This is a genomic window from Acidovorax sp. Leaf78 (genome assembly GCF_001422735.1).
Lineage (GTDB): Bacteria > Pseudomonadota > Gammaproteobacteria > Burkholderiales > Burkholderiaceae_C > Acidovorax.
Map to the genome: position 1 here is coordinate 113,547 of NZ_LMLZ01000001.1, position 57,671 is coordinate 171,217.

48 protein-coding genes and 1 tRNA gene (2 of these 49 cut by a window edge) are annotated in these 57,671 nt (G+C 65.9%); 17 read left to right on the plus strand and 32 right to left on the minus strand.

Annotation, left to right across the window (positions count from 1 at the left end; genetic code table 11):
• The 4 genes from ASF16_RS00525 to ASF16_RS00540 all read right to left on the minus strand — a co-directional run.
• A protein-coding gene (locus ASF16_RS00525) for a bifunctional (p)ppGpp synthetase/guanosine-3',5'-bis(diphosphate) 3'-pyrophosphohydrolase (RefSeq protein ID WP_056161407.1) crosses the window boundary here: on the minus strand, positions 1–2,077 show its 5' portion. Its footprint begins 206 nt before the window's first position; only the first 2,077 of its 2,283 coding nucleotides appear in the window; its start codon is at positions 2,075–2,077; the stop codon falls past the left edge of the window.
• 96 nt (positions 2,078–2,173) lie between these two features.
• Positions 2,174–2,377 carry a DNA-directed RNA polymerase subunit omega gene (gene rpoZ, locus ASF16_RS00530; RefSeq protein ID WP_005794722.1) on the minus strand — a complete coding sequence of 68 codons (204 nt, stop codon included), beginning with the start codon at positions 2,375–2,377 and terminating at the stop codon, positions 2,174–2,176.
• A 17-nt stretch (positions 2,378–2,394) separates the two neighbouring features.
• Positions 2,395–3,015, minus strand: a complete 621-nt coding sequence (gmk, locus tag ASF16_RS00535; RefSeq protein ID WP_056161409.1) for a guanylate kinase — start codon at positions 3,013–3,015, stop codon at positions 2,395–2,397.
• Positions 3,016–3,051: 36 nt separating this feature from the next.
• A complete protein-coding gene (locus tag ASF16_RS00540; RefSeq protein ID WP_082516666.1) occupies positions 3,052–3,969 on the minus strand; it encodes a YicC/YloC family endoribonuclease in 918 nt (305 codons plus the stop codon).
• Between the two features lie 75 nt (positions 3,970–4,044).
• Between ASF16_RS00540 and ASF16_RS00545 the strand changes: the two genes are divergently transcribed.
• From ASF16_RS00545 to hemW, 5 genes are all read left to right on the plus strand, one after another.
• Entirely contained in the window at positions 4,045–5,061 is a 1,017-nt protein-coding gene (locus ASF16_RS00545) for a serine/threonine-protein kinase (protein ID WP_056161413.1), read from the plus strand.
• 37 nt (positions 5,062–5,098) lie between these two features.
• Entirely contained in the window at positions 5,099–6,001 is a 903-nt protein-coding gene (locus ASF16_RS00550) for a PP2C family serine/threonine-protein phosphatase (protein WP_056161415.1), read from the plus strand.
• A 300-nt stretch (positions 6,002–6,301) separates the two neighbouring features.
• Positions 6,302–7,039, plus strand: coding sequence for a ribonuclease PH (gene rph / locus ASF16_RS00555; RefSeq protein ID WP_056161417.1), 738 nt, complete (start codon positions 6,302–6,304; stop codon positions 7,037–7,039).
• 49 nt (positions 7,040–7,088) lie between these two features.
• A complete protein-coding gene (gene rdgB / locus ASF16_RS00560; protein WP_056161419.1) occupies positions 7,089–7,688 on the plus strand; it encodes an RdgB/HAM1 family non-canonical purine NTP pyrophosphatase in 600 nt (199 codons plus the stop codon).
• 49 nt (positions 7,689–7,737) lie between these two features.
• Entirely contained in the window at positions 7,738–9,000 is a 1,263-nt protein-coding gene (gene hemW / locus ASF16_RS00565) for a radical SAM family heme chaperone HemW (RefSeq protein ID WP_056161421.1), read from the plus strand.
• 44 nt (positions 9,001–9,044) lie between these two features.
• Here hemW and ASF16_RS00570 read toward each other — a convergent pair whose 3' ends face one another.
• From ASF16_RS00570 to ASF16_RS00660, 19 genes are all read right to left on the minus strand, one after another.
• On the minus strand, positions 9,045–9,398 hold the full coding sequence (locus tag ASF16_RS00570; RefSeq protein ID WP_082516667.1) for an I78 family peptidase inhibitor: 354 nt from the start codon (positions 9,396–9,398) through the stop codon (positions 9,045–9,047).
• A gap of 420 nt (positions 9,399–9,818) precedes the next feature.
• A complete protein-coding gene (glgA, locus tag ASF16_RS00575) occupies positions 9,819–11,285 on the minus strand; it encodes a glycogen synthase GlgA (protein ID WP_056161423.1) in 1,467 nt (488 codons plus the stop codon).
• A complete protein-coding gene (gene treY, locus ASF16_RS00580; RefSeq protein ID WP_056161424.1) occupies positions 11,282–16,282 on the minus strand; it encodes a malto-oligosyltrehalose synthase in 5,001 nt (1,666 codons plus the stop codon). Before treY ends, glgA begins: the two co-directional genes overlap by 4 nt.
• Positions 16,279–18,120 carry a malto-oligosyltrehalose trehalohydrolase gene (gene treZ / locus ASF16_RS00585; protein WP_235507212.1) on the minus strand — a complete coding sequence of 614 codons (1,842 nt, stop codon included), beginning with the start codon at positions 18,118–18,120 and terminating at the stop codon, positions 16,279–16,281. The genes treY and treZ overlap by 4 nt, the downstream gene beginning before the upstream one ends.
• Positions 18,117–20,399 carry a glycogen debranching protein GlgX gene (gene glgX, locus ASF16_RS00590; protein WP_056161426.1) on the minus strand — a complete coding sequence of 761 codons (2,283 nt, stop codon included), beginning with the start codon at positions 20,397–20,399 and terminating at the stop codon, positions 18,117–18,119. Before glgX ends, treZ begins: the two co-directional genes overlap by 4 nt.
• Entirely contained in the window at positions 20,396–21,712 is a 1,317-nt protein-coding gene (locus ASF16_RS00595) for a glucose-1-phosphate adenylyltransferase (RefSeq protein ID WP_056161428.1), read from the minus strand. Before ASF16_RS00595 ends, glgX begins: the two co-directional genes overlap by 4 nt.
• A 22-nt stretch (positions 21,713–21,734) precedes the next feature.
• Positions 21,735–23,648 carry a 1,4-alpha-glucan branching protein GlgB gene (gene glgB / locus ASF16_RS00600; protein ID WP_056162457.1) on the minus strand — a complete coding sequence of 638 codons (1,914 nt, stop codon included), beginning with the start codon at positions 23,646–23,648 and terminating at the stop codon, positions 21,735–21,737.
• A 297-nt stretch (positions 23,649–23,945) separates the two neighbouring features.
• A complete protein-coding gene (locus ASF16_RS00605) occupies positions 23,946–24,197 on the minus strand; it encodes a hypothetical protein (RefSeq protein ID WP_056161431.1) in 252 nt (83 codons plus the stop codon).
• A gap of 91 nt (positions 24,198–24,288) precedes the next feature.
• Positions 24,289–24,810: a hypothetical protein gene (locus tag ASF16_RS00610; protein ID WP_056161434.1), complete on the minus strand. Its 522-nt coding sequence runs from the start codon at positions 24,808–24,810 to the stop codon at positions 24,289–24,291.
• Between the two features lie 184 nt (positions 24,811–24,994).
• A complete protein-coding gene (locus tag ASF16_RS00615) occupies positions 24,995–25,435 on the minus strand; it encodes a hypothetical protein (protein ID WP_056161435.1) in 441 nt (146 codons plus the stop codon).
• 170 nt (positions 25,436–25,605) lie between these two features.
• A tRNA-Ser gene (locus tag ASF16_RS00620) sits at positions 25,606–25,693 on the minus strand.
• 20 nt (positions 25,694–25,713) lie between these two features.
• A complete protein-coding gene (gene ureG, locus ASF16_RS00625) occupies positions 25,714–26,424 on the minus strand; it encodes an urease accessory protein UreG (protein WP_056161437.1) in 711 nt (236 codons plus the stop codon).
• Positions 26,421–27,140 carry an urease accessory protein UreF gene (locus ASF16_RS00630; protein WP_056161439.1) on the minus strand — a complete coding sequence of 240 codons (720 nt, stop codon included), beginning with the start codon at positions 27,138–27,140 and terminating at the stop codon, positions 26,421–26,423. The genes ureG and ASF16_RS00630 overlap by 4 nt, the downstream gene beginning before the upstream one ends.
• 147 nt (positions 27,141–27,287) lie before the next feature.
• Positions 27,288–28,067 (minus strand): urease accessory protein UreE, encoded by a 780-nt coding sequence (gene ureE / locus ASF16_RS00635; protein WP_056161441.1) that lies wholly within the window; start codon positions 28,065–28,067, stop codon positions 27,288–27,290.
• A 79-nt stretch (positions 28,068–28,146) separates the two neighbouring features.
• A complete protein-coding gene (locus tag ASF16_RS00640) occupies positions 28,147–28,635 on the minus strand; it encodes a GNAT family N-acetyltransferase (RefSeq protein WP_082516668.1) in 489 nt (162 codons plus the stop codon).
• Positions 28,636–28,646: 11 nt separating this feature from the next.
• The gene (gene ureC / locus ASF16_RS00645) at positions 28,647–30,365 is read right to left on the minus strand and encodes an urease subunit alpha (protein ID WP_056161442.1); all 1,719 of its coding nucleotides are present in this window, start codon (positions 30,363–30,365) and stop codon (positions 28,647–28,649) included.
• A gap of 175 nt (positions 30,366–30,540) precedes the next feature.
• Positions 30,541–30,846 carry an urease subunit beta gene (locus ASF16_RS00650; protein ID WP_056162464.1) on the minus strand — a complete coding sequence of 102 codons (306 nt, stop codon included), beginning with the start codon at positions 30,844–30,846 and terminating at the stop codon, positions 30,541–30,543.
• A gap of 111 nt (positions 30,847–30,957) precedes the next feature.
• A complete protein-coding gene (locus tag ASF16_RS00655; RefSeq protein ID WP_056161443.1) occupies positions 30,958–31,575 on the minus strand; it encodes a HupE/UreJ family protein in 618 nt (205 codons plus the stop codon).
• Positions 31,576–31,623: 48 nt separating this feature from the next.
• Positions 31,624–31,926, minus strand: coding sequence for an urease subunit gamma (locus ASF16_RS00660; RefSeq protein WP_055399013.1), 303 nt, complete (start codon positions 31,924–31,926; stop codon positions 31,624–31,626).
• Positions 31,927–32,280: 354 nt separating this feature from the next.
• Here ASF16_RS00660 and ASF16_RS00665 point away from each other — a divergent pair, with 354 nt between their 5' ends.
• Entirely contained in the window at positions 32,281–36,033 is a 3,753-nt protein-coding gene (locus ASF16_RS00665) for an ATP-binding protein (RefSeq protein ID WP_056161445.1), read from the plus strand.
• A gap of 20 nt (positions 36,034–36,053) precedes the next feature.
• Positions 36,054–37,106 carry a response regulator gene (locus ASF16_RS00670; RefSeq protein ID WP_056162467.1) on the plus strand — a complete coding sequence of 351 codons (1,053 nt, stop codon included), beginning with the start codon at positions 36,054–36,056 and terminating at the stop codon, positions 37,104–37,106.
• Between the two features lie 110 nt (positions 37,107–37,216).
• On the opposite strand, the gene ASF16_RS00675 is transcribed toward ASF16_RS00670, so the two are convergent.
• From ASF16_RS00675 to ASF16_RS00690, 6 genes are all read right to left on the minus strand, one after another.
• A complete protein-coding gene (locus ASF16_RS00675) occupies positions 37,217–37,543 on the minus strand; it encodes a hypothetical protein (RefSeq protein WP_056161448.1) in 327 nt (108 codons plus the stop codon).
• 392 nt (positions 37,544–37,935) lie between these two features.
• Positions 37,936–38,628, minus strand: a complete 693-nt coding sequence (locus tag ASF16_RS25800) for a hypothetical protein (protein ID WP_156371821.1) — start codon at positions 38,626–38,628, stop codon at positions 37,936–37,938.
• Positions 38,629–38,630: 2 nt separating this feature from the next.
• Entirely contained in the window at positions 38,631–39,200 is a 570-nt protein-coding gene (locus ASF16_RS25170; RefSeq protein ID WP_235507213.1) for a hypothetical protein, read from the minus strand.
• A 373-nt stretch (positions 39,201–39,573) separates the two neighbouring features.
• Entirely contained in the window at positions 39,574–40,101 is a 528-nt protein-coding gene (locus ASF16_RS00680; protein ID WP_082516670.1) for a DUF4184 family protein, read from the minus strand.
• A gap of 17 nt (positions 40,102–40,118) precedes the next feature.
• Positions 40,119–40,874: a phytanoyl-CoA dioxygenase family protein gene (locus ASF16_RS00685; protein WP_235507214.1), complete on the minus strand. Its 756-nt coding sequence runs from the start codon at positions 40,872–40,874 to the stop codon at positions 40,119–40,121.
• A 128-nt stretch (positions 40,875–41,002) separates the two neighbouring features.
• Positions 41,003–41,689 (minus strand): DUF3334 family protein, encoded by a 687-nt coding sequence (locus ASF16_RS00690; RefSeq protein WP_056161452.1) that lies wholly within the window; start codon positions 41,687–41,689, stop codon positions 41,003–41,005.
• Between the two features lie 252 nt (positions 41,690–41,941).
• Here ASF16_RS00690 and ASF16_RS00695 point away from each other — a divergent pair, with 252 nt between their 5' ends.
• Together ASF16_RS00695 and ASF16_RS00700 are read left to right on the plus strand one after the other, a co-directional pair.
• A complete protein-coding gene (locus ASF16_RS00695) occupies positions 41,942–43,129 on the plus strand; it encodes a DUF917 family protein (RefSeq protein ID WP_056161454.1) in 1,188 nt (395 codons plus the stop codon).
• A gap of 36 nt (positions 43,130–43,165) precedes the next feature.
• Positions 43,166–44,218 (plus strand): sensor domain-containing diguanylate cyclase, encoded by a 1,053-nt coding sequence (locus ASF16_RS00700; protein ID WP_056161457.1) that lies wholly within the window; start codon positions 43,166–43,168, stop codon positions 44,216–44,218.
• A gap of 106 nt (positions 44,219–44,324) precedes the next feature.
• On the opposite strand, the gene ASF16_RS00705 is transcribed toward ASF16_RS00700, so the two are convergent.
• Positions 44,325–45,629 carry a UDP-N-acetylglucosamine 1-carboxyvinyltransferase gene (locus tag ASF16_RS00705; RefSeq protein ID WP_056161458.1) on the minus strand — a complete coding sequence of 435 codons (1,305 nt, stop codon included), beginning with the start codon at positions 45,627–45,629 and terminating at the stop codon, positions 44,325–44,327.
• Between the two features lie 520 nt (positions 45,630–46,149).
• On the opposite strand from ASF16_RS00705, the gene urtA reads away from it, so the two are divergent.
• The 5 genes from urtA (at position 46,150) to urtE (ending at position 53,003) form a co-directional block, all read left to right on the plus strand.
• Positions 46,150–47,421 carry an urea ABC transporter substrate-binding protein gene (urtA, locus tag ASF16_RS00710; RefSeq protein WP_056161460.1) on the plus strand — a complete coding sequence of 424 codons (1,272 nt, stop codon included), beginning with the start codon at positions 46,150–46,152 and terminating at the stop codon, positions 47,419–47,421.
• Between the two features lie 153 nt (positions 47,422–47,574).
• On the plus strand, positions 47,575–49,155 hold the full coding sequence (gene urtB, locus ASF16_RS00715) for an urea ABC transporter permease subunit UrtB (protein WP_056161463.1): 1,581 nt from the start codon (positions 47,575–47,577) through the stop codon (positions 49,153–49,155).
• Between the two features lie 7 nt (positions 49,156–49,162).
• Entirely contained in the window at positions 49,163–50,302 is a 1,140-nt protein-coding gene (urtC, locus tag ASF16_RS00720) for an urea ABC transporter permease subunit UrtC (protein ID WP_056161464.1), read from the plus strand.
• Complete coding sequence (gene urtD / locus ASF16_RS00725; RefSeq protein WP_056161466.1) at positions 50,299–51,174, plus strand: urea ABC transporter ATP-binding protein UrtD; 876 nt, start codon at positions 50,299–50,301, stop codon at positions 51,172–51,174. The genes urtC and urtD overlap by 4 nt, the downstream gene beginning before the upstream one ends.
• 1,136 nt (positions 51,175–52,310) lie before the next feature.
• On the plus strand, positions 52,311–53,003 hold the full coding sequence (gene urtE, locus ASF16_RS00730; RefSeq protein ID WP_056161467.1) for an urea ABC transporter ATP-binding subunit UrtE: 693 nt from the start codon (positions 52,311–52,313) through the stop codon (positions 53,001–53,003).
• A gap of 64 nt (positions 53,004–53,067) precedes the next feature.
• On the opposite strand, the gene ASF16_RS00735 is transcribed toward urtE, so the two are convergent.
• Positions 53,068–53,907, minus strand: a complete 840-nt coding sequence (locus ASF16_RS00735; protein WP_056161470.1) for a phosphatase PAP2 family protein — start codon at positions 53,905–53,907, stop codon at positions 53,068–53,070.
• Positions 53,908–54,199: 292 nt separating this feature from the next.
• Between ASF16_RS00735 and ASF16_RS00740 the strand changes: the two genes are divergently transcribed.
• The 3 genes from ASF16_RS00740 to ASF16_RS00750 all read left to right on the plus strand — a co-directional run bounded on the left by ASF16_RS00740 (position 54,200) and on the right by ASF16_RS00750 (position 57,498).
• A complete protein-coding gene (locus ASF16_RS00740) occupies positions 54,200–55,324 on the plus strand; it encodes a diacylglycerol kinase family protein (protein ID WP_056161472.1) in 1,125 nt (374 codons plus the stop codon).
• Positions 55,325–55,379: 55 nt separating this feature from the next.
• Positions 55,380–56,168: a metallophosphoesterase gene (locus tag ASF16_RS00745; RefSeq protein ID WP_056161474.1), complete on the plus strand. Its 789-nt coding sequence runs from the start codon at positions 55,380–55,382 to the stop codon at positions 56,166–56,168.
• 247 nt (positions 56,169–56,415) lie between these two features.
• Complete coding sequence (locus ASF16_RS00750; protein ID WP_056161476.1) at positions 56,416–57,498, plus strand: adenylate/guanylate cyclase domain-containing protein; 1,083 nt, start codon at positions 56,416–56,418, stop codon at positions 57,496–57,498.
• A gap of 34 nt (positions 57,499–57,532) precedes the next feature.
• Here the strand turns inward: ASF16_RS00750 and ASF16_RS00755 are convergent, their stop codons facing one another.
• A protein-coding gene (locus tag ASF16_RS00755; protein WP_056161478.1) for a haloacid dehalogenase type II crosses the window boundary here: on the minus strand, positions 57,533–57,671 show its end. Its footprint extends 590 nt past the window's final position; 139 of the gene's 729 nt are visible here — the last part of the coding sequence; its start codon lies beyond the right edge, outside the window; its stop codon occupies positions 57,533–57,535.

Below are 57,671 nucleotides of genomic sequence, written 5' to 3' on the forward strand. Positions count from 1 at the left end.
CGCCTTTGCCGTTGGTAACGGTCACGACGACGCCGGTTTCGAACATGCGCGTGGGCTCGTCAGACCAGTCCACCGCAATGAACCGCTCGCTGTCCTTGTGCTGCAGCCGTTTGGCCACGGTGCAATGCGCGTTGTGGACGACCAGGCCCTCGCCACGGCCCAGGTAGCCGACGATGCTGTCTCCCGGCACAGGGCGGCAGCAGGTCGCATATTGCACCGAGGCGTTTTCGCTGCCGTCCAGGGTCACCGCGCCTTGCGACAGTGTCTCGTGGGACGTGTAGCGCTCCCGCGTCATGAGCAGGGCGTCTGGGCGGTGGCCGTGTTCGGACATCAGCACCATCAGCCGCTTGGCCACGATGCTGGCGATGCGTTTGCCCAGGCCCAGGTCGGTCATGAGCTCGCTGCGGGTCCGGTTGCCGGTAAAGCGCAGCAGCTTGTCCCACAGGGGTTGTGTTTCTGCAGACACCGGTGGCAGTTGCTCCAGCCCCTCGGCGCGGATGGCCTGGGTCAGCAGTTTTTCGCCCAAGCCTTCGGATTCAGTCTGGGCCAGGGTCTTGAGGTAGTGCCGGATTTTCGAGCGTGCGCGGCCGGTGCGGACAAAACCCAGCCACGCCGGGTTGGGCGTGGACACTGGCGCGGTGATGACTTCCACCACATCGCCGTTCTTGAGCTCGGTGCGCAGGGGTACCTGCTCGTTGTTGATCTTGGCGGCCGTGGTGCGGTCGCCCACATTGCTGTGGATGGCATACGCAAAGTCGACCACCGTGGCGCCACGCGGCAAGGCCATGATCTGGCTCTTGGGCGTGAAGACGTACACCGCGTCGGGGAACAGGTCGACCTTCACGTGGTCCCAGAACTCCGCCGCGTCGCGGGTTTCGTTCTGGATGTCGAGCAGCGACTGCAGCCACTTGGTACCCAGGCGCTCGGCAGACGTGCCGTCGCCATCCTGTGCCTTGTACAGCCAGTGCGCTGCCACGCCGGCTTCGGCAATGACGTGCATCTCGTCGGTGCGCATCTGGAACTCGATGTTCACGCCCGAGGGGCCTACCAGGGTGGTGTGCAGCGACTGGTAGCCGTTGAGCTTCGCAATCGCGATGTGGTCCTTGAACTTGCCCGGCACGGGCTTGTACATCTGGTGCAGCACACCCAGTGCGGTGTAGCAGTCTGTCACCGTGGGCACGATCACGCGGAAACCGTAGATGTCCGTCACCTGGGCAAAGCTTAGGTGTTTGAGGTCCATCTTCTGGTAGATGGCGTACAGGGTCTTCTCGCGGCCGGCCAAGCGCACCTGCATGCCGATCTTGGAGAAGGCGGCATCCACCTCGGTCTGCACCCGCTGCACCAGGTCGCGGCGGCGGTTGCGCGACTTGTTGACCGCCTTGGACAGCGTGGCGTAGCGCCAGGGGTGCAGGTGGCGGAACGACAGGTCCTGCAGCTCGCGGTAGGTCTGGTTCAGGCCCAGGCGGTGGGCGATGGGTGCGTAGATCTCCAGCGTTTCCGACGAGATGCGGCCCCATTTGCTGCGCGGCATGTCCGACAGCGTGCGCATGTTGTGCGTGCGGTCGGCCAGCTTGATCAGAATGACTCGGACGTCGCGGGCCATGGCCAGCAGCATCTTGCGGAAGGATTCGGCCTGGTTTTCTTCGCGGGTGTTGAACTGCAGCTTGTCCAGCTTGGTGAGTCCGTCCACCAGTTCTGCCACCGGTGCGCCGAAGCGGTCGATGAGGTCCGCCTTGGTGACGCCGCAGTCTTCCATGGCGTCGTGCAGCAGCGCTGCCATGAGCGCCTGCGCATCGAGCTTCCAGCTGGCGCACTGGGCGGCCACGGCAATCGGGTGCGTGATGTAGGGCTCGCCGCTGTTGCGCAACTGGCCCAGGTGGGCCTCGTCGGCAAACCGGTAGGCCTGGCGCACCTGCTCGATGCTGGTGGCGTCCAGGTAGTCCAGGCTGTCGGTCAGCGCGGCAAAGCTGGCCGCAGCTGCATTGGCCGCCGCTGCAGCTGCCGAGAGTGTCCCTGCCGAGGGCGAATCGCCAGGCCGGGGCTGCGTTGCAGAAGGTGAGTTGAGCACCGCGTTCATGCCTTTAATGTAGCGCGGGAGCGCACCCGGCGAGTTCGGCGCAAAAAAAAGCACCGCTGGCGCGGTGCTTTTTGCGGGCGCGGCCCGGCAGAAACCTCAACCAGGAACCTTCTTGAGCATCTCCAAACCCACTTTGCCTTCGGCGATTTCGCGCAGGGCGGTCACGGCGGGCTTGTTGCGGCTTTCGATACGGGGAGCATGGCCCTGGCTCAGCATGCGAGCGCGGTAAGTGGCTGCCAACACGAGCTGGAAACGGTTGGGGATCTTTTCCAGACAGTCTTCTACGGTGATGCGTGCCATGGGGTGTACTCCGGAATTCAGGTGATATTGAGCGACTGGAAGGTGTCAGCACGCGCACGGCGCTGGGCGGCGTACTTCAGACGCTGGGCATGAACCACGGCTTTCAGGTCGAAGAGCGCGCGTTCAAACAACTCGTTGATTATAACGAAGTCGAATTTGCCGACCTGGGCCATCTCTTCGGCCGCATTCTTAAGGCGCACTTCGATGACATCGGGAGAGTCTTCTCCGCGGCGCTCCAGGCGCGAGCGCAACTCCTCCCAGCTGGGCGGAAGGATGAACACCAGGATGGCGTTGGCAAAGGCTTGCTTGATCTGCAGCGCGCCCTGGAAGTCGATCTCCAGAATCACGTCCGTGCCCTGCGCAATGCGCTCCTCGATGGCTTTCTTGGAGGTGCCATAGCGGTTGCCGTGGACGTGCGCCCACTCGACGAAAGCGTTGCCTTCGATCATGGCGTCGAACTCGGGCTGCGATGCAAAGTAGTAGTCGCGCCCGTGCTTTTCCTGCCCGCGGGGGGGGCGGGTGGTGTGCGAGATCGACAGGTGCACGTGGGAGTCAAGCTCCAGCAGGGCCTTGACCAGGCTGGATTTGCCAGCGCCACTGGGCGCCGCCACTACGAAAAGGTTTCCTGGATAGTCCATAACGAATATGCGTCCAGCGCTATCAAAACACGGGTGTCATTCAATATTCTGCACCTGCTCGCGCATCTGCTCGATCAGCACCTTCATGTCCACGCTGATGCGCGTGAGGTCGAGTGCGGCAGATTTGGAGCCCAGCGTATTGGCTTCGCGGTGCAGTTCCTGGATGAGAAAGTCCAGCCGTTTGCCCACTTCGCCGCCTTTTTTCAGCAGGCGCTCGATTTCGTCGAGGTGGGAATCCAGCCGCGTGATTTCTTCAGCCACGTCGATGCGGATGGCAAAGGCCGTGGCTTCGGTCATCGCGCGGTCCCGCGCGGCCTCGGGGGCGACCGCACCGTCGGTGAGCGCCATGGCTTCTTTCCAGCGCTCCATGAACCGAAGGCGTTGCTGCTCGACCAGCTGGGGCACCATCGGGACAGCCTGGGCTGCCAGGGCGCGCAGTTGCTTCAACCGGTCTTGCAACATGGCTGCCAGGCGCTTGCCTTCGCGCTCCCGGGCGGCCATGAGTGCGTCGAGGGCCTCTTCTGCCAGGGCAGGGACGGCGCTGGCCCAGTCTTCGCTGGCCGACGGCGCATTGGCGCACAGGCGCAGCGCGTCGGCCACCGTGAGGGGCGCAGCGTTGGGCAGCCAGGCCTTCACCGAGTCCTGAATGGAGTTGAGCCGCTGCAACAGGCGCGGGGGCGGGTCTTGCAGCGCATTGTTGTCTTCGGACTCCAGGGCAGCGCGCACTTCGACCTTGCCGCGCTTGAGGCGCGCGGTGAGCAGGCTGCGCAGTGCAGGCTCCAGCGCGCGCAGGTCGTCGGGCAGGCGGAAAGACAGGTCCAGAAAGCGGCTATTGACCGAGCGGATTTCGAGCCCCAGCCGGCGCGACGGCGTCGCGCGGGCATCGGTTTCTGCGCCAGTGGCGGACGCGCCATGCTGTGCGCTGGCGTATCCGGTCATGCTGTAAACTGGCATTGGACTTTTTGATGGTTGCTTGCGATCCGGCGATTATCCGGGTTCCGCTCTACCCCCGAGTCATCTTCGCAAAATATGTCAAAAATCAAGCCGGCTCCCTTGCCGCCCGACACCGCCATTGGTGGATACCGCGTGGTTCGCAGGGTGTCCTCCGGGGGCTTTGGTGTGGTGTACCTCGCCACCGACAGCGAAGGCCAGCAGGTCGCCATCAAGGAATACCTCCCTTCGTCGCTGGCCACCCGCGGCCCCGGCGAGCTGCTCCCCAAGGTGCCGTCCGAAAAGCTCTCGCTGTACCGCCTGGGCCTCAAGAGCTTTTTTGAAGAAGGCCGCTCGCTCGCCCAGATCTCGCATGCCTCTGTAGTGAGCGTGCTCAATTTCTTTCGCGAGAACGAAACCGTCTACATGGTGATGAATTACCTGGAGGGCGCGACCTTGCAGGACTTCATCATCACCGCGCGCGACCTCAAGACCCAGAAGGTCTTTCGCGAATCCACCATTCGCTCGTTGTTCGACGAGGTCCTGCGCGGCCTGCGCATCGTGCACCAGCACAAGATGCTGCACCTGGATATCAAGCCGGCCAACATCTTCATCACCGACGACAACAAGGCCGTGATGATCGACTTCGGCGCCGCGCGCGAGGTGCTGTCCAAGGAAGGCAACTTCATCCGCCCCATGTACACCCCCGGCTTTGCCGCGCCCGAGATGTACCGGCGCGATTCGTCGATGGGCCCCTGGACCGACATCTACGCCATCGGCGCCTGCATCTATGCCTGCATGCAGGGCTTTCCGCCCAACGAGGCGCCCCAGCGCATCGAAAAAGACCGCCTGTCCCTGGCGCTGACCAAGCTGCGCGGCGTGTACTCCGACAACCTGATCGAGGTGGTGGAGTGGTGCATGGCGCTCGACCCGCTGTCGCGCCCGCAGTCGGTGTTTGCGCTGCAAAAGGAGCTCAGCCGCGAGGGCGAGCGCCGCTACACCAAGCTGTCCGTCGGCGAAAAAATGCGGCTGCAGCTGGACACACTGGTGTCCGACACCAAGAAGAATGTGCAGAAGGTGGGCGAAGCCACCGGTATCGGAGCCAAACCCAAATGAACACGACTGACGCCCAGCGGGTAGGGGTGGGGCGCCCATGAAGTTCTCCGTATTCCAGATCAGCCGCCGGGGCGGCCGCGAGAAGAACGAAGACCGCATGGGCTATTGCTACACGCGCGAATCGGGCCTGTTCGTGCTGGCCGACGGCATGGGCGGACACCCCGAGGGCGAAGTCGCCGCGCAGATTGCGCTGCAGACCATCTCGGCACTGTTCCAGCGCGAGGCCAAGCCCCAGCTTAAGGACGTGCAGGAGTTTCTCTCGGGCGCCTTGCTGGCGGCGCACCACCAGATCCTGCGCTACGCCACCGACAAGGGCATGCTCGACACGCCGCGCACCACTCTGGTGGCTGCCGTGGTGCAGGCCGGCACGGCCACCTGGATCCACTGCGGCGATTCGCGCCTGTACATGGTGCGCGACGGCGACCTGCTGACCCGCACCCGTGACCACTCGTACATGGAGCTGCGCAACTCGCCGCCACCGGGCTTGGAGCGCATCAACCGCAACGTGCTGTTCACCTGCCTGGGCTCGCCCACCAAGCCGATCTACGACATCACCGGCCCGGTGTACCTGGAGCAGGGCGACCGCATCCTGCTGTGCTCCGACGGCCTGTGGGGCACGCTCAGCGATGAAGACATCTCCAAGCAGATCGCCCGCAACACGGTCTCGCATTCCGTGCCCGATCTGGTGGAGGCCGCGCTGCGCAAGGCTGGCGACAGCAGCGACAACGTCACGGTGATCGCGCTGGAGTGGGAAACGCCGGACGCGTTCGAGTCCACCCAGGGCGTGTCCACCGACAGCATCAGCGACGACGTGTTCGCGTCCACCATCCAGGCTGGCCCGTTGGACGGACTGGTGGACGACCTCGATGACGAAGCCATCGAGCGCTCCATTGCAGAGATCAACGAGGCGATTCGACGGTCTGCGGCCAGAAAGGCGTGACGCGTTACGCCGTGCCGCTGTGCGCGATGCGGCTTCTGGTGCACCGCTGCGACCGGTGAGCTACCGTGGCATTCGGCCCTGCAGCACCACCAGCACGACGTGATTCATGCTGTGCCGCGATGGTTGGCGTGAGCTGAGCTGAGCGGGACGGTACGCACGCTGAACGAATCACCGCCCGCTGCCGCCAACAGTGCCCGTGTATTGTGCCGGCCGTGTGCGGATTGACCGTTGGACTTTCCTTTTTTAGGCCTTTGCGCCGGGCGACTCCGGCGGGCCGCATTTTTGAGAACTGACACCACCATGACCACTTTCAACCGCACCGGCGGCCGCACCGCCGACCAACTGCGCCCCGTACGCATCACCCGCCACTACACCATGCACGCCGAAGGTTCGGTGCTGATCGAGTTCGGCAACACCAAGGTCCTGTGCACCGCGTCGGTCGAAGAACGCGTGCCACCGCACAAGCGCGGCAGCGGCGAAGGCTGGGTCACGGCCGAATACGGCATGCTGCCTCGGTCCACGCATTCCCGCAATGACCGCGAAGCCGCGCGCGGCAAGCAAAGCGGCCGCACGCAGGAGATCCAGCGCCTCATCGGCCGGTCGCTGCGCGCGGTGTTCGACCTCAAGCTGCTGGGCGAGCGCACCATCCAGCTCGACTGCGACGTGATCCAGGCCGATGGCGGCACCCGCACCGCGGCCATCACCGGCGCGTGGGTGGCTGCGCACGATGCGGTCAGCCGGCTGCTGGCCAGCGGCAAGATCACGCGGTCGCCGCTGCTGCAGCCCGTGGCGGCCATCTCCGTGGGCATCGTGCAGGGCACGCCGCTGCTGGACCTCGAATACGTGGAAGACGTCGATTGCGACACCGACATGAACGTGGTGATGACCGGCGCAGGCCATTTTGTCGAAGTGCAGGGCACGGCCGAGGGCGCAGCCTTCACCCGCTCCGAAATGGACCAGCTGCTCGCCTTGGCTGAAAAAGGCATTGCCGACCTGGTAGCCCTGCAGCAGCAGGCGCTGGCTGTGAATGCTCCTTAATTGATAGCTGCTAGCGCTTGATAGGAAAGCGGTAGCGGCCATTTTGACTATGAAAATCGTTCTTGCATCCAACAACCGCGGCAAACTCGCCGAGCTGCAGGCCATGCTGGCCCCGCTGGGCGTAGAGCTGGTGCGCCAGGCCGACCTGGGCGTGGGCGAGGCCGACGAGCCCTTTCGCACCTTTGTAGAAAACGCGCTGGCCAAGGCGCGCTTCGCCTCGGCGCACACCGGGCTGCCCGCCCTGGCCGACGATGCCGGCCTGTGCGTGGACGCGTTCGGTGGCCTGCCCGGTGTGGACACGGCCTACTACGCCACCCAGTTCGGCTACGACAAGGGCGACGACACCAACGTGCAGGCGCTGCTCGAGCAGATGCAGGCCGTGGACCAGCGCCGCGCGGCCATGGTCAGCACGCTGGTCGCCGTGCGCAGCCCTGAAGACCCCGAGCCTCTGATCGCCGTGGGCCGCGTGGTCGGAGAGATTGCGCGGGAGCGCCGCGGCAGCAACGGCTTCGGGTTCGACCCCATCATGTTCATCCCCGAGTTCGGCAAGACCTTTGCAGAGCTGCCCGTCGAAGTGAAAAACGCCCACAGCCACCGCGGCCGCTCAGCGCAGCAGATGCTGGCGCTGCTGCGCGAGCGTTGGCTGTGAGCGCCACAGCGCTGCACAGCCAGGGCGATTTGACTGCAGAGCCTCAGCCATGACCACCATTCCCATCGCACCCGCGGCCACGGCTGCGCCCGCAGAGCCTGCGCCCCAGCGCGACATTCAGCACTACATGCGCCCGGGCCTGTTGCAGCTGCAGAGCCTGCCGCCGCTGTCGCTGTACGTGCACCTGCCGTGGTGCCTCAAGAAGTGCCCGTACTGCGACTTCAACTCGCACGAGGCCCGCAGCGACGCCGATGCCGGCGGGTCCGGCGTGCCCGAGCAGCGCTACATCGACGCTTTGATGGCCGACCTGGAGTCCGCGCTGCCGCTGATCTGGGGGCGCACGGTGCACAGCATCTTCATCGGTGGCGGCACGCCCAGCCTGTTCTCGCCCGCCTCCATCGACCAGCTCATCGGCGGCATCCGTGCCCGCTTGCGGCTGGAGGCCGACTGCGAGATCACGATGGAGGCCAACCCCGGCACCTTCGAAAAGGACCGTTTCCGCGCGTTCCGCGGTGCGGGCATCACGCGGCTGTCGGTGGGTGTGCAAAGCTTCAACGATCGGCACTTGAAGGCCCTGGGCCGCGTGCACGACCGCGCGCAGGCCCTGGCGGCTGTCGAAGAGGCCGCAGAAGCCTTCGACACTTTCAACCTCGACATCATGTACGCGCTGCCGGGGCAGACCATGGAGGAGCTCGAGCAGGACATGCAGACCGCGCTGGCCCTGAAGCCGCCGCACATCTCCATCTACCACCTCACCATCGAGCCCAACACCTACTTCGCCAAGTACCCTCCGGCTATTCCGGAGGACGACCTGGCCTACGCCATGCTCGACCGCATCACCGAGATGACGGGCCAGTCGGGCATGGCCCGGTACGAGATATCGGCGTATGCCCAGCCCGGGCACCAGTGCTTTCACAACACCAACTACTGGCAGTTCGGGGACTATCTGGGCATTGGCGCCGGCGCGCACAGCAAGCTCAGCTTTGCGCATCGCGTGGTGCGGCAGGTGCGCTTTCGAGAGCCGCGGCTGTACATGGACCAGGCCCTGGCCGGGCGCCCCGTGGCGCAGGATGAAGAGGTCAAGCGTGCTGACCTGCCGTTTGAATTCATGCTCAACACGCTGCGCCTGCGCGACGGCTTTGCCCTGCAGGACTTCACGGAACGCACGGGCCTGCCGATCACGGCCATCGCCAAGAGCCTGCAGGAGGCAGAGCGCAAAGGCCTGATCGAGCGCGACATGGCCCGCGTGCGGCCCACCGAGCGGGGCTTCGATTTCCTGAGCGACCTGCAGGAGCTGTTTCTCGCCCATTGAGCGGCAACCAACCCTGAGATCGCCGGGCGCCCCGGCGGTAGATCTCAGCCGCAGTTCACCGCCACAATGCGCCCGGTCGCGTCGACCTCCAGGTTCAGGCGCTGGGCATTGAACTCCTTGGTGATCATCTGCCCAGGCCGCAGGATGCGGGCAATCTGCGCCCCCGAACGTGCGCGCGCGGTTTCCACCACGGTGGATGTGCTGTTCTGCCCCACAGCGCCCTGGGCCGGTTGCGCCGCGCATTGGCCGGTGGCAGGCGGGGGCGGCGGCGCGCTGGCACTCGGGGTGCCTGTGGTGCCACTGGATGCTGCGGGCGCCGTGCCGTAGTTGGAACAGCCGCCAAGGGCCGCTGCGGCAAGGATCAGGCTGGTCGAGACGATGTGGATGGGTCGGGACATGGCGGGAACTCCTCAGAAATTGGATGCAGCCACCTTAAAGGAACGCCTCGGTGGCGGGGGTGTCCACAGGTAACAGACAAAGGCCTTGCAGCATATTGTTTGGATGATCGAAATTTGACAGCGCCCATGTGCCAATTGAAAAATCGGTTCCGTCCTACATGCTGCGTTTTTATGCCGTTTTACTATCAACAGGTCGACACCCTCTCGACATCCCTCCCGCTTGCAACAAGCAAGTGTTAAGCCCGCACTACGCGGGCTTTTTTTTGGCCGTCCGACTTGTGATGCGGGCTGGGCGCACCATGCCGACGAGCCGCATGTTGTGCGGTTTACGGGCAGCTTGGGTACGACCCAAAGGTGGTCGGCTGCCCAACGGTTGCGCAGGCCAAGCCCCTCCATCGCGGGGCAGAGCCTAGCGGGAGACTACGGCGCAGTGGCTACCGTTTCAGACAGCAATTGCCCATACAGCGCAACGTAGGGCTTGGCCGCACGCTCCCAGGCGTAGTCCTGCGCCATGCAGCGCCTTTGCAGGGCGGCCCACTGCTCCGGCTTTTGCCACGCAGTCAGTACGCGGTCTGCCGTGGCGTCGAAGTCCCGTTGGGCCAGGCCCGGCATGACGAAGCCCGTCCCCGTCGTCAGGCGGGCGTCCGCGTCCTGCACCGTATCGGCCAGGCCACCGGTGCGGGTGACCAGCGGCGGCGTGCCATACACCTGGCTGTACATCTGGTTCAGGCCACAGGGCTCGAAGCGCGAGGGCATGAGAAAACAGTCTGCACCCGCTTCGATAAGGTGCGCCAGGCTTTCGTCGAACCCCAGCGTCACATGCACCTGCCCTGGGTGCGCGGCGGCCAGGGCGGTTAAAGCCTCTTCCAGGTGCGTGTCGCCGCGCCCTAGCACGGCCAGCTGTGCGCCCCGCGCCAACAAGCGGCCGGCACCCGCCAGCACCAGGTCCACGCCCTTTTGCGTCGTCAGCCGCCCCACCATGCCCAGCAGCGGGCCCGCGCTGGCACGCAGGCCGCAGCACTCGCGCAGCGCTGCCTTGTTCATCGCCTTGGCGGCCAGGTTGTCTGCACTGTACGGTGCTGCGATGAGCGGATCGATGGCCGGGTTCCAAGTGGCCGTGTCGATGCCATTCAACAAACCGTGCAGTCGGCCAGCACGCTGGCGCAGCACACCGTCAAGCCCGAAGCCCAGCTCCGGCTGCTGGATTTCCGCCGCGTAAGTGGGGCTCACGGTCGTGATGGCGTCCGCATGCTGCAGGCCGGCCTTGAGCATCGACAGCTGCCCCCAGAACTCCACGCCCTCGATGCCGCGGTGCGCAGGGTGCACATCCAGCAGGTCCGCAGCCGCCATCGGGAACACGCCCTGGAATGCCAGGTTGTGGATGGTCATCACACTGCGCGCGGTGCGCCCCTGGCCCGCCTGCCTGCGCTGGTGCAGGTACAGCGGTGCCAGTGCGCACGGCCAGTCGTTCGCGTGCACGATGTCGGCCTGCCAGCCGATGGGCGTCTCGGGGGACCCGATGAGCGCAGCCACATGGGCCAGAAAGCCGAAACGCAGCGCCTGGTCGCGGTCGTCCGGGTCGCCGGGGTTGGCGTAGGGCGTGTCTGCCGTGCCGTACAGGGCAGGGCACGACAGCAACCACAGCGGCGGCCGGCCTGCGGTGGCCGCCATCCGCAGCAACTGCGCAGCTGGCCAGCGCCCGTTGGACGGCAACGCGAGGATGCCCTCCAGGCTGCCATCGATCTTCATGTCGGCATAGGCCGGCATCAGCAGCGCGACATCGCAGCCGAGCTGCGCCAGTGCGGCAGGCAGCGCAGCGCTGACGTCGCCCAGGCCCCCGGTCTTGACCATGGGGGCGCATTCCGGCGTGACAAACAATACTTTCATGGAATCATGTCTTGGGTGACCAGCACAGCAAACGGCAGTCGGCTGCCGCCCGGGCCTACAGCGCCCAGTACATCGGACAGCGGCAGGTGGCTGCCATTGTCCAACGCTCGGCCGGTGAACAGCTCGACCCACTGTGCGGGCTTGGCCAGGGACGGGTGGACATCTGCCAGGCTCACCTGGGTGTCCTGCCAATCGCTGTGGTGCTGGGCATCCCAGGCCGCCAGCAGCCGTCCGCACACCAGCACGATGGCCTGGCCCTCATGCACGCGCGCATAGGCCAGCGCGTGGGATGCTGCGGCGCCTTCCACTGCCAGCGGCAGATAGATGGCGTCGCGCAGCAGCGCTGCATGCCGCGCCCGCAGCTGCAAAAGCCGCCAGGTCACCAGCTGCTTGGTAGCCGCTGGCATGGTGGCGTCAGTGCCCAGAAGGCCGCTCCAATCGTCACCTGTCGGGTACTGACCATCCGCGTACAGGGCCTGCAGCGGCTCAAGCGACGCTTGTAGCGACGCGAAGTCCACCGGGCGACGGTTGTCCGGGTCCACCAGCGAGAAGTTCCACTGCTCGCACCCCTGGTAAATATCGGGCACCCCAGGCGCTGTGAGCTTGATCGCCAGCTGGCACAGGCTGTTGCGAAAGCCGTAGGGCGCGATGCGCTGCACCCAGGCCTGCAGGGGGCGCAGGAACCGGTCGCTCGACAGGGCCTTGTCGATGTAATGCCGCACCGCCTCTTCATACGCTTCGTTCGGAAACAGCCAGTTGCTCTGCAGCTTGGCCTCGCGCATGGCTTTCACCATGTACTGCGCGATGCGCTCTCGCAGTGCAGGCAGGCAATCGTCGTCGCAGCCCGCTGCAGGCCAGATGCCCACCAGCGCCTGAAACAGCGCCCACAGGTCGTGCGCACTGGGTGCCGGCGCGTCGTCCACCGTACGGCGCAACGGCTCTGCAGCGCTGTGCAGTGCCTGCACCGTGGCCTCCCATTCGTCCACCAGTTCGGACAACACGTTCAGGCGTGCCCGCACGTCCTCCGATCGCTTGCTGTCGTGCGTTGAAGTGGCCAGCAAGCCGTGCGGCACATGCCGGGCCCGCTGCATGTTGGCCTGGTGGAAGGCGGAGACCGGCAGTCCGAAGCGCCGCGGTTCGGCACCCACATCGTTGAGCGAGACCAGGCGCACGTAGCGGTAGAACAAGGTGTCTTCCACCGCCTTGGCCATCACCGGCGCGGTGAACTGCTGCCACCGTCGCACAAAGTGCGCGCGCAGCTCGGGTGCCGGGCCGTCTTCGCCCAGCAGCACCCCGCGCAGGAAGGCCAGCACGCCGCCCTCGGCCGTGCCCAGCCGCCGGCGCGATGCGGCAATCGCCCAGTCGATGTGCTGCACATCGATGGCGCTGGGCGCCGCGCCGCCCGGCACCACGTAGGTGCGGTACACCGGGAATTGCGTGGCTACTTCCACCAACGCCACACGCAGCTGGTTGCGGGTGAAGTCGCACGCGCGCCGGTCGGCCCGGGTGATCTGGCTCAAGGTGCCCACCAGCCACGCCAGGTCGCTGAACAGGGCGGTCTCGATGATGAGCCGCTTGCACTCGCGCGCCGCATCTTCAAAGGCCAGAGTGTTGCCGGTAAAGCCCTGGTATACCGCGTCGAATCGCTCTTGCGCATCCGGGTCGATGAACACGCCGTTGACCAGCCGTGAGAACCGGTACCCCGTGCCCCCATGCACCTGCCAGTCGGCGGGCAGCGGCTCGTGCTCGGCCATGATCTTCTCGACCACGATGTACAGCGCCCGAGGCGGCAGGCCACCGGCCTGCAACAGGCCCTGGTAGCGCTGCTGCAGCCGCGCAAAGTACTGCGCCGGGTCCGCCAGCCCATCGGGGTGGTCGATGCGCAGGCCGCTGACCTTGCCCTGCGCCAGCCAGCGGAAGGTCAGCGCGTGCACCGCGTCGAACACCTCGGTGTTCTCCATCCGTATGGCGGCGAGCGCGTTGACGTCGAAAAAGCGGCGGTAGTTGATGTCGTCGCCCGCCACACGCCAGTCTGCCAAGCGGTAGGCCTGGCCCTGCAGCAGGCGGTCCAGCAGGTCGAAGCTGGCTGCGTCCCCCTGCGTTCCGTTCACCAGCTTCAGGTTGGCGTCGATCCAGTCGCGCACCCAGGCCAGGCGCGCGGCAAAGCCCGCCAGGCGCTGCTGGTGCACGCCAGCATCGCGCAGCCGCGTGGCGCGCAAGGCCGCGTCTTCTGTGTCGTGCGGCGGCAGCAGTCCGAAGGCATCCACCAGCGAATGCACGGCAGAAAAATCGTCTTGCTCGGCGCCCGGCGTGGCCGCCACAGGCAAGGGCACTGCGCTCAGCAACAGCGCATAGCTGCGCGGGTCGAGCGGGAAAGTCCGCTCCCAGTAGGCAACGGCAAAACGCCCGGTATCGCCATCGAACCGCACCTGAAACTCGCCGGACTCCAGCACCTTGCCGTAGTGGTCCCCCAACACGGGCAGCAGCACGCGCTTACCGGTCTGCACGCTGGCGGGGTTCCATTCGATGTCGAACGTCGTGGCGTGCGGGGACGACAGGCCGTGCTCCAGCACGTCGCGCCACCACCGGTTGCCCGCATCGTCCACGCCCATGTGGTTGGGCACCGTGTCGAGCAGGTGGCCCATGCCGTGTTCGGCCAGTGCAGCACACAGCGCATCGTGGTCGGCGTCGGTGCCGATCTCTGCATTCAGGTGGGCAGGGTCCACCACGTCGTAGCCGTGGGTGCTGCCCTGTGTGGCCTGCAGGTAGGGCGATGAATACAGGTGGCTCACACCCAATGCGTGCAGATACGGCACGGCAGCCAGCGCCTGCGCAAAGTTGAACTCTTTGTTCAACTGCAGCCGGTAGGTGGCGCGCGGGATGTCTGCCGTGTCGAGTGCGGGCAAGGGGCCTTCGGTGACATGCGTGCCGCCGCGCTCCTGGCGCACTGCGTCTGCAATGGCGGTAAAGAACGGCCCGGTCGCCAACTGCTCCAGCGTGCAGCCCATGCGGCGGCGCCAGTTGGGGTGGATGTCGTCGGTGGTGCCTGGCACGTTGGGCTGCTCGCGCTGGCCCAGCAGGTCTTCCAACTGCACGGCCACCAGCATGCACGGCGTGCGCGCCAGATACCGGTGCACCGCGGCGGCCAGCGCCGGTGTCATGTCGGGGGCGGACTGCGCATCCACCGTGACGCCTTCGGGCAGCAGCCCTTCGGCGTGCAGGGCGGCCAGCAGCTGGGTGCGGTCCTGCGCGCGCGCCAGCAGGGCGCGCACATGCGCATCTCCGTCCAGCCAACCGAGTGACTCTTGCACCGCCACGTCGCTGGCCGACCAGAAGCCCGCCAGCGTGGGCAGGTCGTGCGTGCTGACCACCGCCAGCGCTGTGCTCTGCCATTGCGCGGGCGGGCGGAAGGCACCGCCTTCCAGCCGCTCGAAGATCAGCGGGCGGTAGGACAGCAAAGCGCGCTCGGCCATGGCTTCGCGCATGGCCGGCGCCACATTGCCCAGGTCTTCGCCGATGACCATGCAGCGGTGCCGGTGGCTTTCGATGGCAACGACCGCCAGCAGGGGTTGCAGCGGATAGTTCACGTACGTCCCGCCGTCCGGGCTGGTCCAGAACAGCCGCATGAGGGCCATGACGTGGTCCATGCGCAGCGCGCCTGCCGGGGCCATGACGGCAGCCAGCATGTGCCGGAAGGGCAGGTACTGCGCAGCGGCCAGCGCAATCGGATTCACGGGGGGCAGGCCCCAGTCCTGCCCCTGGGTGCTGAGCGGGTCTGGCGGGGCGCCAACGTTCATGCCGCGCGCGTGCAGCGTTTGCCCGACCCAGGTGTCGGTGCCGCCGTCTGCCGCACCCACGGCCAGATCGCAATACAGGCCAATGGGCATGAGCTTGCGCGCCATGGCGCATGCTTGCGCCAGCTGCTCGTGCGCGATCCACTGCAGCCACAGGCGGTAGGCCACCTCATCGGTATGCTCCTGCACCCATGCCTGCACGGCGTGGCTCTGCGGGTCGCGCAGGTCCTCGGGCCAGGCGGGCCAACCCCAGATAGCGGCGTCGCGCGCCTGCAGCGCAATTTGAATGGCTTCAAACCGTGCGTGCGGCTCCAGCGTGGCCGCGTGCTCGGCGCGAAACTGGTCGAAGGCCGCGCCGCGCGTGGAGCCTGCGGCCCAGGCCGTGCGCCGGAAGGTCTGCCACAGGCGCGACAGGGCCGCCTCCTTGAGCGAGGCCACGGCGGTGTAGTCGACGGATGCACTGTGCTGCGCAGCCTGCAGCCGCGCGTGGAAGCCGGGTTCGCTGCACAGCTGCTGCGTGTCTTCGCAGTGCAGATATTCCGGCACGGCGGTCACGTCGATGTAGTGGACGTTGAGCGCCAGCCGGCTGCTGGGGCTGTAAGGGCTGGCCGCTTCGGGCTGGCCTGGGCGCAATGCGTGTACAGGGCTCAGCCCGACGAAGGCCGCGCCCTGCGCAGCCACCAGCGCCACGCACCGCGCCAGGTCGGTGAAGTCGCCGATGCCCCAGCTACGCTCCGACCGCAGCGCGTAGACCTGGGCAGTCACGCCCCACCAGCGTTCTCCCTGGCGCAACCCCTCGGGCAGCCAGCACTGGGCCGGGGCCACGAGGACGGTGCGTTGCCCCCCTGCAAAGCGCAGTTGGTAGTACCCGGCGGGCAGCGTGTCCGGCAGCTCTGCGGCAGGGCCATGGCCGCGCAGGCAGGGCACATCGCCCGCCGCTTCCAGGTCGTGCAGTTGCCAGTCGCCGGCTGCGGGCAGCGCCAACGGTGCCGCAGTGCCAGCGGCCACCACAGCGGTGTCTGCAGCTTCGGCGGCGTCTGCATGGGTGCCCATGGCCGCCAGCGCGCGCTCCATCACCTGCGTGCTCACCGCTACGGTTTCGCCCCAGAAGCCGGAGTACTGGTCGGCAATGCCGGCGTGCCGCGCGCGTTGCCGGAGCTCGGCCGACGGTTCGCCGGCCGCAAAAGGCCTGTCGAAACTCATGCAATCCCCTCGGTGCAGGTCCAGCGGGCCGACCAAGGCTCCCACACTGATGGCGCGCCATCACCAGCGTGGGTCCACCGGTGCTGAAAGATCGCGACGCCTTCAGGCGCCGGCGGTACGTTGTGCATGCGTTCAGGTCCCAGGTTGATGTCGAGCGACCACTGCATTCCCTGGCCGTACCGCCAGGTGACACGCAGGCCGTGGGTGCCGATGCGCTCGGCGGTGTGGTCCATGGTGCGCAGTTCGCGGGCGTGGGGCACCAGCCATTGTCGGCGCACCTCCAGCGCCTGGCGCACCAGTTCGCTGCGCTGGCGGCCTGCGGGTGTCTCTGCCTGCGCCCAATCCAGTCGGCTGGCAGCCAGGGTGGCTGCGTCGCACGGGTCCGGCAAGGTGGCAGCGCCGGACAGGACATGGCTGAACTCGCGCTGGCGGCCGTTGCGCACGGCCTCGCGCAGGTCGCCGTCCCAGTTGGCGAAGTACAAAAACGGCGTCGTCGCGCCAAATTCGTCGCCCATGAACACCATGGGCGTTGCCGGGGTCAGCAGCGCCAGCAGCAAGGCCAGTTCGACCGCAGGCTCGGACAGCAGCATCGACAGGCGCTCCCCGAAAGCCCGGTTGCCGATCTGGTCGTGGTTGCCCATGAAGTTGACCAGGGCTGCCAGCGGCAGTGGCGCATCGGCCTCGGTGGCCGGGCGGCCATTCGGAAAGGCGAAGCCATGCGTGAGCACGCGGGCCAGATGGTCGATGGGGTGTGCCGCAAACTTGGCGTAGTAGGTGTGCGACTCGCCGGTCAGTGCCACATGCACCGCGTGGTGAAAGTCGTCGTTCCATTGACCGTCGTAGTGGCCGCTGGCAGATGCAGGCGCGGCCAGGCGTTCGGGCTGGTTCTTTTCGTTTTCCAGCACCAGGTGCACCTGTCGTCCACTGGCCTCAGCCAACGTGCTCACCCGCGTGCTGATCTCCTGCAGGATGTCGGGGTCGCTGTCGTCCGCGATGGCGTGCACCGCGTCGAGCCGCAGGCCGTCCATGCGGAACTCTTCGATCCAGTAGAGCGCGTTGTGCAGGAAGAACGCACGCACGACCTCGCTGCCTTCCAGGTCAAAATTGATCGCGCGGCCCCAGGGGCTGTCGTGGCGGCGAGAAAAGAACTCTGGCGCATACGCCTGCAGGTAATTTCCGTCGGGGCCGAAGTGGTTGTAGACCACATCGAGAAACACGCACAGCCCCAGCGCATGCGCCGTGTCCACCAAATGCTTGAGATCGTCCGGAGAGCCGTACGCAGGGTGCGGTGCAAAGGGCAGCACGCCGTCGTAGCCCCACCCCCACTGGCCGCCAAAGGTGGCCACGGGCATGACCTCTATCGCAGTGAAACCCAACGCAGCCAGCCGCGGCAGCTGTGCGGCCGCCGCCGCGTAGGTGCCTGCGGGTGTGAAGGTACCCACATGCAGTTCATAGAAGACCAGTTCATGCCACGGCCTGCCGCTCCAGGCGGACTGCTTCCAGGCATAGGCGCTCGGGTCGGACACGCGGCACATGCCGTGCGGACCCTGGGGAGCCTGGCGGGCGGCCGGGTCGGGTACCGCCAGGTCGCCGTTGATCAGCCACTGATAGTGTGTAGACGCGGTGGCTGTGGCAAGGCCGACATGCCACCATCCGCCTGAAAGCCGCTCTGCAGCGCTGCTGCTCGGCGGTGCTGCGCTGTCGTCCGGCACGTGCACGAGCGAGACTTCGGACGCTGCAGGCGCCCACAGCCGAAAGTCCACGCCGCCGCGCCGGCGCAACTGCGCGCCGAACGGCATGTGGTGGGTGCCATCCGCAGTGTCGGCCGCGTTGGTCATGCCGGCTTGGAGTCGGGGGCGGATGCCGGGCCGCGCGAAGGTGTGGTGAACGCAGCCAGCGAATGGGGCAGTAGCGTGTACGTGGCACCTGCCTCCACAGCGGTAGCCGTAGCTGCAGCATCAGGGGCCGGTGTGCCGTCTGCGGCACTCGCCACATCGGGCGAACTGACCGCTGGGGTCGCACCAGCGTCTGCGGACAGGGCCACGCGGTCGTCGCGGGTGTCCAGGCGCAGCGCCCAGTGGCGGCCCTGGGGGTCGGCTGGCAGCGTGAACACTGTTTCTTCACCCGACGCATTGAAGAGCACCAGCAGCGAGTCTTCACCCTCGCGCGTGCTTTCCATCAAAGCCGACACACAGCGCACCGCCGGGTCGTTCCATTCGTCGGGCGTCATGGACAAGCCCCACACGCTGTACCACTCCACCGCTACACAGGGCGCCATGCCTGCGGCGCGATGCGGCCAGGCCGCCAGCCGCACCACCGGCAGGCTGCGCCGCAGCGCCATCAGGTCCGCAGTGAAGGCCTGCAGCGGGGCGTGGTTTGCCGCGCGCTCCCAGTCGAACCACGAGAGGTCGTTGTCCTGGCAGTAGCCGTTGTTGTTGCCACGCTGCGTGCGCCCCAGTTCGTCGCCGCCGAGCAGCAGCGGTGTGCCGTGCGACAGGAACAGCGTGGCCAGCAGGTTGCGCGACTGGCGCTGGCGCAGCGCCAGGATCTCGGCATCGTCGGTATCGCCCTCTGCGCCGCAGTTCCAGCTGCGGTTGTGGTCCTCGCCGTCGCGGTTGTCCTCGCCATTGGCATCGTTGTGCTTGCCGTTGTAGCTGACCAGATCGGCCAGCGTGAAGCCATCGTGCACCGTGACGAGGTTGACGCTCGCCGTCGGGCTGCGGCGGCGCGGCTCCAGCATGTCGGCAGAGCCGCACAGGCTGGCTGCGAAGGCGGGCAGGCTGGCGTCTGCGTTGGTCCAGTAGTCGCGCACCGCGTCGCGGTAGCGGCCGTTCCATTCCATCCAGCCGGTGGGGAACCCGCCCAGCTGGTAGCCGTTGATGCCCAGGTCCCAGGGCTCGGCGATCAGCTTCACGCGCGACAGCACCGGGTCCTGCGCAATGGCAGCGAAGAAGGGGGCACGCCAGGTGAAATCGCAGGCGGCATCGCGGCCCAGCGCAGAGGCCAGGTCGAACCTGAAGCCATCCACATGCATCTCTTGCACCCAGTACCGCAGACTGTCCAGCACCAGCCGCAGTGCGGGCGGGCTACTGGTGTCCACCGTGTTCCCGGTGCCGGTGATGTCTGCACAAAAGCGGGGCTCTTCGGCCAGGCGGTAATACGCAGAATGGTCGATGCCTTTCAGGCTGAGCGTGGGCCCCAGGTGGTTGCCTTCGCCCGTGTGGTTGTAAACCACGTCCAGGATGACCTCGATGCCGGCGCTGTGCAGCGCCTTGACCATGGCCTTGAATTCATCCACACCGCCATCCAGGCTCTGCGCTGCCGGCGTGGCATAGCGGGGCTCGGGGGCAAAGAATGCAATGGTGTTGTAGCCCCAGTAGTTGGACAGGCCCAGTTCGATGAGACGCAGGTCATCGACGAAGGCCTGTACGGGCAACAGCTCGACGCTCGTCACACCCAGGCGTTGCAGGTGTGCGATGGCGGGTGCGCTGGCCAGCCCCGCGTACGTGCCGCGCAATGCCTCGGGCACGTCGGGCATGGTCTGGGTGAAGCCCTTGACGTGGACTTCATAGAAGACGGTCTCGTTGGGTGCAACGCGGGGCGCTTGGTCATCGCCCCAGTCGAAGCGTGAGCGCACCACGCGGCATTTGGGGGCCGTGCGGCCGTTGTCCGTGGTACTGGGCGCAAGGTCTTCGTCCGCATGGCCCAGCACATAGCCGAACTGGTCGGGTGCACCGCGCACGGGTGCCGCCAGGGCTTGGGCATAGGGGTCCATCAGCAGCAAGGCGGGGTTACAGCGCTGCCCCTGGGTGGGTTCGTAGGGCCCATGTACGCGCAATCCATACACCTGGCCTGGGCGCAGTCCGTGTACGTACCCGTGCCACACATCGTCCGTCAGGGCTGGCAGCGCAATGCGTTCCGTTTCGCTGCCGTCCGGCGCGAAGAGGCACACCTCCACGGAGTCTGCAATGCCGGAGTACACCGCAAAGTTGACACCCTGGCGATCAGCCGCGGCCCCCAGCGGCCAGGGCCGTCCGGCTTCCACCCGGTGGCGGGTTGCGCGCGATCGCTTGGCGGAGCCGGTGGCCGGCCCTGTGGCAGTCACATCGATCTTCATGCAGCCGCCCGGAATTCGCCGTCGCACAGCGCCGTCGATGCGGCCACGGAATTTGTCGTGCGCAGTCGGCCCACGGTAGTGCTGCTGTCGACGCTGGCCCGCGCAGGAAAGAAATGGCGGGGCACCACGACGATGCCGCTGGGCGTGACATGAAAGCGCTTGCGGTCGGCCTCGATATCGAAACCGATGCGTTCGTAACCGGGTATGTCGTTGTCCTGGTCGATGATGGCGCGGCGGATGCGGGCACCTGCACCGATGCGCGAGCGTTCCATGACGATGCAGTGCTCCAGGTGCGCGTTGCGCTCCACCAGCACCGAGCGACGCAGCATCGCGTGGTCCAGCGTGGCGCCGTCCACGATGCTTCCCGAGCCCACCACGGAGCGGTGCAGCACGCCGTTTTCGATCTGCGCAGACTCGGCCTGGTCGGGGCTGGCGTAAATGGGCCAGTGCTTGTTCGTCATGCGAAAGCGCGGTGTCGCGCCCAGGGTGTCGAAGTGCGCATCGAAGTACGCGTCGATGGTGCCCACGTCGCGCCAGTAACCGTGTTCTTCGTAGGCTGCGGTGCCGGGAATGGAGTTGGTATTGAAGTCATACGCCATGAGGCGGTGCGACTTGAGCATGGTCGGCAAGATGTCGCGGCCGAAGTCGCTGTGGCCGGTGGCGTGCGCCTTGTGCAAGGCGTCCAGCAGCACATCGGCATTGAACAGGTAGTTGCCCATGGAGGCCAGCGTGTGCGTGGTGCTGCCCGGCATCGGGTCGGCAACGTCCGGCTTTTCAACGAACTGGCTGATGCGGTGCTGCGAATCGATCTCCACAATGCCGAACTGGTTGGCCTGCGCCAGCGGTACCGGCAGCGTGGCCACGCTGACATGCGCATTGCTGGCGCAGTGAAACTCCACCATCTGCCGCACGTCCATGCGGTAGATGTGGTCTGCACCGAACACCGCCACGATGTCGGGCTGAAAGCTCTCGATCAGGTGGATGTTCTGGTAGACCGAGTCGGCCGTGCCCTGGAACCACTCGGGACCATTGCGCATCTGGGGCGGGACCACCGTCACGAAATGCTGGGGGATGAAGCGGGTCATGGTCCAGGACTGCCGGATGTGCTCGATGAGCGACTGCGACTTGTACTGCACCAGCAGGTAGATCGAGTAGATCTCCGAGTTCACCAGGTTGGACAGCACGAAGTCCACGATGCGGTGTTTGCCGTTGAACGGCACGGCGGGCTTGCAGCGTTCTGCGGTGAGCGGGTGCAGGCGGGACCCCTCTCCACCGGCCATGACAATGGCGAGTACGTTGGTTTTGCGTGACATCGGAGCGCTCCAGTTGTCTATGTCAGTGGGTGCCCAAAGGGCGGGTGGAAAAGAAAACACTGGCCAACGGCGGTACGGTGATCCGCAGGCTGGCGGGTAGGTCGCCCAAAGGCTGGGCAGTCGCTGTGGCCGAGCCCGCGTTGCCTACGCCGCTGCCGCCGTAGCACTCGGCGTCGCTGTTCAAAATTTCGTGCCACACCCCGGCCTGCGGCACGCCGATGCGCACACCGGTCAGCGGTTGGGGCGTCAGGTTGTGCACGGCGAGCACGGTGTTGTTGCCCGCGCGGCGCAGCATGGCCAGTACGGTGGGGTGGTGGGGCTCCATCGGCGCCCATGCAAAGCCCGCCGGATCGAAGTCGTTCGCGTGCAGCGCGGGCAGGTGGCGGTACGCGCGGTTGAGGTCTGTCACCCAACGGGCGATGCCGCTGTGGCGGGCTTTGGCCCACAGGTGCCAGTCGAGCGTGCGCTCGTGGTGCCATTCCTCCACCTGACCGAACTCGCCACCCATGAAGAGCAGCTTCTTGCCGGGGTGGGCCCACATCAGCCCGTACAGCGTGCGCAGCCCGGCAAAGCGCTGCCACTCGTCCCCCGGCTGACGCATGAGCAGGCTCTTCTTGCCGTACACCACCTCGTCGTGCGACAGCGCCAGCACGAAGTTTTCGTCGAACGCATACACGCCAGAAAAGCGGATGTCGCCCTCATGCCACTGGCGGTGAACGTGGGCGCGCTGCATGTAGCGCAGCGTGTCGTTCATCCAGCCCATGTTCCATTTCGTGTCGAAGCCCAGCCCGCCGCTTTGCACCGGGCGCGAGACACCTGCCCACGAGGTGGACTCCTCGGCCATCATGTGCACGTCGGGGAACGACTCGCTCACCGCGCCGTTGAGGTCGCGCAGAAATTGCACGGCCTCCCAGTTCTGGTGCCCGCCGTCGGCGTTGGGCAGCCACTCGCCGGGCTCCCGCGCAAAGTCCAGGTACAGCATGGACGACACGGCGTCCACGCGCAGTCCGTCGAAGTGGTACTTCTCCAGCCAGAACAACGCACTGCTGATCAGGAAGTCGCGGACCTCGTAGCGGCCATAGTTGAAGATCAGGCTGTTCCACTGCGGATGAAAGCCCTTGCGCGGGTCTTCGTGCTCATACAGCGCGGTGCCGTCAAAGCGGGCCAGTGCATGTTTGTCCGACGGAAAGTGCGAGCCCACCCAGTCCAGGATCACGCCGATACCGTGCTGGTGCAGCGTGTCGACAAACGCCATCAGGTCCTGCGGGTCGCCGTATCGCCCTGTAGGCGCAAAGTAACCGGTGGTCTGGTAGCCCCACGATCCGTAGAAGGGGTGCTCTGCCACCGGCATCACTTCCACATGCGTGAAACCCATCGCTTCGCAATGCGCGGCCAGGCGGTGGGCAATGTCCCGGTAGTTCAGCAGCCGCCCGTCTTCGTGCCGCTGCCAGGAGCCCAGGTGCACTTCGTACACCGACATCGGGCTGTCCGCTGCTGCGCGCTTGCCGCGGGCAGCCATCCATGCGCGGTCACCCCACTGGTAGTCCAGCCGCCATATTTGCGACGCCGTACCCGGTGCATGTTCTGCACGGAACGCATAGGGGTCGGACCGCTCGGCCCAGACGCCGTGCGTATCTTGAATGCGGTATTTGTAGAGGTCGCCCACGTGGGCTGCAGGCGAAGAACCCACCCAGACCCCCGACCCGTCGTCCAGCCGCTGCATGGCGGCTGGTTGCCACCCGTTGAAGTGGCCCACCAGCTCGACCCGCTGCGCATTGGGCGCCCAGACCCGGAAGGTGGTTTCAGTGGGGGTATGGTGTGCGCCCAGCCAGTCAAACTGCCGGTAGCGAGATGCAGCCGCCGAAGGCGGAGTAGGCACGGAAGCCTGCGGGGGCGTATGGAGCGGCGGCATGGGTGTGAACTCGTTGGAGTCCATGCTCTGCTGCAATGCAACACGAAGTTGCAGGAATTTACAGGGTGACTTTGTAGGCGGGGGACTACCCCTGTGAAATGCTTCGCCGAATGGCCCTGCGCGGCTTGTTGTGTAGCTGGACCACGGGTGCAGTGGCACAGCAACGGTGGGCCCCGTGGGCGGCCCGACTGAACGTTAAAACGTGCAGAGGAACATCGACTGTGGTGAAAAAGTCGACAAAGAAAAGCCCGCGCGCGGCGGGCTTTAAGTCGGGCTGGGTGAAAGCGGACCTAGGAACTTCGCCTGGGCTGCCTCCAGCGCTCAAGACGTCGTCTTGCCGCCCATGGTGCCCTGCAGCACGGCCACCAGGTGATGCTTGGCTTCCGCCAGTTGCGCTTTGTCGGAGTCATGAACCTTGCGGAAGAACGCAGCACATTCGGCAGAGCCGGCCGCCTCGGCGTCCTTGATGTATTGGTCATAGGCCAGAAGCGCCTGTGCCTTGTTCTGCATCAGGGTGATCCAGTCATAGGCCAGATCGCTCAGGGGATGGGGGTCGCTGGGTTTTTCTTGCATGGGTGTTCTTTCTGGGGTTTGCGGGGATGGGTCCGTCAGGACGAAGGGTTCCCGAAGGTCCCCTTGCGCTTCATCCACAGGCGCCGGGTCATCAGCGCCCGTCGCGGTCCGAATCGCCCGGAATGGCGCGCTCGGCGGCGTTGCTCACACGCTGCCACGCGTCGCGGGAGGCGTGCTTGGCGTTCTCCCAGTCGAGCGACGAACGCCCGCGAGCGCTACCCCAGTCTCGGCTCAATTCGGGCTCCACCTCGTCGAAGGAGCGGTCTGGAAAGCGCGAGTACGAGTCCGTTCCGTAGCGGTAGGCGGGCTGATAGTCGTCATAGCTCGCGCCCGGGTTGGCATAGGGACGCGACGTGTAGTTCTCGCGCCAGTAGCTGTCTTCGGCGACGGGGTCCACCTTGACGTTGCGGCCCATCACGGCCCCGGCCACGGCCCCCACCATCGCGCCGACTGCTGCACCCACGGGGCCCGTCACGCCGCCTGCCAGAGCACCGGCAGTGGCCCCACCGGCCACACCACCCAGCGCACCACCGAGCACGGCACCGGTGCCGGTCTTCGTTTCGGGCTCCAGGTTGCGGTTGGATTGCGTCATTGCATCGTTGCGATCGCTCATGGTGAACCTTTCAAAGTGACCGGGTAGTCCGCAAGCGGGGGCCGGTCGGTTGTGGAAAAGATTCACCGTATAAGTTTGTTTGGACGCCCGCGTCCGCCCAACGTCCTGAATGGTTGAAGGCGTTGACCTACAGGCGATGGGCCGACGAATTGCTTCGGGCCACCAGTGCACAGTCCCCAGGCAGTTACCGGTCGATGTACTGGTCTTCGAAGCGTTTCCGAGCGACCATGTGCTCGTTGGCACAACCAGTGGTACCGGGATCGGCCTTGCAGTTGGCAGAGGGTTGGTAAAACTTAGACCACGCACCGGCCTTGCGCGCCTGCCGTTCTGCCTCGAGCCGCTGCGCCAACGCCTTGGCCGAGCGCAGTTGATCGGCGTCTCGCTCGGCGGCATCACGTGCCTGTGCCTCGGCTTCTCGACGGCTTGCGTCGTCGCGCTTCATGCGTTCAGTCTCTGCCTGGATCTCTTGCTGGACCTTGCGCACCGCCAGCTCCGTTCGGAGCGCCAGGATGGCTTCGTAGGTGAACACGGCGGCAAGGCTGCCGATAAAAACGCCGAGCGCGATCTTCAGAATGTCCAGCAGGAATGTCCCGTCACTCTGGGTGGGGTGCGAACGCCTGTGCATGCTGTGCCTCCTTCGAACCAGTGTAGCCCTCGTGCCGGTGCGCACAGGGCTGCGCAGGGTGCGGCAATACGTGCGGTGGGACAGGGCGCACACCGTTGTCTCGGCCGGCGCGGGCGCTGAAGGCGAAAAAAAAGCACCCGGCGCGGGGTGCTTTTTGCATTCTGGCGTTCTGGCGGAGACGGTGAGATTCGAACTCACGGACGGTTGCCCGTCGGCAGTTTTCAAGACTGCTGGTTTAAACCGCTCACCCACATCTCCAGGAACGGAAGCTGCGCATTCTAGCCGACGGCGGGTGCTTGTTTTTTCAGCATGCCGCGCGTCTCGATGAACTGCACCACGTCGGCCACGCCCGTCAGGGTCTTGAGGTTGGTCATCACGAACGGCTTGAGTGCGCCCTGCGCGTTGGTGCGCATGCGGGTGGTGTCGGCGTGCATCACATCCAGGTTGGCGCCCACGTGGGGGGCCAGGTCGGTCTTGTTGATGATGAACAGGTCGCTCTTGGTGATGCCGGGGCCGCCTTTGCGGGGGATCTTCTCGCCGGCGGCGACGTCGATGACGTAGATGGTCAGGTCCGAGAGTTCGGGGCTGAAGGTCGCGGCCAGGTTGTCGCCGCCGCTTTCCACGAAGACGATGTCGGCGTTGGGGTGCTCGCCCAGCATGCGGTCGATGGCTTCGAGGTTGATGGAGCAGTCTTCGCGGATGGCGGTGTGGGGGCAGCCGCCGGTCTCCACACCCAGGATGCGCTCGGCGGGCAGGGCGCCGCTCACTGTGAGCAGGCGCTGGTCTTCCTTGGTGTAGATGTCGTTGGTGATGGCGATCAGGTCGTAGTCGTCGCGCATGGCCTTGCAGAGCATCTCCAGCAAGGTGGTCTTGCCCGAGCCCACCGGGCCGCCGATGCCCACGCGCAGGGGCGGCAGCTGCTTGGTGCGGTTCGCGATGTGGTGCAGGGCGGTGGCGGAGGTGCTGGAGGTACTGGTGCTGTTGGTCATGATCGGAAGAGGCGTGAGTACTGGGTTTCGTGCTGGGCCGACAGGATGGCGAGCATGGGTGAAAAGGCCTGGCGTTCGCTGTCCATCAGGCCGATGGCGTGGTCTGCGGAGGCAGGGATGGCGCCGGCCAGGCGGGCCAGGATGCGCTGGCCGGCGCTTTGGCCCAGCTGCATGGACTTGAGCGCGGCCTGCACCATGTTTTCGGTCCAGCCGAAGGCGTAGGCCAGCAGCACGTCGCGCACGGGCGCCTGGGTGAAGGATGCAGCCAGTGCAAAGGCCACAGGGTAGGTAGGGGGCAGGGCGGCCAGGTACTGCACGGCGGGCATGACGTGGTCATCGCCCTGGTGCTGGTTGCGCAACCAGTCGGCCATGGATCGGCCCATCTGCTCGGTCTGCAGGCGCAGCTCGCTCGTCTCGCGGGTGTGCAGCACCCACTCGTTGAGTTCGCGCACGTGGGCCAAGTCGCCGCCGTCGCCACGCCGCCAGGCGCCCACGGCCTTGGCGATCAGGGCCATGTCGCCGCGGGACTGGGTGACGTGCAGCTGGTCCAGCAGCCATGCGGCTACGGCGGCTTCGCTGTCGATGCCGGCGTTTTCGATGGCGCTTTCGAGGCCCTCGGAATACGAGAAGCCGCCCACCGGCAGCGCGGGCGAGGCAAGCCAAATGAGCTGCAGAAGGCTGGCGGCGGGCAGGGGAGCGGGGCGGTCGGGGCGCACGGGCAGGGGCTCAGGAGTGCGGATGTGCAGGCGTGGGTGCAGGGCGCGCGGCGTGCGGAGCCCTGGCTTCGACAGGCTCAGCCCGAACGGTGGGGGAGGTGCCGGTGCAGGTGCAGGCGCGGATGCAGATGCAAACGGTGGCCATGGTCAGTGGTCATGTCCGTGGTTGCAGTGCGGGCCGTGTACATGGCCCTGGGCCTGCGCCACCACCGGGATGGCCACGGTGCGGCCGCGCGCAGGCGCTGCGGGCTGCGATGGATCGGCCTGATGGTTGTTGTCATGACTGTGGCCGTGATCGTGATCGTGATCGTGATCGTGATCGTGATCGTGATCGTGATCGTGATCGTGCGCCGGGGATGGCGACGCTGCCTGCGCGTGGCTGTGTCCGTGCTCGTGCCCATGGGCATGGTCATGACCGTGGTCATGGCCTTCATGCCCATGCCCGCCATGGTGGTGGTGCCCGCCGCCGTGGCCCGCAGCGTAGGCGCCGCCTTCGGGCTCGAAGGGCAGGTCCTGCGCCTTCACGATGAGGTGCATGGCACGCAGCATGTCGGCCAGCACGTGGTCGGGTTCGATCTTGAGGTGGTCGGGTTGCAGCTCGATGGGAACGTGCCGGTTGCCCAGGTGGTAGGCGGCGCGGGTCAGATCGAACGGGGTGCCGTGCTGCGTGCAGTGCGTGATGACCAGCACGGGCTGCGGCGCGGCGATGACGCAGACCATGGAGCCGTCTTCGGCCACCAGCACATCGCCGCCGCGCACCAGCGTGCCGCGCGGCAGGAAGATGCCCAGTTCGCGCCCGGCGGAGTCGGTGGCGGCGAAGCGACTTTTCTGGCGCACGTCCCAGTCGAGTTCGATGGTGGTGGCGCGCTTGATAAGAACGGGGGCCAGGCCTTTGCCCTGGGAGATGAGTTTGGAGGCTTGGATCATGGAAGGGGTGTCGTTGTGGCGTGCTGCAAAACGCGCATTGTGGCCCGGCGGGACGGGGGCGGGGCGCTGTGCGTAGCCACTACAGCGGACGGGTCATGAAGAAGCTGTACGGGTCCAGGCGGTAGTCGGCAAACGGCCCGCATTCGACAAAGCCGTGCTGAAAGTACAGCTTGCGCGCGGGTGCGAAGAAGGGCTGCGGCCCGGTCTCCAGGCTCACCTGGGTGTGGCCGCGCGTGCGGGCCTCTTGCAGCAGGTGGTTCAGCAACTGGCGGGCAATGCCCCGGCCCCGGTGGTGGGCGCTGGTGCGCATGGACTTGAGTTCGGCATGCGCGGCATCCAGCCGCTTGAGCGCGCCGGTGCCCACCAGCACGTCTCCGCCCGCATTTGGCAGCCAGGCCGACCAGAACGCGATCTCGGGCTGGCGCAGTTGGTCCATGTCCAGCGCGTGCACGCTTTCGGGGGGTGACACCGCATACATGTCCTGCAGGTGTTCCTGCATGAAGGCTTCGATGCGTGGGTCGCTCAGATCGTCCAGGCGGATGTGCAGGTCTTGCAGCACAGCATTCACGGGGCGTGGCCTCAGAACAGGAAGTAGCGCTGCGCCATGGGCAGCACGGTGGCGGGCTCGCAGGTGAGCAGCTGGCCGTCGGCGCGCACGGTGTAGGTCTGGGCGTCCACTTCCATCTTCGGGGTGTAGCTGTTGTGCACCATGTCGCGCTTCTTGATGCCGCGGATGTTGTGCACGGCGGACAGCGTCTTGCGCAGGCCGAAGCGCTCGCCGATGCCGGCAGTCAGGCCCGCCTGCGACACGAAGGTGAGCGACGTCTTGGCAATGGCCCCGCCGAAAGCGCCGAACATCGGCCGGTAGTGCACGGGCTGCGGCGTGGGGATGGACGCGTTCGGGTCGCCCATCGCAGCCATGGCGATCATGCCGCCCTTGAGGATGAGCGCGGGCTTCACGCCGAAGAAGGCGGGCTTCCAGATCACGATGTCGGCCCATTTGCCCACTTCGAGCGAGCCCACCTCGTGGCTGATGCCGTGGGCAATGGCGGGGTTGATGGTGTATTTGGCCACGTAGCGCTTGATGCGCGTGTTGTCGTTGCGACTGGTGTCGCCGGCCAGGCTGCCACGCTGCACCTTCATCTTGTGCGCGGTCTGCCAGGTGCGCAGGATGACTTCGCCCACGCGGCCCATGGCCTGGCTGTCGCTGGACATCATGCTGATGGCGCCCAGGTCGTGCAGGATGTCTTCGGCAGCGATGGTCTCCTTGCGGATGCGGCTTTCGGCAAAGGCCAGGTCTTCGGCGATGCTGGCATCGAGGTGGTGGCACACCATGAGCATGTCCACATGCTCGTCCAGCGTGTTGTGCGTGTAGGGCATGGTGGGGTTGGTGGACGATGGCAGGAAGTTGTCCTCGCCCACCACGCGGAGGATGTCGGGGGCATGGCCGCCGCCCGCGCCTTCGGTGTGAAAGGCGCAGATGCCGCGCCCGCCCACGGCCGCGATGGTGTTCTCCACAAAGCCCGATTCGTTGAGCGTGTCGCTGTGGATGGCGACCTGCGTGTCGGTGGCCTCGGCCACGTCGAGGCAGTTGCTGATGGCCGCAGGCGTGGTGCCCCAGTCTTCATGCAGCTTGAGGCCGATGGCGCCTGCGCTGATCTGCTCGTGCAGTGCATCGGGCAGGCTGGCGTTGCCCTTGCCGAGGAAACCCAGGTTCATGGGGAAGGCGTCGGCCGCCTGCAGCATGCGTTCCATGTTGAAGGGGCCGGAGGTGCAGGTGGTGGCCAGCGTGCCCGTGGCGGGGCCGGTGCCGCCGCCCAGCATGGTGGTCACGCCGCTGGCCAGGGCCTCTTCGATCTGCTGCGGGCAGATGAAGTGGATGTGGCTGTCGATGCCGCCCGCGGTGACGATGTTGCCCTCGCAGCTGATGACCTCGGTGCCGGGGCCGATGACGATGTCAACGCCCGGCTGGGTGTCGGGGTTACCGGCCTTGCCGATGGCCGCGATGCGCCCCGCGCGCAGGCCGATGTCGGCCTTGACGATGCCGGTGTGGTCGACGATGAGGGCGTTGGTCAGCACGGTATCCACGGCACCGCTGGCATTGGTGCGCTGGCTTTGCGCCATGCCGTCGCGGATGGTCTTGCCGCCGCCGAACTTCACCTCTTCGCCGTAGCTGCCGGCGCGCAGGGTGTAGTCGGCCTCGACCTCCAGAATGAGTTCGGTGTCGGCCAGGCGCACGCGGTCGCTCACTGTGGGGCCGAACATCTCGGCGTAGGCGCGTCGTCCAATGGTTGCCATGGTGGGGTGCTCCGCGAAAACTGGATTGCTATGTTTTTGATAGCTTCTAGCGCTTGTGAATCAAGCGGTAGCGGCTGTTTTTAGTCAATATTCTTGTTGCCGACATGCCCTGGCTTCGACAGGCTCAGCCCGAAGGGGCGGGGCAGGCATGCAGGTGCGCATGGGCTTGCTCTGGCTACAGCGCGCCCTGCACGCGGCCCTGAAAGCCGAACACGCGGCGGTCGCCCGCGTAGTCCACCAGCTCGACCGTGCGCTCCTGGCCGGGCTCGAAACGCACGGCCGTGCCCGACGCGATGTTGAGTCGCATACCCTGCGCGGCGTCGCGGTCAAAGCCCAGGGCGTTGTTGGTCTCGGCAAAGTGGTAGTGCGAGCCCACCTGGATGGGGCGGTCGCCCGTGTTGCGCACGACGATGGTCAGCGTGCGGCGGCCGGTGTTGAGCAGGTGTTCGCCCGCGTCGATGAGGAGTTCGCCTGGGGTCATGATCAGTGAGTTATCCACGGTAGGGGGTTGCTCGCTCTCACTTGGTGGCAGAGAGCAAGGGAGAGGCGAGGGGGCTCGTGCGCTCGGCTGAGGGCGCGGGGGTCAAAGCCATCACGCCACCTGTTGCAGCAGCAGCGCACCGCCGAAGGCAGCCACGCCGGCACCGGCCAGCCGCGCCATCCACACAGAGCGCTCGCGCAGGGCCCAGCCCGCCGCCAGGCCCACACCGTGCAGCAGCACGGTGGCTGCCAGCATGCCGGCCAGGGTTTGCCAAGCGCTGTCGCTGCCCGCCAGCTCAACGCCATGGGCCACGCCATGGAACACGGCGAACACGCCCACGCCCAGCGCGGCCACGGTGCCCGGCACCCGCAGGCGCGACACCACGAGCAGGCCGGTGGTCAGCAGCGATGCGGCGATCATGGGCTCCACGGCAGGCAGCGCCACGCCTTGCAAGCCCAGCACCGCGCCCGCCAGCAGCAGTGCTGCAAAGCCCACGGGGCCCCACAGCAGCTCGGGGCCGGCACGGCGCGCGGCCAGGGCGCTCCACAGGCCCACGGCCACCATGGCGACCAGGTGGTCCATGCCGAACAAGGGATGGGCGAAGCCGCTCAGAAAGCTGTTGTGCATATGCGGTTCAGCACCGGTATGGGCGCTGGCGCCTGTGCTGATGGCGCTGGCAGCTATGAAAAATAGAGCGGCTGTGTGGCGGTGTGAGAGTGCGATGCGCATGAGGGCTCCACAGAGAGAAAGAGGCAAAAAGGCAAAGAGGGAAGAGGGTCAGACGATCGGCTGATGGACGGTGACGAGCTTGGTGCCGTCAGGGAACGTCGCTTCGACCTGGATGTCCGGAATCATCTCGGCGATGCCGTCCATCACGTCCGCGCGGGTCAGCACGGTCCGGCCTTCGCTCATCAATTGCGCCACGGTCTTGCCGTCGCGGGCACCTTCCATCACGGCGGCGCTGATCAGCGCCATGGCCTCGGGGTAGTTGAGCTTCAGGCCTCGGGCCTTGCGGCGCTCGGCTAGCAGGGCGGCGGTGAAGATCAGCAGCTTGTCTTTTTCGCGAGGAGTCAGTTCCATATCGTTTCACTCAAGGCTGGGGTCATTGGCCCGCGCGACCGCGATGCGGTCGAACGCGAGGGGTCAGTTCCATTTCGTTTTCTGCCTGAGGCATCAAAAACCACGTCCGTTCACGCTGAGCCTGTCGAAGCGCTACGCAACGCTTCGACAAGCTCAGCCCGAACGGGTTGGGGCTGAGCCGAAGGGGCCGTGCCATGGCAGACCGGGTGATCTGAAGTGATCTGGTGAACGCCGTTCCATCATAGGCAGCAAGCCCCGTGCCTGCCATACGCCAGAGGGCGCAGGTCCGGTGTCCGTCGATGGCGGTCGTGGCATGGAAACTGCACCTTCAGTCCCTGCTGCCCTCCCACCACCATGCCCCTGCCCACCACCCCGCTTGCTCCCGCCGCCGCTGCGACGGTGCAGCCGTCGGGTCAGGATGGGGACGCGCAGGCGTCGCAGCACGCTCCGCAGCAGGTCGTCAAGGTCCGGCGCGACTACAACAGCTGGGTGGCCACCGAGACCATGGAGGACTACGCGCTGCGCTACACCCCCCAGCGCTTTCGCAAATGGTCCGAATGGCGGGTGGCCAACACCGCCTTCGGGGCCGCATCGTTCCTCATCCTGGAGGCCGTGGGCGCCACGCTTCTGGTGCAGTACGGCTTCATCAACGCGTTCTGGGCCATCGTGGCCACGGGGCTGATCATCTTTCTGGCGGGGCTGCCCATCAGCGTGTATGCGGCGCGCTACGGGGTGGACATGGACCTGCTCACGCGCGGCGCGGGCTTTGGGTACATCGGTTCCACGCTCACGTCGCTGATCTACGCGAGCTTCACCTTCATCTTCTTCGCGCTCGAGGCTGCCGTCATGGCCTATGCGCTGGAGCTGGCGCTCGACATCCCGCCCACCTGGGGCTACCTCATCTGCGCCATCGTGGTGATTCCGCTGGTCACGCACGGCGTCTCGGCCATCAGCCGCCTGCAGATGTGGACGCAGCCCCTTTGGTTGGTGATGCTGGTGGTGCCTTTTGGCTATGTGTTGATGGGCGATCCTGGTGCGTTTGCGGGTGTCGTGCACTACGGTGGTGAATCTGCGCGCGGTGCCAGCTTTCAATTGCCCTTGTTTGGTGCAGCTCTCACCGTCGGCATTGCACTCATCACCCAGATGGGGGAGCAGGCCGACTACCTGCGCTTCATGCCCGCCAGCACGCCGGCCACGCGGGGACGCTGGTGGCTGGGTGTGCTGGTGGGTGGGCCGGGCTGGGTGGTGCTGGGCGTGCTCAAGATGCTGGGTGGCGCGCTGCTGGCCTACCTGGCGCTCACCCACATGGTGCCGGTGGACCGTGCGGTCGACCCCAACCAGATGTACCTGGCCGCCTATGAGTATGTGTTCCCGAACTACGGCTGGGCGGTGGCGGCCACGGCGCTGTTCGTGGTGATCTCGCAGCTCAAGATCAACGTGACCAATGCCTACGCGGGGTCGCTGGCGTGGTCCAACTTCTTCTCGCGCCTCACGCACAGCCATCCGGGGCGAGTGGTGTGGGTGGTGTTCAACACGCTGATCGCCTTCATGCTCATGGAGATGAACGTCTTCCGCGCCATGGGCGAGGTGCTGGGGCTGTACTCCAACATCGCCATCGCCTGGATCATGTCGGTGGTGGCGGACCTCGTCATCAACAAGCCGCTGGGCCTGTCTCCCAAGGGCATCGAGTTCAAGCGCGCGCACCTGTACGACATCAACCCGGTGGGCGTGGGCTCCATGGCGCTGGCGTCCGTCGTGTCCATCAGCGCGCACCTGGGCTTCTTCGGGCCGCTGCCGCAGGCGTTCTCTGCGGTGATCGCCATGGCCGTGGCCTTCGTGGCCGCGCCGCTCATCGCGTGGGCCACGCGGGGCAAGTACTACATCGCGCGGCAAAGCGAGCCCGTGGCCGTGCCCATGGTGGGCCCGGTGCCCGGCGCCACCGCCGCCGACCTGGGGCAATACCAGCGGCTGGCCGTGCAGCGCTGCGTGGTGTGCGAACGCGAGTACGAGGGGCCCGACATGGCCCAGTGCCCCGCCTACCGCGGCGCCATCTGCTCGCTGTGCTGCACGCTGGATGCGCGCTGCGGCGACCTGTGCAAGCCGCACGCGAGCATGGCCGTGCAGTGGTCGGCAGCGTTGCGCTGGGTGCTGCCGCGCGCCATGTGGCGCTACCTGGACACGGGCCTGGGCCACTTTCTGCTGTTGATGCTGGTGATCGCGCCGCTGCTGGCGTCGGTGATGGGGCTGCTGTACCACCAGGAGCTCAACACCATCGCGCAGGCCTTGACCGCGAGCGAGGTGCTGGCCGCGCCCGAGGTGGCGCTGCGCTCGGGGCTGCTCAAGGCCTATCTGGCGCTGCTGGTCATCTCCGGCATCGTGGCCTGGTGGCTGGTGCTGGCGCACAAAAGCCGCCAGGTGGCGCAAGAAGAATCCAACCGCCAGACGGGCCTGTTGGTGCGCGAGATCGAGCTGCACCGCCAGACCGACGAGGCCCTGCAGACCGCCCGCAGCGTGGCCGAGCAGGCGCGCCAGGTGGCCGAGGCGGCCCAGCGCGCCGCCGACCAGGCCAACCAGGCCAAGAGCCGCTACATCAGTGCCATCAGCCACGAGATCCGCACGCCACTCAACTCCATCCTGGGGTATGCGCAGCTGATGGGCGAGGACACGGGCGTGCCCCCGCACCGCAAGCAGGCGGTGCATGTGATCCGCCGCGGCGGCGAGCACTTGCTGTCGCTCATCGAAGGCACGCTCGACATCGCGCGCATCGAGTCCGGCAAGCTCACGCTCGACGTTGCGCCCATGCGCTTTGCCGATGGCCTGCACGAGATGGCCGCGCTGTTCGAGCTGCAGGCCGCGGCCAAGGGCCTGGCCTTCGTGTTCGACGTGCAGGGCGTGATCCCGGAGGTGGTGCGCGCCGACGACAAGCGCCTGCGCCAGATCCTCATCAACCTGCTGGGCAACGCCGTCAAGTTCACGGCGCAAGGCACGGTCACGCTGCGTGTGCGCTACGCCCGCGAGATGGCGCGCATCGAGGTGCAGGACACGGGGCCTGGCCTTAGCGCCGACGAGATCGACCGCATCTTCGAGCCCTTTGCCCGGGGGGGCTCCAGCGGCAGCAGCGGGCCGTCCGCAGCGCCTGGTGCGGGCCTGGGCCTCACCATTGCCCGCATGCTCACCGTGCTGATGGGCGGCGAAATGTCGGTCACCAGCCAGCCCGGCGTGGGCTCGGTCTTCCACGTCAAGCTCTTCCTGCCCGAGGTGCATGCCGAAGCGCTGGGCAAGGCCGCCACCGCACCCGGCAACGGCCGCGTGGCACCGCTGCGCAAGGCGCGCGTGGGCTACACGGGCGAGCGCCGCCGCATCCTGGTGGTGGACAACGAGGAGCCCGACCGCGAGCTGCTGGTGCACCTGCTGGAACCCCTGGGGTTTGAGCTGCGCCAGGCCGCCAGCGGGCACGACGCGCTCGACCTGCTGGCCACCGGGTACCGGCCCCACGCCATCTTCATGGACCTGGCCATGCCCGGCATCGACGGGTGGGAAACACTGCGGCGCGTGCGGCAGATGCAGGTGCAGGACGGACGACCGTCGTCAGACCGTGCCACGCCGGACGGGGTGTCATCGGCGGGCAGTGCTGGCGTTGATGGAGGCGCAGGCTCGCTGCCTCGGGTGAAGGACCCCATCCACTGCGCCATCGTGTCCGCCAATGCGTTCGACAAGGCGCTGGACAACGACGTGGACATCCGCCCTGAAGACTTCATCGTCAAGCCCATGCGCCACAGCGAGCTGCTGGACTGGCTGGAGCGCCGCCTGGCCCTGCAGTGGCTCTACGAAGGCGACACCGCGGCGGCTGCGCCGGCTGCCGCATGGCCCGCTGGTACGGCCCGCGCCGCCGGTGGTGTCAGCGCGCTGACCTACCCGGACGCCGCCACCCTCGCGCCGCTGCTGCAGGCCGTGTCGCTGGGCTACTACCGCGGCATTCTCAACACCCTGGACGAGATCGAGCGCAGCCAGCCTGCGCACCAGGCGTTCGTCCACACCCTGCGGCAGATGGCGCGCGAATTCCAGTTCGACGCCATGGGCCAGATCCTGGAGCAGGCCCCTTCGTGAGCACGACGACAACGATGATGATGACCACCGCCCCTTCCTACCCCCCTGGCCTGCCGTCCGCCAGCGCCGCCGCGCTGGACCGCAGCGACAGCGATGTGGTGCTGATCGTGGACGACGTGCCCGACAACCTCGCTGTGCTGCACGATGCGCTCGACGAATCGGGCTACACCGTGCTGGTGGCCATGCACGGCGAGGCCGCACTGCAGCGTGCCGCGCAGGCCCTGCCCGACATCGTGCTGCTCGACGCGATGATGCCCGGCATGGACGGCTTCGAGGTGGCGCGGCGCCTCAAGGCGTCGCCCGCCACGGCGCACATCCCCATCATCTTCATGACCGGCCTCACCGAGACCGAGCACCTAGTGGCCGCGCTTGAGGCCGGCGGCGTGGACTACGTCACCAAGCCCATCAAGCCGCGCGAAGTGATGGCCCGCATGGGCGTGCACCTGGGCGCTGCGCGCAAGGCCCGCCAGGACGCCAGCCAGGCCCGCGAGGCCCGCAACGCGCTCGACGCGTTTGGCTACGCCAGCATCACCGTGCGCGCATCGGACGGCCGCCTCATCTGGCAGACCCCGCTGGCGCGCGAGCTCCTGCACACGTACTTCGGCGAGGCCAGCCCCTGGGCGCCCGAGCCACTGCAGACCTGGTTGCGCCGCCACGTGCTGGCCGACGGCAACGCTGAAAAGGCCGTCGAGGCCCTGCAGGCACTGGCCGAACCACCGCGCCTGGCCATCGACCACGGCGCGCGGCGCCTGACCTTTCGGCTGCACCAACAGGCCGGCGACAGCGAGGGCGGCGGCGACTGGCTCATCGTCATGCGCGAGGTGTCCGACGCCAAGATCATCGAATCGATGAGCCTGGCCTTCAAGCTCACGGCGCGCGAGGCCGAGGTGCTGTACTGGGTGGTCAAGGGCAAGATCAACCGCGACATCGGCGACATCCTGGGCGCCAGCCCCGCCACCGTGAAGAAACATCTGGAGCGCGTGTTCGCCAAGCTGGGTGTGGAGACGCGCACGGCAGCGGCAGGGATGGCGATGAACCGCATCCGGCAGCTGCATCCGCAGTTTGAGGGCTAGTTTTAGGCGTTTTATGCCGCTCCCGCGCTCTGACCGTGCGCTAGAAGCTATCAAATTAATAGTAGCGCGTGCGCAGGTCTGCGAAGGGTTCGTCCCAGTGCGCGCGGGCCTCAGCGGCCGACCGCCTTTTCCAGCGCTGCCTTGTTCATGGTCGAGCGGCCTTTGATGCCCTTGCGCTTGGCTTCTTCATACAGCTGATCCCGCGTACGTCCCTGCGCGCCCTGGTGCGACCGCTTGCCACCGCGCACCGGTGCGGGGGTGTCGTGCAGGGTCTTGGCATTGGCGGTCTTGCTCTCGCCGTGCTGGGCGCGCTCTTTGTTGACCGTGCGGGCCGCTATCTCTTCAGCCGTGCCCGTGCTCTTGCCGCGCTCTTTGAGGCTGGCCTTGATGTGTTCGTACTGGCGTTCACGCTTTGCGGTCCACTGGTCTTGGGGCATGGGGGAGCTCCTTGAATGGGTGTATGCGCTGGCAGAGACGATGCCGGTGCTTCTTGCAATCTACCAAGCCAGTTGGGTGCGGCCGTCAGCACTGCTGGGGTGCTGTTGTAGGACGGCAGGTTTGTACTCGCGACCGTCAGTCGGCTGCTGTCGGCTCACGGGTGCGGACCTGGGCGGTACCGCAAGAGTAGCCATCATTTTTCTCGCCCAGTTTGGGAGGTTTTGCGGTTGATGGGCAATGAAGGCGCAGTGGTCTGTAGTCACTTATTCGGACAGAACGATTGCCTCTGTCTGCGTATTCAATAATGGGTTGCATTGAGGCTGGGTTTTTATTGACTGCCTATGGAGCGGCATCCTCTTGAAGATTCAAGATGGAAGGGTGTTCCAATTTTTCATTCAGGATTTAATTTTTCTACGGCGCGTTCGAGCTCATCTAATGATTCTTTCTGCAACGGGATAAATTCGCGCAGTATTGAATCGTCTTGCTGGCCTTTTCTGAGATCGGCGTGGCAGAGCTTGAGATTGTCTTTTATCTTGGAAATATCGGTATTTTTGATGGGGTGATGCATTCGCTCGCTGAGTCTGATGTAATCGCCTAGCGCTAAATAGGCACACTGTGTTAAGCGAGGAATCGTCGCACTAGCCTTCTCAAGGTTGAAGGAGCGACAGTTGTGACTTAGATAGAGCTCTAGCAGAAGCAGATGGGCATCTGGACTTTGTTGAGAAATACTCTGAATTCTTGATTCCAAAGCATGATGATCCAGTCCGGGATCTTTATCGCAATGCCCCACTCTTCCCATCAAATCCAGTGCCTTTGTTGAGTTCTGCAGCGCCGTTCGGTACCATCTTGCAGCTTCCCCTTTGTCGCCGTTGTTTGACAAATAGTCACCGTAAGCCCATTGGGCACCCACTTGGCCGTTCATGGCTCCATTTTTTACTTGTACCAAGCACGCACCGCGCAAAGAATATTCGTCTTGCGTATCGCAGCTGACATAGCTCTCCATCCACCACCACAAAACACAGGCTGCGATAAAATATAATAAACAAATCAAGAAGATTTTGTTCTTTTTTGCGTTTTCGGGCATTGCTATTTATTGTTGGGTTGGAGATTTTTTGGTAGGCTTAGTTGATCTCTGGGTGAAGTTCGAGTTGTGGATATGGGACTGCCATCGGGCCCCCACGTTCGCCACTGACCTGGCTTGGTTAAATTTGGAAAGGGCAATTTGGCAAGTTTGCCCGGGAGGCTTTCGAACGCCCCTTGATCAATTGCTGGGCCGCCCAGGGGATAATTCCAGACGGGAGTGGTGGGCGCCGTTACATAAGTTTGTAAGCTAAATGCCAATGAGCTCGCTATTCCGTCTGATGTTCCTCCTGATCTGCAAGCTTCGAGCAGTATAGGTTCGTTGTTCCAGATACCGCTGTCGCGAATGACTTTTGCAACCTGTGCGCCACTCAACATCCCTTGAATTCGATCCGGCGCCGCATGAGCGCATAGATAAAGATATCCTGCCACTCCACTTTCTCTCAGGCCAGACAGATAAAGTTCTTCCTCATACGGCTGAATTAAAATTATTTTCTTTTTGAGATCGTCAATGGTTGCGATTTTTTTGACTAATTTTTGCGTCCGGTCAAGCCCTTCGAAAACTATCTTCTTCAAATTCTTTCCTGGGCCATATAAAATCTTGCCGTTAGTGATTGGTTCTGACGGGGGTTTAACGGGTAGCATGGTATAAGTTTTTGTGTACTAATTTTTTTAAGTGCCTCCTGTATTGTCATGACTGCAGAATGATTTTGGTGTGGTTAAAGGTTGGAATTCTCTTCTGAAAACGCAGTTTCTGTCGTTTTGCGGATGGTTCTTGTCTAACGCGCAGATTTGAGAAATCTGATGAGAAAGTGCAATGAGTGAAGCACAATTTTGTCCGGTGTAATCCAAGCGAGTAGTCAAGAGTTACGTCATCGTCTGCTCTTCAGTGAGTCGAACCCGCGAGCTGATTCGCCCGACTCAGTTGAGCTTTTCGCTGAAGATCTAGTTACTGCGCAGAGCCGCGCCTGCCTAACCAGCGCCGTAGCAACCACCCGAAGGCTCCCGCCACGATTCCCGCAGCGCACAAACCGTGCAGTGCAGACAAAGAAATGCTGCGATACAGCCCATTCGCATCCGACCAAGGCGCCCACGGCCGGATGTCCATGTGCATGACGCTGTCGAGCAACACATGCGTGAAGGTCCCGGCCAGTGCGCTGAGCACAACGATGTGCGGCTTCCACGACGCTTCCTCCTGCAGCCACGGCATGCCGTAGTGCGCCACTTCGTCGTTCCAGTGCCGCAGCAGCGGCCCGCACAGCCAAGGTGTCGCAGCGGCAGCCACCAGCGCAATGGGCACTGCGCCCAGGTACGTGTGCGTGGGGCCATGCAGGACGGCTGACTGGCGCAGCATGCCGATCAGCGGTTCGATGTCCATCGCCACCTGGGCGATGCCGAAGGTGAGGACGCTGAAGTACCGTCCGGCCACTGCCTTGGCAGCCAGGCCGACGCCCATGTGGAACGGGGTGAAGGGCATGGCGTGTATCGCTTCTTTCAGTCGACGACCGCACCGCGCCAGCGCAGGCCCCAGGGCAGCTGTGCGGGGCCGAAGACGAAGTGCAGCACGCGCCGCTTGCTGGTTCCGCTGGTTTTGCACGAGGCGTGCAGCAGCAGCGGCCGCATGACCAGGGCGGTGCCTGCATCGGCAAGGCAGGGCACATCGCCTGCGCGGTCGCGCAGCGCACGGGCTGCGTCGGCCGCCAGCACGCCCTGGGTGTGGCTGGCAGGCACCACGCGCAGCGGGCCGTCGTCGGCATGGCAGGGGTCGATGTGCAGGCGCACGGCCAGCAGCGTTTGCAGCAGTGGTGCAGGGGGCTGCACGAACAAGGTGCCGTCCTTGTCGGACCAACCGTTCAGGTCCGGCGCATCCACCCTTTCGGCCACGGGAATGCTCAGGTCCTGGTGCAGGGGCACGAGCCAGTTGCGGGCCGGGGTCTTCTCAAAGTAGGTGCATTGCACGGCCACGGCCGATGCGAGGAGGAGGTCCGCCAGGGCTGGGCACTGCTGCAGGCGCCGGGCGAGCGCCTGGCACCAGGGGCGGTTCAGCAGATCGCGCTGGCCGCCGGACGCCGAGTGCGCACGGTGACCGCCGCGATCCGGCGCCTGCATGTTGGCGTTCAGGTCGTGGGCCAGGGCGCTGCATTCGGCCGGCTGTAGCACCCCGGGCACCAGCACAAAGCCTTGGGCTTCCAGCAGGGCAGTTGCCGTGGCGCCTGCCGCAGGGGTGTCGATGGGGCTGGGGGCTGTCAAAGCATCTGAAATAAATCTGACCGAAATCTGAATGAAATGTGCCGCTACCGCTTTTTGGATGAGCGCTAGTAGCTATCATTTTTATATCAAAACGCTGCCGAACCCTGCACAGCGCTGGCGCGCAGCGATCACATCCCCAGCGACTTGAGCAGTGCGTCCGTATCGTCCTGCCCCGCGGGTGGCGGCACGGGCACGGGGGGCGCGGCTTGCGACTCGGCCATCAGGGCGTCGGGGTCCGGCGCTTCCTGTGCCTCGAAGTCATAGAGCTTGATGAACTCGGTGCGGTCGATGGCCAGTTCCAGGTAGAAGATGTTGTTGTTGCTGGTGTAGAAGGTCACGCGCCGCGCTTCGGGCTTGTCCAGGTTGGCGTCCACCGACAGCTGCACCTGCTTGTTCAGCACCAGCATCTTGGGCTGGTTCTGGGTGATGTGGGTCTGCAGTTCGCGCCGCACCTTGCCGGTGAAGTCGCCGACCACTTGGTTCATCAGCTCGCCCATCACGTTGCTCACTTCGTCCGACGTGAACGAGGTGACCAGGTCGTCCTTGGACATGCCCATGTTCAGCAGGTAGTTGGCGTACAGCTCCATCGCCGCCTGGGCCGAGAAGTTGATGATCACCAGCCCCGAGAAGCCGCCGTCGAACAGCACGAAGCAGCCGATGTCGGGCTTCAGGCAGGTCTTGCTGATGCGCTGCACCATGCCGGAGTAGTGGATCTGGCTGTGCGTGGCCACGCCCAGTACCCGCGTGACGGAGTTGCACAGGCTGATCAGCAGGTCTTCGGTGCTGTAGACGGGGGATTTTTCAGGGAGACTCATGGTGTGTGGGGGCTGCGGCCGGAAATACGGGATGTGCAGGGCAGAGCATAGGCGATGGCGGGGCGCTAAGCCAGCGTGCAGGCCAGCGGCGTGGCGCAGGTGTGGCGCGCCGTCCGCTCGGGGACGCGTCGCGGGATGGCGCCGATTGACAATCCATCGGGCTCGCGTATCGTGCCAGCCTTCCGACAGCCAATAAATCAGCCAGCCTCCCGCCGAGCCGGGTGGCCCAACAAAAGAGAGGGGTGTGCACACATGGGCAATGTCTATTCCTACGGGCTCAACGACTTCCAGGCCATCGCCACCGGTGCGGCAGTGCTGGCCAGCGGCGGCGGCGGCAGCTACTCCGACGCCTGCTCCATCGTCAAGGAACTGGCCCAACAGGGTTACAGCGGCACGGTCACCGTGCAGGACTACGACGGCGCCACGCCGGCCTGCGTGCTGGCCATCATGGGCTCGCCCGACGCGGCCTCCAGCCTCGACCTGGCAGCGATCCAGAACTCCATCAGCAACACCTTGGCGGTGCAGCAGGGCCTGACCGGCATGCAGGTGGGCGCGCTGATCCCCGTGGAGATCGGGCCGATCAATTCCCTGGTGCCGCTCATCGGCGCCGCCATGTCGAGCGGCTCGGTCTGGGTGGTCAACGGCGACGGCGCAGGCCGCGCGGTGCCGGAGCTGCCCCAGACCACCTTCACCACCCCGTCCGGGCCCGCGCCCAGCCCTGCGGTGCTGGCCAGCGACGCGGCCACGTTGGTCGCGGCGGAATACTCGGTGCTGGGCTCCGGCACGGCGTCGGGCATCGAGTCGCTGGCCGGCGGCGTGGTCGGCGGGTTCGGCGGGTACTCGGGCATCGCCATGTGGCCGTCGAATGCCTCCAACCAGTTCGCGTTGTCCGGCAGCTATATCCCCGGCACGCTGGAGCAGGCGCGCGCGCTGGGCCAGCAGATGCTGCAGGCGGTCACGCCGCTGTCCACGGCGGCAGTCGCCACCGCCATACAGAACCTCACCGGGCGCACTGCGGCCGCAGTGGTCACCAACTTCTACGTCACCGCGGTCACGCAGTCCACCTCCAGCGCGACGTCGCTGGACTCCGGCGTCATCCGGCTGGACAATGCGCAGGACCCGAGCCAGAGCACCCAGACGCACTACCTGTACAACCTCAACGAGAACCTGATCATGTATTCGGCGTCGAGCACCTCCCCCGACATCATCGCGCCGGACTCGATCTGCTACTACTCCGAGAGCACGGGGCGCGGGTTCTCCAATGCCAACGACGATCTGGCGCTGTACTTCAACACCGCCACAGGCCGCAGCACGGGCCAGATGGTGAGCGTGATCTCGGTGCAGACCGCGCCGCAGCTGTACAACACCCCGGGCGTGGTCGCATCATTTGCCGGCCTGCTGCGCAAGATCGGCTATGCCGGCGGCATGCCTCCGGCCTGACCCGGCGTGCCCCCTTCCGAAAGCCAATGAGCCGCCATGGGTGAAGCAGACCTGAACAAGGAGCGGCTGGAGCTGGCGCTGGAGGCGGCGGGGCTCGACTTGTGGGAGAACGACCTCGTCACCGGCAACGTCACCCGCAAGGCCACCAAGACCTTCCTGGAGCTGGGTTTCACCGAGGACGAGATCGTCTCGGGCGTGCAGGACATCTACGCCCTGTTCCACCCGGATGACCTCGACATGGTGCGCCAGTCGGTAGCGGACCACCTGGCGGGCCTCACGCCGCAGTACCGCTGCGAGTTCCGGCTGCGCTCCAAACGCGGCGACTGGGTCTGGTTCGCCAACTACGGCCGCATCATGGACGGCGGCAGCGACACGCCGGGCAAGCGGCTGATCGGCGTCACCTTCAACATCGACGACCGCAAGCGCCGCGAAGACGAGATCGCGCAGATCAACCGCCAGCTCACCGAGCAGAACCGCCTGCTGCAGCAGCTCAACGCCACGCTGGAGCAGCTGGCCTCCAACGACTCGCTCACGGGCCTGGCCAACCGGCGCACGCTGATGGAGCTGGGCGCCAACGAATGCAAGCGGTCGGAGCGCTTTGACCACCCGCTGTCGCTGCTGGTGGTGGACATCGACCTGTTCAAGCCCGTCAACGACGCCTGGGGCCACCTGGCGGGCGACCGCGTGATCTGCGCGGTGGCCAAGGCCTGCGCTGCGCGCAAGCGCCGCGGGGTGGACATCGTGGCACGCTTCGGTGGCGAGGAGTTCGTCGTCGTGCTGCCCGAGACCGACGGCCCGAGCGCTCTGCGCATGGCCGAGTCGCTGCGCCGCGAGGTGGCCGCGCTCAGCGTGCCGATCAACGACGAGGGCGTGTGCGTGTCGGTCACCGTCAGCATCGGTGTGGCCACGCTGCACAAGGGCGCCATCCTCGACTTCGAGGACTTGGTGAACCGGGCCGACAAGGCGCTGTACCGCGCCAAGGAGGCCGGCCGCAACGCCGTGTACAGCGCCGAGGTGCAGCACGGCATTGCCACCATGCACGTGCTGATCGACCGGGATGACGCCGCCGGCGACATGCAGGTGACCTGAGCGCGGGCGTCGTCGGCCTGCACCGCCGAAGATCCCGCCTGCCCGTCCTGCCCGTACTGTCGCCTGCCTCTGCCGGCGTTACGCCTCCCTGACTAATCCTCCCTGATTACTCCTCGCTGGTCCACTCCACCTGCACCCCCAGGCTGCGCAGGTTTTCCACGAAGCGTGGGTGCGCGCGGCGGATGGGGGTGGCGTTGCGGATCTCCGAGCGGCCCGGCGTGCTGGCCGCCACCATGAAGAGCGCAATCGCCACGCGGATGATGTAGGGGCTCTCCACCACCGCGGGCGTCAGCGGGTTGCCGCCAAAGGTCACCAGCCGGTGCGGGTCGGACTGGAACACGTGCGCGCCGAATTTGGACAGCTCGCCCGCCCAGCCCAGGGCCCCGTCGTAGACCTTGTTCCAGAACAGCGCATTGCCCTCGGCGCGCACACCCAGCGCAATGAAGATGGGCAGCAGGTCCACCGGAAAGTACGGCCAGGGCGCGGCCTCCACCTTGGTCAGCACATTGCTGGTGAACGGCGTCTGCACCTTGAGCGGTCCATCGCAATGGGCGCGCGACCAGCCGTCTTCGTGTGTGATGGTGACGCCGAACTTGGCAAAGGTGCGGTCGATGAGCGGAAAGTTCTCGGGCGCGCTGTTGCGCACGATCACGTCGCCGCCGGTGATGGCGCCCAGCGCCAGGAAGGTCGTGATCTCGTGGAAATCCTCGTCGAAGCGGAATTCCCCGCCGCGCAGCTGCGTGCCGCCATGCACCGTCAGGCGCGAGGTGCCCATGCCCTCGATGCGCACGCCGATCAGGGTCATGAAGCGGCAGAACTCCTGCACATGCGGCTCCGAAGCCGCATTGGTCAGCACCGAGGTGCCGTCGGCCGTGGCCGCGCACAGCACGAAGTTCTCGGTGGTGGTGACGGAGGCGTAGTCCAGCCAGTGCTGCGTGGCCTGCAGCCGCCCGTGGGCATTGCGCACCAGCAGCGAGCCCTCGGCGCGCTCCACCGTGCCGCCGAAGCGGCGGAACACCTCCACGTGCGGATCGATCTCGCGCACACCCAGCGTGCAGCCCTTCACGTTGTCCTCCAGCCGTGCCACGCCAAAGCGCGCCAGCAGCGGCGGCACCAGCATGATGGACGAGCGCATCTCCTCGGGCAGCCGGTGCTGCGCCGCATCGAACACGGTAGCGTGGTGGTGCAGGTCCAGCGTGCCGGTGTCGTGGTCCATGCGCACATCGCTGCCCAGCGTGCGGAAGATGTCGAGGATCTTGCGCACATCGGTGATGTCCGGCACGCGCAGCAGCCGCAGCGGCTCGTTGGTGAGCAGCGTGGCGCACAGCACCGGCAGCACGGCGTTCTTGTTGGCCGAAGGATGGATGCGGCCCTTGAGGGGGGTGCCGCCGTGGACGACGAGGTTAGACATGGGTGGACAGCGCAAGGCGGAAGAGGGGCAGGGCAGGGCAGCAGCGCAGGCGGGTCGCGCAGCGCGCGGACACCCGCCCGGCGGCGCGCGAGGTCGATACTCTAACTGCCTGCCGGTTCGCGCGACCTTGTACGACGCAATAGCTATAAATTATGTAGCAAACTTTGAGGTGGGCGGTGCGCTGGCGGCTTCATGACGCTTCGCGGTGCCACGCACACTCCGGATGACACATTGGTTCTTGGCCCCTGCTACGCCTGCGGGCCAGCCCAATCCTTAACCCCGCCCCATCCGTTCACGCTGAGCTTGTCGAAGCGCGGCGCGCGGCTTCGACAGGCTCAGCCCGAACGGCGTGGAAGGTTCGGAGAGCACGTGGCCGCATACGCCACCCGGCGTATTTCCGCAATGCGCACCTCTCTCCAGAATCCATTCCATCGCCCGATCCATCCCAGAGGCAGGCCATCAGAGGGAGCCTTCCGGGCGAAGCGGCCTGCCCATTGAACCCACCACCGGAGAAGCACACATGCAACGTCGTTATTCCCTCAAGGCCCTCGCGGCCGTCGCTACGCTCGCTGGCCTGTCTGCACTGCCAGCCCACGCGCAGGAGACCATCAAGGTCGGCATCCTGCACAGCCTGTCGGGCACCATGGCCATCTCTGAAACCGTGTTGAAAGACACCGTGCTGATGGCCATCGACGAGATCAACGCCAAGGGCGGCGTGCTGGGCAAGAAGCTCGAGCCCGTGGTGGTGGACCCGGCCTCCAACTGGCCCCTGTTCGCCGAAAAGACCAAGCAGCTGCTGGGCCAGGACAAGGTCTCGGTGATCTTCGGCTGCTGGACCAGCGTGAGCCGCAAGTCGGTGCTGCCCGTGGTCGAGGAAATGAACGGCCTGCTGTTCTACCCCGTGCAGTACGAGGGTGAGGAACTCTCCAAGAACGTGTTCTACACCGGCGCCGCGCCCAACCAGCAGGCCATCCCCGCGGTGGACTACCTGATGAGCAAGGACGGCGGCAGCGCCAAGCGCTGGGTGCTGCTGGGCACCGACTACGTGTACCCCCGCACCACCAACAAGATCCTGCGCGCCTACTTGAAGTCCAAGGGCGTGAAGGACTCCGACATCGACGAGAAGTACACCCCGTTCGGCCACAGCGACTACCAGACCATCGTCGCCGACATCAAGAAGTTCAGCCAGGGCGGCAAGACGGCCGTGGTCTCCACCATCAACGGCGACTCCAACGTGCCGTTCTACAAGGAACTGGGCAACGCGGGCCTGAAGGCCAAGGACGTGCCGGTCGTCGCGTTCTCGGTGGGTGAAGAGGAACTGCGCGGCGTGGACACCAAGCCGCTGGTCGGCCACCTGGCCGCCTGGAACTACTTCCAGTCCATCAAGAGCCCTGAAAACACGGCCTTCATGAAGAAGTGGGCGGACTACGCCAAGGCCAAGAACATCGCCGGCCACAAGGACAAGCCACTGACCAACGACCCGATGGAAGCCACCTACATCGGCATCAACATGTGGAAGCAGGCCGTCGAAAAGGCCAAGAGCACCGATGTGGACAAGGTGATCGCCGCCATGGCCGGCCAGACCTTCAAGGCACCGTCGGGCATCGTCAGCAAGATGGATGAGAAGAACCACCACCTGCACAAGAGCGTGTTCATCGGCGAGATCAAGGCCGACGGCCAGTTCAACGTGGTGTGGAAGACGCCCGGCCCGGTCAAGGCCAAGCCATGGTCTCCTTACATCGAAGGCAACGACAAGAAGAAGGACGAGCCGGACGGCAAAACGAAGATGTGATCTCCCCCTGAGCGGCTACGCCGCTTCCCCCTCTCTCACGCTGCGCGTGGGAGGGGGACGCCGCCAGCGCGGCGGGGCGGCCCTTGCGCGGCGGCCCTCGCATTCAGATCGCGCGGGTTCTGCGGCCCACTGCTTTTTCACACAGCTTCCGTCATGCTCTCTTCCCTCTTTTCTCGCCTGATCGCCTGCCTGCTGTTGTGCACAGCGGTGCAGGCGCACGCGCTCACGGCCGAGGCGGCGCGGGCCATGGCGGCGGGCGATACCGATGACCGGATCGCCGCGCTGCAGGCGGCCATTGCCACGCCGGACGACGCCACCGTGGCCTTCATCCGCGCCATGGGCGACGATGCGGTCAAGATTGCGGGCGACAAGGCCATCGTCGTCAAGGATGGCAAGGGGCTGGACCCCGTCACGGGCGCCGAAGTGCCCGTGCCCGACGATGCCGAAGACATCGTCAACAACAACCGCATGCGCGGCGAGTTCGACACGGCACTCGCCTCGCTGCAGCTCATGTCCACGGATGTGGCCCAGCGCAGCAAGGCCATCGACGCGCTGCGCGAAGAGACCGACGAGGCCCGCCTGCCGCTGATCGAAAAGGCCCTGGCCGCCGAGCAGGAGGCCGGCCTCAAGACGCTTCTCACCAACATCCGCGCGCGCATGCTTTTGAGCAGCAGCGACGCCGCCAAGCGCCTCGAAGCCGCGCAGCACCTGACCACCAGCGGCAACCCTGCCACCCGCACCGTGCTGCTGGAGCAGTTGCGCAGCGAAGAAGATCCCCAGGTCAAGGCCGCCCTGCAGGCCGCACTCAAGACGGTGGAAGACAGCCTGCAATGGGGCGAGCGACTGGCAGCGATGTTCACAGGCATCAGCCTGGGCTCCATCCTGCTGCTGGTGGCGCTGGGCCTGGCCATCACCTACGGCCTCATGGGCGTGATCAACATGGCCCATGGTGAGCTGATGATGATCGGCGCCTACGCCACGTATGTGATGCAGGGCATCTTCCAAAAGTACTTTCCCGGCGCGTTCGACTGGTACCTGGTCGCCGCCGTTCCGGCTGCCTTCATGGCGTCGGCCCTGATGGGCGCGGTGCTGGAGCGCGGGGTGATCCGCTTTCTGTACGGCCGGCCGCTGGAGACCCTGCTGGCCACCTGGGGCATCAGCCTGATGCTGCAGCAACTGGTGCGCACCGTGTTCGGCGCGCAGAACGTGGGTGTGGAAAACCCCTCGTGGATGAGCGGCGGCGTGCAGCTCATGGAGAACCTGCAACTGCCCTGGAACCGCGTGATCATCGTGGCCTTTGCGCTGGCGGTGCTGGGCGGCGTGGCCTTTCTCATCAGCAAGACGCGTCTGGGATTGTTCGTGCGCGGCGTCACGCAAAACCGCCCCATCGCCTCGTGCATGGGTGTGAACACGGCGCGTGTCGATACCTACGCTTTCGCGCTGGGCTCGGGCATCGCAGGCCTGGCCGGCTGCGCGCTCAGCCAAGTGGGCAACGTGGGGCCGGACCTGGGCCAGGGCTACATCGTCGATTCGTTCATGGTGGTGGTGCTGGGCGGCGTGGGCCAGCTGGCCGGCACCGTGTACGCAGCGCTGGGCCTGGGTGTGCTCAACAAGTTCCTGGAAGGCTGGACGGGCGCCGTGCTCGCCAAGATCGCCGTGCTGGTGTTCATCATCATCTTCATCCAGAAGCGGCCGCAGGGCATCTTCGCGGTGAAGGGCCGTACGGCGGATTGAGACTGTTATGAATACCCCTGCTATCCAACTCCCCGCGCCCGCACCACTGCTCACGCGCAGCGGCTGGTCGGCTTTCATCGTGGCGCTCATCGTGGTGTGCGCCGTGGCTCCGGTGCTCAACCTGTGGGTGCCGGCCGGCAGCCCGCTGCACCTGTCCGACTACGCCGTGGCGCTGCTCGGCAAGATCATGTGCTACGCCATCTGCGCGCTGGCCATGGATTTGATCTGGGGCTACACCGGCATCCTGAGCCTGGGCCACGGCCTGTTCTTCGCCTTGGGCGGCTACGTGATGGGCATGTACCTCATGCGCCAGATCGGCCGCGACGGCAACTACAAAAGTGACCTGCCCGACTTCATGGTGTTCCTCGACTGGAAGGAGCTGCCCTGGCACTGGATGCTATCCGACAGCTTCGTCGCCACGCTCATCCTCGTCGTCGCCGTGCCCGGTGCCATCGCCTTCGTGTTCGGCTACTTCGCTTTTCGCTCGCGCATCAAGGGCGTGTACTTCTCGATCATCACGCAGGCCATGACGTACGCGGCCATGCTGCTGTTCTTTCGCAACGAGACGGGCTTTGGCGGCAACAACGGGTTTACCGACTTCAAGCGCATCCTGGGCCAGCCGATCGCCACGCAGAACATGCGCATGCTGCTGTTCGTGATGACGGGCGTCACGCTCTTGGTGTTCTTCTTGCTGGCGCGCTGGCTGGTGCGCAGCAAGTTCGGCCGCGTGCTTCAGGCCGTGCGCGACGCAGAGACGCGCGTCATGTTCTCGGGCTATTCGCCGCTGCCCTACAAGCTCACCATCTGGACCATCAGCGCCATGATGTGCGGCGTGGCTGGCGCGCTGTACGTGCCCCAGGTCGGCATCATCAACCCCGGCGAGATGAGCGCCGCCAACTCCATCGAGATCGCGGTGTGGGCCGCAGTGGGTGGCCGCGCCACGCTGATCGGCCCCATCGTCGGTGCCTTCATCGTCAACGGCGCCAAGAGCTGGCTCACCGTCACGGCGCCGGAGTTCTGGCTGTACTTTCTGGGGGCGTTGTTCATCGCGGTGACGCTGTTCCTGCCCGATGGCGTGGTGGGCCTGGTCAAGAAACTGAAGAACAAGCGCCACGACAAAAAGACCAGCGAAGGAGCCGCGCCATGACGCCCGATTTGATGGAAGAGGGCGCGCAGCGCATCGCTGCCCGGCAGGCGCCGGTCGTGCCAGGCCAGACCGAGTCCGGTGGCCGCGCGGCAGGCTTCTCGCGCGTGGCGACGCCCGGCGAGGTGGATGTGGCCCACGGCCGCATCCTGTACCTGGAAGACGTGAACGTGAGCTTTGACGGCTTCAAGGCCATCAACAACCTGAGCCTCGATATCGCGCCCGGCGAGCTGCGCTGCATCATCGGCCCCAACGGGGCGGGCAAGACGACGATGATGGACATCATCACCGGCAAGACCCGGCCGGACAGCGGCACGGTGTACTTCGGCTCGACCATCGACCTGCTTCGCCACAACGAGCCCGAGATCGCGAGCCTGGGCATAGGCCGCAAGTTCCAGAAGCCCACGGTGTTCGAGCAGCTCACGGTGTTCGAGAACCTGGAGTTGGCCTTGAAGACCCACAAGGGCGTGGCATCGAGCATGTTCTTTCGGCTGGACTCCGCGCAATCGGATCGCCTGGCCGAGGTGTTGCACACCATTCACCTGGCGGGGAGCGTGACACGTCTGGCTGGCAACCTGAGCCACGGGCAAAAGCAATGGCTGGAGATCGGGATGCTGCTGATGCAAGACCCGAAGCTGTTGCTGCTCGACGAGCCGGTGGCCGGGATGACGGACGACGAGACGGCGCGGACTGCGGAGTTGTTTTTGACCTTGAAGGGCAAGCACTCGCTGATGGTGGTGGAGCACGACATGTCGTTCATCCGTACGATTTCTGAGATCGTGACGGTGTTGTGCGATGGGGCTGTGCTGGCGCAGGGGACGTTGGATCAGGTGCAGGCGGATGAGCGGGTGATCGAGGTTTATCTGGGGCGGTGATGGTGAGTACGGGCTCGTTGGCTGCAACCCAGAAACAGACCCAGGCCGTTCGGGCTGAGCTTGTCGAAGCCTGCTCATCCCGTCCCGGCTCGATCGGGTTGAGCTTGTCGAAACCTGGTCTCGGCTTATCCCGATCCATTCGTGTCGAGCTTGTCGAAACGGGGGTGCGCTCGCAGGCTCGCTGGTTTGTACCGCATGCCTGGTTCAAGGGCGGAGGCCGGGAGTCGCCCGGCGTGCGAGTAACTTTCTTTTGCTTCGCCAAAAGAAAGTCACCAAAGAAAAGGCGACCCTACACGCTGCGTCCCTTCGCTTCGCTGCGGGCAACCTGCGGTGCTCGGGCGCGGGGTGCGCTGCGGAACTCGCTTCGCGCTGCGCGCTACGCTCAAACATCCGCAGCGAGTCAGTTCACGATGCGTGTGTCCTTCGGCACACGCTCACCCCACGCCCTGTGCTCCTCGGCGCATCCTGAAGGGCTGGGGGAGAAGACATCCACACGGGCCATTGCTGCGCTCGGCCCCGAACGCGCAGGCGCTGCGCGCCGCGACCGCCAGGCCGAGCGAAGCAAAGGCCCGTGTGGATGTTTGGCTGTTCGGCTGCCCACCCCCTGTGGCTGCGCCTGCGGCGGGGCGGTTGCGGGGTGGCATGCGCGTCGGAGCGCGCATGCTTCGTGCACTGACTCGCCGCAGTTGTTTGAACGGAGCGCGCAGCGCGCAGTGAGTTCTGCGGCGCACCCCGCAACCGCCCCGACGCAGGTTTGCCCCTTCGCAACGCGAAGGGGTCGCAGACTTGGGGGCGCCTTCTCTTTGGTGACTTTCTCTTGGCGAACCAAGAGAAAGTTACCGCGCCGCCGGGCGCGCACCCCGGCTCCCGCCCTTAGCACAGGCATGCTACCCAATCAGCGAGCTCGCGAGCAGCGCCCGGTTTCGACAAGCTCAACCCGAACGGGTGGTGGGGGCGGACGGGCAAGGCTTCGACAAGCTCAGCCCGAGCGGTTCTGGATGGCACAGAGACTTCAACAAACTCAGTCCCCGCAATACAACACAGCCCCTCAGAACTCCCGCGCTCGAACCGCTATCAAAAAAATAGCTAATAGCGCCCGATGACCAAGCGCTAGACACCAACCAGGCTCACCAAAAATGCTCACCGTCCAAAACATCAACCAGTACTACGGCGGCTCCCACATCCTGCGCGACGTGAGCCTCACCGCCGCCCCCGGCAAAGTCACCGTCCTCCTCGGCCGCAACGGCGTCGGCAAGACCACGCTGCTCAAAAGCCTCATGGGCCTGGTCCCCATCAAAAGCGGCGCCATCACCTTCGACGGCAAACCCATCGACAAAACCACCCCCTACGACCGCGCCCGCGCCGGCATCGGCTTCGTTCCCCAGGGCCGCGAAATCTTCGGCCGCCTCACGGTGGAAGAAAACCTGCGCATGGGCTTGGCCTACAAAAGCGGCTCTACCCCCATCCCCCCGCACCTGTACGAGCTGTTCCCCGTGCTCAAGCAAATGCTCCACCGCCGCGGCGGCGACCTCTCGGGCGGGCAGCAGCAGCAGCTCGCCATTGCCCGCGCCCTCGCGCCCGGCCCGCGCCTGCTGATCCTGGACGAGCCCACCGAAGGCATCCAGCCCAGCATCATCAAGGACATCGGCCGTGTGATCCGCATGCTGGCCGACAAAGGCGAGATGGCCATCCTGCTGTGCGAGCAGTACTACGACTTCGCGCAGGAACTGGCCGACGAATACCTCGTGATGGAGCGCGGCGAAGTCATCGCCCGCGGGCCGGGCAGCGAGATGGAAGCCAAGGGCATCCGCAACCTCGTGGCGATCTGAAAACGCGCACCATGCCCGGCGTGCGTTGAGCGGGACAGGTGCCGAGCTGGCCCTGAAGCGTCCGTCAGGCCTGCTCAGTAGCAGGGGTCGCCGCGCCGCGCCAGCGCGACACGCTCTCCATGACGAGCACGGTGCACACCATCCACGTGCCGGCCAGCAGCCAGCCGGCCAGCACGTCACTGGCGTAGTGCACCTGCAGCACCACGCGGCTCCAGCCTGTGGTGAAGACCGCTGCGCCGGCCAGCAGGGCGGCGGGCAGGTGCCAGGGGCGGGGCAGCAGGCGCGTGGCCAGGTAGGCGAGCATGGCGTACGCCATCATCGACGCGCTGCTGTGCCCGCTGGGAAAGCTGTAGCCGTCGGCCTGTGCGATGCCGTGCACGTGCTCGGGCCGCACGCGCTCGAAAAGGCTTTTGAGGATGCGCGTCAGCGCGCCGTTGCCGGCCATGGCCACCAGCCAGCCGGTGGCCAGCAGGCGGTGTCCGCGCCACCACAGCAGCGCGGTGACCAGCACCGTCAGCACCGCCAGCGCCCAGCTGTCACCCAGATGGGTCACCGTGGCAAACCACTGAAGCACCGCGACATCGGCGTGCGCCAGCAGGCCTGCGGCCAGGGCGTCGTCCAGCGCGCCCCACGTGCCGCCGGGGTGGCCGCTTTCGGCCAGCTCTGCCATCACCGCGCCGGCTGCCACCAGCACGCCCGCACTCGCCGCCATGGCCGCCACCAGCACCCAGCGTGCCTGCGCGGGCACCCACTGGCGCAGCGGTGGGCCGGCCCGCCGCAGGGTGCGCAGGCCGCACAGGCAGCCCCAGCCCGCCAACGACGCCAAAGCCATGCCTGCGGCCCACCAGCCGAGCGGGTGTTGCGCCAGCAGGGCGCCCAGGTTGGCTGCATGCAGTTCCGTCATCAACGTGGTCTTCCTTTCCGTGTTTACCAAGGCGGCCGCGGCGGCGCAAAGCGGGCATTTGTACAGGACTTTGCAGCAGCCCATGTGGGCGTGGGTGTATGGCAGCGCGCCCATACTGCCTGTGCGGCTGCCCCGCGTTGCTGTCGGCGAGCACTGACATGGCGAAGGCATTGCTACCGGCTGCGTGCCTGAGGCAGCCTGGGCACCATCGCTCCATGGCAGAAAAGCGCCCGGTGCCGACGCACCGGCGTCTTGATGTTCTGCCGCCACCTTTTGATTTGCACATTGGCCCATGACACCCTCCGACAGCTCCGTACCCACCACGCCGCGCGGCCCCATCCACCTGGTGGTGCCCAAGCGCCCGGGGGCGGACTTCGACCTGCTGCGGGCCAAGCTCGAAGGGGTGAGCGCACTGCAGAGCCACGATGTGGTGTGGCATGTGCCGCGTGAGCGGGCCGATATCGTCCAGCTGGCGCACGACGCGGCCGAGGCGGCCCGCCAGGACGGCGGGCTGGTGGTGGCCGCTGGTGGCGACGGCACGATCAACGCCGTGGCCGCTGCTGCCTTGCGCGCCGGCGTGCCGATGGGTGTACTGCCCATGGGCACCTTCAACTACTTTGCCCGCGAGCACGGTCTGGCGCTGGACCCGGAAGTGGCGGTGCAGGATCTCCTCAAGGCGCTGGACTCTGGCGACATGCGCCCGGTGCAGGTGGGCTTTGTGAACCAGCGCCTGTTCCTGGTCAACGCCAGCGTGGGCCTGTATCCCAAGCTGCTGGCAGAACGCGAAAAGGCGTCGCGCCGATTCGGCCGGTCGCGCATGGTGGCCGTGGCATCGGCGGTGTGGAGCATGTTCCGCCCGTCCGCCGGTCGCCGCTGGCGCGTGGTGATGAAGACTCACCAAGGGGCGCAGTCCAGCCAGCAAGAGCATCTGGTCACTACGCTCTTCGTGGGTAACAACCCCCTGCAGCTCGACCGCATGGGTTTGGCCGAGGCTAAACTGGTGGCCGACGGCGGCATGCTGGGCGTGGTGATGCTGCAGCCCCAGGGCCGCTGGGCCGTGGCGCGCACGGTGTGGAATGCGGCCACCGGACAGCTGGGCAAGGACAGTGCGGTGGTCAGCCTGGCGTGCTCCGAGCTGGCGGTATCGCCCGCCAGCTGGCGCCCGCCGCAGGTCAAGGTGGCGTTTGACGGCGAGCGCGAATGGATGGTGCCGCCGCTGCAGTTCAGCATCGGCGCACGGCCGCTGTGGCTGGTGGCGCCGTCGCCCCTGGTGCGCGACGAGCCGCCGCTGACCGCAGCCACTGCGGTGGCCAGCCTTGCCGCCGTAGCCGCGGCGATTGTGCCGGGCCTGGGTGACAGCGACGAGGCACCCGCACCCGCCTCCGACCCTGAAGGCCAAGGCCTGCTGCCCGCATGAGGATGACGAACCACCCGGCGCGGCGCGCTGCCCCCACCCCGTGCAGGATGCGACGATGACCGTCCTGATGCACCTGTCGGACCTGCATTTTGGTGCGCACGACCCGGCGGTGTGCGATGCGGCGTTGCGACTTGCGCAGCGGCTGGGCGTGTCGATGGCGGTAGTGTCGGGTGACCTCACGCAGCGCGCCACAGCCACCCAGTTCGAGCAGGCCGCGCGCTTTGTGCAAGGCCTGCACGCGCGCAGCACGCTGGTGCTGGCGGGCAACCATGACCTGCCGCTGTTTGCGTGGTGGATGCGCTGGGGCCGGTCGTACGAGCGGTTTTCCACCCAGTTCGGCCTGGACTACGAGCCCGTGCGGCAGGCCGGTGCCTTCTATGTGGTGGGCGTGAATACGACCCGCGCCTGGCGGCACGAGCGCGGCAGCCTGTCGTCGGCGCAGATCCAGCATGTCGCCGACCTGCTGGCGCGTGCGCCGCCGGACGCCTGGCGCATCGTCGCCAGCCACCACCCGCTGGTGGCGCGCGACGCTGCCGACCGCGCCCACCGCCCGTCGCGCGCGGACGAGGCGCTGGAGCGCTGGCGCTCTGCGGGCGCGCAGATGCTGCTGTCGGGCCATGCGCACCAGCCGGCATTGCTCAACCCCATGCCCGGCCTCTGGGCCAGCCATGCCGGCACAGCGGTGTCTTATCGCCTGCGCCATGGCTGTCCGAACAGTTTGGTGCTGTTGACGGTGGAGGCCTCTGGCGAAGTGGAGGGCGGCTTGGCGCGGTATGCGTCACGGTGGGATTACAGCGCCGAGTCGGGCGAGTTCGAGCGTGTGCTGCGGGTCACTGCCATCTGAGCCCTGACGCAGTTGTGGTGTATGTAATTTGCTATTAAAATAATAGCTGCCGGCGCTTGTCTATCAAGCGGTAGCGGCTTGATTTGCATTGAAAGGGGCCTGCAGGATTCTGTGGCGGATACGCCCCCGCAGGTTTGACCGGGTTGACCGCCTTCGGGGCCGCGCCTATTCTGGATGAAAGGGTGAATCAGCCGCGCGACGGGGGGTCGCGGGCCACCCCCACCACTCGCAGTTCCACGGCCTTTCCATGCACAAAGAATTCAACCACGACGCGCTGCGCCGCCTGCAGGCGCTGATCGAACGCGAAACCGGCACGCCACTGAGCGACGCCGCGCAGGCCGAGGTCGCCGCCATCTTGCGCGGCGTCGAGTCGCCCCAGGGCGCCGCCATTGAGGGCCTGGACGCCTCGCCGCGCGAGGTGACCATCCTGCTGGCCGACCTGCGCGGATTCACCGCGCTGTCTGGCTCGCAGCCGGCGGCGGTGGTGATCGCGGCGCTCAACCGTTGCCTGTCGCGCCTGAGCGAGGTGGTGTTCAAGTACCGGGGCAGCATCGACAAGTTCATGGGCGACTCCATCATGGTGCTGTTCGGCGCGCCGGTGGCCAGCGACGACGATGTGGACCGCGCGCTGCTGTGCGCGGTGGAGATGCAGATCGCCATGCGCGAGCTGAACCTCGCCCACCTGCGCGAGCGTCTGCCGGAGGTCTTCCTCGGCATCGGCGTGAACACCGGCACGGTGATGGCCGGCCGCTTCGGCTCCGACGTGTATTCCGAGTACACCGTGATCGGTGAGGCGGTCAATCTGGCATCGCGCATCGAGGCGCTGAGCCTGCGCGGCCAGGTGCTCATCAGCGACACCACCTACCAGCGCTGCTGGGGCCTGGTGTCGGCGTCGGCGCCGATGCAGGTGCACGTCAAGGGCCGCACGCAGCCGGTCAGCCTGCGCGAGCTGATCGCGATCCCGTCGCACAAGCTCAAGGTACCACGCCAGGAGTTTCGCCGCAGCCACCGGGTGGATGCGCGCCTGCCGTGCCTGTGCCAGCGCATGCAGGACAAGATCGTCGTGCCCCACATCGTGCACGGCGCCATCCGCGACATCGGCTACCACGGCCTGCTGGTGGAGTTGATCGAGCCGCTGGAGGCGCACAGCGAAATCAAGCTCGAGTTCGAGCTGCCGCTGGTGGACTACCGCGTGGCCGACGTGTACGCCCGAGTCATCACCGTCAAGCAGGAGGGCGACGAGTGGGTGGCAGGGCTGGAGTTCACCTCCATCAGCGACGAATGCCATGCCAAGGTGCAGATGTTCGTGCAGCTGCTGGTGGTGCACTGACCCGTGACCGGGCCGCGGCCGCGCTCTCGCCGGCTCAGCAGCCCAGCATCCGCGCCAGGTCGATAAGGTCGGTGGCGTGCAGGTCGTTGCCGGGCTGCGGCGCGCCGTCTTTGGGGCGGGCCGCGCCCAGTTCGTGCGGACGCTCGATGTAGGCCGTGCGCAGGCCGCAGCCG

Bases quoted from the DNA above. Each gene is read 5' to 3' on its own strand.
- rpoZ (WP_005794722.1), bottom strand. From the start codon at position 2,377: ATGGCACGCATCACCGTAGAAGACTGTCTGGAAAAGATCCCCAACCGT.
- gmk (WP_056161409.1), bottom strand. From the start codon at position 3,015: ATGGACTATCCAGGAAACCTTTTCGTAGTGGCGGCGCCCAGTGGCGCT.
- ASF16_RS00540 (WP_082516666.1), bottom strand. From the start codon at position 3,969: ATGCCAGTTTACAGCATGACCGGATACGCCAGCGCACAGCATGGCGCG.
- ASF16_RS00545 (WP_056161413.1), top strand. From the start codon at position 4,045: ATGTCAAAAATCAAGCCGGCTCCCTTGCCGCCCGACACCGCCATTGGT.
- ASF16_RS00550 (WP_056161415.1), top strand. From the start codon at position 5,099: ATGAAGTTCTCCGTATTCCAGATCAGCCGCCGGGGCGGCCGCGAGAAG.
- rph (WP_056161417.1), top strand. From the start codon at position 6,302: ATGACCACTTTCAACCGCACCGGCGGCCGCACCGCCGACCAACTGCGC.
- rdgB (WP_056161419.1), top strand. From the start codon at position 7,089: ATGAAAATCGTTCTTGCATCCAACAACCGCGGCAAACTCGCCGAGCTG.
- hemW (WP_056161421.1), top strand. From the start codon at position 7,738: ATGACCACCATTCCCATCGCACCCGCGGCCACGGCTGCGCCCGCAGAG.
- ASF16_RS00570 (WP_082516667.1), bottom strand. From the start codon at position 9,398: ATGTCCCGACCCATCCACATCGTCTCGACCAGCCTGATCCTTGCCGCA.
- glgA (WP_056161423.1), bottom strand. From the start codon at position 11,285: ATGAAAGTATTGTTTGTCACGCCGGAATGCGCCCCCATGGTCAAGACC.
- treY (WP_056161424.1), bottom strand. From the start codon at position 16,282: ATGAGTTTCGACAGGCCTTTTGCGGCCGGCGAACCGTCGGCCGAGCTC.
- treZ (WP_235507212.1), bottom strand. From the start codon at position 18,120: ATGACCAACGCGGCCGACACTGCGGATGGCACCCACCACATGCCGTTC.
- glgX (WP_056161426.1), bottom strand. From the start codon at position 20,399: ATGAAGATCGATGTGACTGCCACAGGGCCGGCCACCGGCTCCGCCAAG.
- ASF16_RS00595 (WP_056161428.1), bottom strand. From the start codon at position 21,712: ATGTCACGCAAAACCAACGTACTCGCCATTGTCATGGCCGGTGGAGAG.
- glgB (WP_056162457.1), bottom strand. From the start codon at position 23,648: ATGGACTCCAACGAGTTCACACCCATGCCGCCGCTCCATACGCCCCCG.
- ASF16_RS00605 (WP_056161431.1), bottom strand. From the start codon at position 24,197: ATGCAAGAAAAACCCAGCGACCCCCATCCCCTGAGCGATCTGGCCTAT.
- ASF16_RS00610 (WP_056161434.1), bottom strand. From the start codon at position 24,810: ATGAGCGATCGCAACGATGCAATGACGCAATCCAACCGCAACCTGGAG.
- ASF16_RS00615 (WP_056161435.1), bottom strand. From the start codon at position 25,435: ATGCACAGGCGTTCGCACCCCACCCAGAGTGACGGGACATTCCTGCTG.
- ureG (WP_056161437.1), bottom strand. From the start codon at position 26,424: ATGACCAACAGCACCAGTACCTCCAGCACCTCCGCCACCGCCCTGCAC.
- ureE (WP_056161441.1), bottom strand. From the start codon at position 28,067: ATGATCCAAGCCTCCAAACTCATCTCCCAGGGCAAAGGCCTGGCCCCC.
- ureC (WP_056161442.1), bottom strand. From the start codon at position 30,365: ATGGCAACCATTGGACGACGCGCCTACGCCGAGATGTTCGGCCCCACA.
- ASF16_RS00650 (WP_056162464.1), bottom strand. From the start codon at position 30,846: ATGACCCCAGGCGAACTCCTCATCGACGCGGGCGAACACCTGCTCAAC.
- ASF16_RS00655 (WP_056161443.1), bottom strand. From the start codon at position 31,575: ATGCGCATCGCACTCTCACACCGCCACACAGCCGCTCTATTTTTCATA.
- ASF16_RS00660 (WP_055399013.1), bottom strand. From the start codon at position 31,926: ATGGAACTGACTCCTCGCGAAAAAGACAAGCTGCTGATCTTCACCGCC.
- ASF16_RS00665 (WP_056161445.1), top strand. From the start codon at position 32,281: ATGCCCCTGCCCACCACCCCGCTTGCTCCCGCCGCCGCTGCGACGGTG.
- ASF16_RS00670 (WP_056162467.1), top strand. From the start codon at position 36,054: ATGACCACCGCCCCTTCCTACCCCCCTGGCCTGCCGTCCGCCAGCGCC.
- ASF16_RS00675 (WP_056161448.1), bottom strand. From the start codon at position 37,543: ATGCCCCAAGACCAGTGGACCGCAAAGCGTGAACGCCAGTACGAACAC.
- ASF16_RS25800 (WP_156371821.1), bottom strand. From the start codon at position 38,628: ATGCCCGAAAACGCAAAAAAGAACAAAATCTTCTTGATTTGTTTATTA.
- ASF16_RS00680 (WP_082516670.1), bottom strand. From the start codon at position 40,101: ATGCCCTTCACCCCGTTCCACATGGGCGTCGGCCTGGCTGCCAAGGCA.
- ASF16_RS00690 (WP_056161452.1), bottom strand. From the start codon at position 41,689: ATGAGTCTCCCTGAAAAATCCCCCGTCTACAGCACCGAAGACCTGCTG.
- ASF16_RS00695 (WP_056161454.1), top strand. From the start codon at position 41,942: ATGGGCAATGTCTATTCCTACGGGCTCAACGACTTCCAGGCCATCGCC.
- ASF16_RS00700 (WP_056161457.1), top strand. From the start codon at position 43,166: ATGGGTGAAGCAGACCTGAACAAGGAGCGGCTGGAGCTGGCGCTGGAG.
- ASF16_RS00705 (WP_056161458.1), bottom strand. From the start codon at position 45,629: ATGTCTAACCTCGTCGTCCACGGCGGCACCCCCCTCAAGGGCCGCATC.
- urtA (WP_056161460.1), top strand. From the start codon at position 46,150: ATGCAACGTCGTTATTCCCTCAAGGCCCTCGCGGCCGTCGCTACGCTC.
- urtB (WP_056161463.1), top strand. From the start codon at position 47,575: ATGCTCTCTTCCCTCTTTTCTCGCCTGATCGCCTGCCTGCTGTTGTGC.
- urtC (WP_056161464.1), top strand. From the start codon at position 49,163: ATGAATACCCCTGCTATCCAACTCCCCGCGCCCGCACCACTGCTCACG.
- urtD (WP_056161466.1), top strand. From the start codon at position 50,299: ATGACGCCCGATTTGATGGAAGAGGGCGCGCAGCGCATCGCTGCCCGG.
- urtE (WP_056161467.1), top strand. From the start codon at position 52,311: ATGCTCACCGTCCAAAACATCAACCAGTACTACGGCGGCTCCCACATC.
- ASF16_RS00735 (WP_056161470.1), bottom strand. From the start codon at position 53,907: ATGACGGAACTGCATGCAGCCAACCTGGGCGCCCTGCTGGCGCAACAC.
- ASF16_RS00740 (WP_056161472.1), top strand. From the start codon at position 54,200: ATGACACCCTCCGACAGCTCCGTACCCACCACGCCGCGCGGCCCCATC.
- ASF16_RS00745 (WP_056161474.1), top strand. From the start codon at position 55,380: ATGACCGTCCTGATGCACCTGTCGGACCTGCATTTTGGTGCGCACGAC.
- ASF16_RS00750 (WP_056161476.1), top strand. From the start codon at position 56,416: ATGCACAAAGAATTCAACCACGACGCGCTGCGCCGCCTGCAGGCGCTG.